The sequence below is a fragment of the Caballeronia glathei genome (genome assembly GCF_000698595.1).
In the GTDB taxonomy this organism is placed as follows: Bacteria; Pseudomonadota; Gammaproteobacteria; order Burkholderiales; family Burkholderiaceae; genus Caballeronia; species Caballeronia glathei.
Genome location: NZ_JFHC01000010.1, coordinates 55,996 through 113,666, shown reverse-complemented (window position 1 = coordinate 113,666; position 57,671 = coordinate 55,996). Strand labels below are relative to the sequence as shown.

Here is a 57,671-nt window from a genome sequence, read left to right as displayed (position 1 = left end):
AGCCGCATCGACGAGGACGCCGTGTTTCTCGCCAGTCCCGCGACGCGCACGATCCAGACCGCCGAGGCGTTCGGCGACCGGTATCGCGCCGTCGAGTCACTCGCGCCGGGCGGCAGCGCGCAGGCCGTGCTCGAGGCCGCGGGCTGGCCCGACGGGATCGCGCAAACCGTGATCGTGGTCGGCCATCAGCCGACGCTCGGCCGCGTCGCCGCCCTGCTCTTCACGGGGAGCGAAGCGGAGTGGTCGATCAAGAAGGCGGGCGTCTGGTGGTTCCAGCAGCGCCCGCGCGCGGGCGACGGGCAGCTCGTGCTGCGCGCGGTCACGAGCCCCGACCTGCTCTAGGCACCGGACACACTTGCGAGGACCTGCACGGCCAGCGTGTGGCGATTCATGGAAACGTCATCCGCATGCCATGCATTCGTAATGGCCGGTTACTACATTGGCGAGGACCTAGCCACGTCCTATCGAGGAACGCCAATGCAAGATTCGCCGACGCCTGCCTTGCCGTTCGGAGCGCTCGCATCGCCTGCGCCCGACTCGCGCCGCCGACTGCCGCGCGCTGCTGTCGCCGTCACGGGACAGCATCGGCTGCAGGTTGCCTGGGCTCGCTCCGACGACGCCCTTCGCGAGGCCCAACGCCTGCGCTATCGCGTGTTTTCCGAAGAAATGGGCGCGCGTCTCACGGGCCCCGCGGGCCTCGACGTCGACGCCTTCGACGCCTATTGCGACCACCTGCTCGTGCGCGACCTCGACACGCTGAAAGTGGTCGGCACCTATCGCGTGCTGCCGCCGCATCAGGCCGCGCGCATCGGGCGCCTCTATGCGGAAAGCGAATTCGACGTCTCGCGTCTCACGCATCTGCGGCCGAAGCTCGTCGAGGTGGGCCGCACGTGCGTGCATCCCGACTACCGCAACGGCGCGGTGATCATGTCGCTGTGGGGCGGGCTCGCCGCGTACATGATGCAGAACGGCTACGAAACGATGATCGGCTGCGCGAGCGTCGGCATGAGCGACGGCGGACACTTCGCGGCGAACCTCTACGATTCGCTGCGCGCCGATGCGCTGACGGCCCCCGAATACCGCGCGTTTGCCCACACGCCGCTGCCGGTGGATGAACTGCGCACGGGTATCGAAGTGAGCCCGCCGCCGCTCGTGAAGGGCTACTTGCGGCTCGGCGCGAAGATCTGCGGCGCGCCCGCATGGGACCCCGACTTCAACACGGCGGATTTCCTCACGCTCTTTCGCCTGTCGGATATCAACGCGCGCTACGCACGTCACTTCATGGGCGACGCGCGCTGAGCCCTGCGGCGGCGCGTGTATCGAAAAAGGCCCGGCGCCTTCACGGCGCCGGGCCTTTCGTTCTGTGCAGCTAAAGACCAGCGTTACAGAGATGCTGGTATTCGCCGCCTCAAACCCCGGTATAGACCACCCGGTAGCGCCGCCCGATCTTCTCCCATTCAGCCGCTTCCTGAACGAGGCTGTAGTCGGTGAGCGGATTGTTCACGACCCATTCGTTCGGCAGACGCACGTCGAAGCCGCCGCCCGCCTGCTCCACCTCGATCGCCGGCAGGTGCGCATCGGCGCGCCGGCGACACAGGAGCGCCGCGAGGCGCAGGCAGAAAAGCAGCGTCCAGTCGATGTCGCGTGCATGGGCGAGCTTGCCGAGCTTGCCCGCGTGGCCAAGCACGAGCGCCGCGAGCCGCGCCTGATCGGTGCGTGAGAAACCCGGCATGTCGGCGTGGCTCGTGATGTAGGCCGAATGCTTGTGGTACGCGCTGTGCGCGATCGACAGGCCGATCTCGTGCAGCGCCGCCGCCCACGCGAGGAACATGCGGTTTTCCTCGCGGCGTTCGTCGTCGGGTTCGTTGAACTGGTCGTAGAAGCTGATCGCCAGCTCCCCGATGCGCTCGGACTGGGCCGCGTCGACGCCGTAGCGCCGCTTGAAACCTTCCACCGTCACCGTGCGCATGTCCTGATGCTGCGAACGGCCAAGCAGGTCGTAGAGCACGCCGAGCCGCAGCGCGCCGTCGGTCGTGTCGACGTAATCGATGCCGAGCTCCTCGAACACGCCGAGCATGATCGACAGCCCGCCCGCGAGCACCGGCACCCGGTCCGGCTTCAGCGCGACGAGCTTCAGCCGGTTCACGTTCTCCGCCTTGATCAGCGCGCGCTTCAGGCGCTCCAGCCCGCCGCGCGAAATGCCGTGCGTGACGTGCGGATCGTTGAAGCCGTTCGCCTCGACGAGTTCGGCGAGCGCGCGCGCCGTGCCAGAGGACCCGATCGCCTGATCCCAGCCCGTCTCCTTGTACTCGCTGGAGATGATCTGGATTTCGCGCTTGGCGGCGAGTTCGGCCTGGCGCATCGTGTATTCGTCGACGTTGCCCGCCGCGAAGAACTGCCTGCTGTGGCTCACGCAGCCGATGTAGAGGCTTTCCATGTGGATCGGCGTGTAGTGCGCGCCGATGATGAACTCCGTCGAGCCGCCGCCGATGTCCACGACGAGACGCTTGCCCGCGCTCGCCGGCACCGAGTGCGCGGCGCCCGCATAGATGAGCCGCGCTTCCTCGCGGCCCGCGATCACTTCGATCGGAAAGCCGAGCGCGGCCTGCGCCTCGGCGAGAAATTCGTCTGCATTCTTCGCGACGCGCAGCGTATTGGTCGCGACCGCGCGCACGTGGTCCGGGTGAAAATCGCGCAACCGTTCGCCGAAGCGCTTGAGCGCATCCCAGCCGCGCAGTTGCGACGCGCGGTCGAGATATTTGTCGCGGGAGAGGCCGGCTGCAAGCCGCACGGGCTCGCGCAGCGCATCGACCTGATAGATCTGGCTACCAGCCGTCGTTTCCTCGACGCGTCCGACGATGAGCCGGAAGCTGTTCGATCCGAGGTCTACGGCGGCAAGAAGGTGCGGTTGAGTGACCATCGGGTATCCAGAATTCATGGGGGAAAAGAGCGCACAGCGGGAGCGCGCCGCGGCGCCGCACCAATTCTAATCCATGCGCGGCGCCGGGCGCCCCGCTCAAGCGACGCTATTCCCTTTCCGCGTAGAATTTGTGACACTGCGACTGTCACAAAACATTAATCTTACTGTGAGATTATCCGAAGGTTCCGTCGCCCTTTCGACCGACCCTCCATTTCCCCTGCTGATGTCCATACGCCACCCGCTACTCAATCGCGAACTGGGCATTCTTGGTTTCAACGAACGCGTGCTGGCGCAGGCCGCCGACACGTCCGTTCCCCTGCTCGAACGCCTTCGCTTCATCTGCATCACGAGCAGCAATCTCGACGAGTTTTTCGAAGTCCGCATGGCGGGCCTGCAGGAGCAGATGCGCGACAACCCGGGCTCGCTCTCGCCCGACGGCATGTCGCTGCAGCACGTCTACGATCTCGTTGTCGAGCGGGCGCACCGGCTCGTGCGCCAGCAGTACGCGATGCTTCACGACATCGTGCTGCCCGCGCTCGAGAGCGAAGGCATCTATTTTCACGGCGTCGAAGCGTGGAGCGAGCAGCAGACCGCCTGGGCGCGCGAATACTTCTACAACGAACTGCTGCCGGTGCTCACGCCGATCGGGCTCGACCCCGCGCATCCGTTTCCGCGCGTGCTCAACAAGAGCCTGAACTTCGTCGTCGAGCTCGAGGGCAAGGACGCGTTCGGCCGCCAGGCGGTGATGGGCATCGTGCAGGCGCCGCGCGCGCTGCCGCGCCTCGTGCGCATGCCGGAGGCGCTCTCGGGTTATCCGCACGGTTTCGTGCTGCTCAGCTCGCTGATGCAGCACTTCGTCGACGAACTGTTCCCGCACCTGAACGTGCGAAGCTGCAACCAGTTCCGCATCACGCGCAACAGCGAACTGTTCGTCGACGAGGACGAAATCACCAACCTGCGCGTCGCGCTTCAGGGCGAACTGCCGGCGCGGCACCTCGGCAACGCGGTGCGGCTGGAGGTATCGGCCGATACGCCGCCGCACATGATCCGGCGGCTGCTCGACGAAAGCCAGCTGAACGAGCGCGACTGCTATCGCGTGAACGGGCCGGTCAATCTGGTGCGCCTGATGCAGTTGCCCGAGATGGTCGACCGGCCGGATCTCAAGTTCGTCCCGCATATTCCGTCCGTGCCGAAGGAAATCGCGAATGCATCGAATCTTTTCGATGCGATCGATCAGGGCGACATCCTGCTGCACCATCCGTACGAGAGCTTCCAGCCGGTGCTCGAACTGCTGCTGCAGGCGGCGAAGGACCCGCAGGTCGTCGCGATCAAGCAGACCATCTACCGCACCGGCACCGATTCGCCGCTGATGGACGCGCTGATGCAGGCCGCGCGCAACGGCAAGGAAGTGACGGTGGTGGTGGAACTGCTCGCGCGCTTCGACGAGGAGACGAACATCAACTGGGCGGCGCAGCTGGAAGCGGTCGGCGCGCACGTGGTGTACGGGGTGGTGGGCCACAAGTGCCACGCGAAGATGATGCTGATCGTGCGGCGCGTCTCGCAGGACGGCAAGATGATGCTCAAGCGTTACGTGCATCTCGGCACGGGCAACTATCATCCGCGCACGGCGCGTCTTTACACCGACTTCGGCATGATGACCGCCGACCAGGAACTCTGCGAGGACGTGCATCACGTGTTTCAGCAACTGACCGGCATCGGCGGCGAGATCGGGCTGCATCAGATCTGGCAGTCGCCGTTCACGCTGCACCCGAGGCTCATCGACGCGATTCGCGCCGAAGCCGACGAGGCGCGCGCCGGCAGGAAGGCGCGCATCGTCGCGAAGATGAACGCGCTGCTCGAGCCGACCGTGATCAGCGCGCTTTACGAGGCGTCGCAGGCGGGCGTGAAGATCGATCTGATCGTGCGCGGCGTGTGCTCGCTCAAGCCGGGGGTCGAGGATCTGTCGGAGAACATCACGGTGCGCTCGATTGTCGGGCGTTTTCTGGAGCATCACCGGATCTTCTATTTTTACGCGGCGGGCAAGGAGAATGTGTACTTGTCGAGTGCGGACTGGATGGACCGCAACTTCTTTCGCCGCGTGGAAGTCGCGTTTCCGATCAGGGACCGGCGATTGAAGCGCCGCGTGATCGCGGAGGGTTTGTCGGTGTTTCTCGGCGACAACCAGTCGGCGTGGCTCATGCAGAGCGACGGACATTATCGGCGCCGGCGGCCCGGCAGGGCCATGCGCAATGCGCAACTGGGGTTACTGTCGAAATTCTGTGCCTGAGCGGCTGGGCTTTTTTGCTTTGTTCTCTTTTTTTGCTTGGGCGTGGTTTGGTTGGTCGGGGGTCAGTACTTGCCGGAGTTTTGCCGCTGGCGCTCGGGTTTGTGGTTTGCGCCGTTTGATGCGCTTCGGCTTCTGTGAAACTTGCTTTGTTCTTGGTCTATTGGCTTCGCCCCTGTGCGGGGCGGCAGTCACTTTCTTTGCACGCGCATGCCGCTGGCGCTCGGGTTGTGGTTTACGCCGTTTGATGCGCCTCCGCTCCTACGAAACTTGATTTGATATTGGTCTATTAGCTTCGCCCCTGTGCGGGGCGGCGGTGTTAGGACGTGACCACGTTTAAGTTTTTCAGAGTGGCCCGACCGTGGGAGTGTCCCCCTTACATAACAAAGGGACTTGGTACGCGGACCCACTGTGTCATCGCGCCATTAAGCGGAATGGTAAGGCAGTCATTCATCCGCCTCGGCACTGCGTGCCCGGCGTGGGGTTTGTAGCGTGCTAGGCATGCGCCGCAAGATGACGAAAGCGTCACTCGCGGCAAAAAACGAAGCGTTTTGTTGTGACGCACCTCGCGTCGGAGCGAAGCGAGGACGGATGGATGATTGCTTTACCACTCCGTTTAACGGCGGGACGACGCAGTGGGTCCGCGTACCCATCCGCTCGACGTACAGAGGTGGACACTCCCACGGTCGAGCCACTCTTAATGACTCAATTGTGATCACGTCCTAACACCGCTTACCCCATAGCTGCTTTCTTGGTTACTTTCTTTGCAGCAGCAAAGAAAGTAACTGCCGCCCCGCACAGGGGCGAAGCTAATAGACCGATAACAACGCAAGTTTCACAGAAGCCGAAGCGCATCAAACGGTTCAACAAACCCCAACCCCGAGCGCCAGCAGACCCCCCCGTACGGCGAAAGCAAAAAACCAAGCCTATGCAGCGATCGACTTCCGCGCCGCCGTCCGCGACGCAGGAAACCGTACGATGAACGTGCTCCCGCGCCCTTCTTCGCTTTTGACATCGAGTTCGGCATGATGCCGCTGCAACACGTGCTTGACGATCGCAAGGCCCAGCCCGGTGCCGCCGGTGTCCCGCGACCGGCTGCGGTCCACGCGATAAAACCGCTCCGTGAGCCGCGGAATATGCTCCGCCGGAATGCCCAGTCCGCTGTCGCGCACCGAAAACACCGCGCGATCCTGAACGCGATGCCACGCCACGTCGATCGTCCCGCCATCCGGCGTATAGCGGATCGCATTCGTCACAAGATTGGCCAGCGCGCTCACGATCTCCGTCTCGGCGCCCGCCACCGTGAGCGACTCATCGGCGCGAAAAATGATCCGGTGCCTGCCCCCCGAAAGACTGTTCGCGTCGTCCTCGAGATGGCGCATCACCGCGCGCATGTCGAGCAGCCCGTCGCCCGGAGGACGCATGTCGCCCTCCAGATTGGCGAGCGTGAGGAGGTCGCGCACGATGTTCTGCATCCGCGAAGCCTGCTGGTCCATCATCTCCAGATAGCGCGCGCGGTCGGCCTCGTCGAGCGGCAACTCGCGCATCGTCTCGAGAAATCCCGACAGCACCGTGAGCGGCGTCTTCAGTTCGTGCGACACGTTCGCGACGAAGTCGCGCCGCATCGAATCCGTGCGCTCGAGTTCGGTGATGTCCTGCGTGAGAATCAGCTTGCGGTTCTCACCGTACGGAAACACCTGCACCGACAACGTATGCTGCCGGTTCGCCCCCATGCCGCGCATGACGAGCATTTCCTCGTAGTGGTGCGAATTCAGGTAGCGCACGAACTCCGGCTGCCGCACCAGATGCGTGATGTGCTGACGCAGGTCGCGCTTCGCGTCGAGGCCGAAATGCGTCTCCGCAATCGCGTTGCACCACTCGATCTGATCATGGTCGTCGAGCATCGCGACGCCGTTCGGCGACGCCTGGATCGCCTGGATGAAGCGCGAGTGCTGCTGCTCGACCTGGCGCACCTGCGCGTGCCAGCGCTTCGCGAGCTTGTGCAGCCGGTAGTAGATCTCGCCCCAGACGCCGAGCGCGCTCGGCACTTCTCCGTAGACGGGCGCGTCGAGCAGGCGCCACAGGCGCTGCGTGTGGAAGGTGCTGAAAAAACCCTGGACCACGAGCATCACCACCGCGAACACGAGCGCGATGCGCACGCCGAAAATCGCGCCGACGATCGCGCTCAGCGCCGCGAGCAACGCAAGGGACACGAGCGAGCGCGTCCAGATGATGTTCATGTAGGCGAATCGAAGAGTGGAAACGGCCGTGCGTCAGGCGCTCTTGGCCAGCCGGTAGCCGCTGCCGCGCACCGTTTCGATCATAGCATCGCAGCCCGCGGGCTTCAGCGCCGCGCGCAGGCGCTTGATGTGCACGTCGACGGTACGCTCCTCCACGAACACGTGATCGCCCCAGACCTGGTCGAGCAGTTGCGTGCGGCTGTGCACGCGCTCCGGATGCGTCATGAAGAAATGCAGCAGCCGGAATTCGGTCGGGCCGAGGTCGAGCTTGATGTCGCTGCCCGAGTGGCTCGCGGCCACGCGGTGCGTCGCCGGGTCGAGGCGCAGGCCGTTGATCGCAACCACGTCTTCGGTCAGCTGAGGCGCGCGGCGGCGCAGCACCGCCTTGATGCGCGCCATCAGTTCCTTCGGCGAGAACGGCTTCGTGACGTAGTCGTCCGCACCGATTTCGAGGCCGAGCACCTTGTCCTGCTCGTCGCCGCGAGCGGTCAGCATGATGATCGGAATGTGCTTGGTGCGCTCGTTGTTGCGCAGCTCGCGCGCGAATGCGATGCCGGATTTGCCCGGCAGCATCCAGTCGAGCAGCACGAGATCGGGCAGGACGTCGCTGATCAGATTTTGCGCCTGTTCCGCGTTATACGCGCGGATCGGGCAATGTCCCGCGTGTTGCAGATTCACCGAGATCAGTTCGGAGATCGCGGGTTCGTCTTCAATGACGAGGATACTGCTGGGCATCGGCACCTCTGTGACCTTTTTGCTTGGGTGGGAATTAACTGAGCGCTTCGCGCTCGAGCTGGTCGCGCGACACGTGACGCACGTCCGTTCCCTTGACGATGTAGATGATGAATTCGGCGATGTTCTTCGCGTGGTCGCCGATACGCTCGACGGCCTTCGCGATGAACAGATAGTCGAGGCCCGCCGAGATCGTGCGCGGGTCTTCCATCATGTAGGTAACGAGCTTGCGCACGAAGGCGCGGAATTCGTCGTCGATCGCCTTGTCGTCGCGCACGATCTGCGCGGCGGCAACGGTGTCGAGGCGCGCGAACGCGTCGAGCGCCCGGCGCAGGATCGTCACCGCCATCTCGCCCGAAAGCTTGATCTCGGCGATGTTCACCGTGCGGCCCGCGCCGTCCTCGTTGATGCGCTTCACGCGCTTCGCGATCTTCTCGGCTTCGTCGCCGGCGCGCTCGAGGTTCGTGATCGTCTTCGAGATCGCCATCAGCAGGCGCAGGTCGCGCGCGGCCGGCTGGCGGCGCGCGATGATGTTGCTGCACTCTTCGTCGATCTCGACTTCCATCGTGTTCAGCCGCACTTCGGCTGCGATCACCTGGTCGGCGATCCCGATGTCGAACGTGTTGAGCGCCTGCATCGCGTTGATGATCTGCGACTCGACGAGGCCGCCCATTTCCAGCACTTTCGACGACACCGCGTTCAGATCGGCGTCGAACTGGCTTGACAGATGTTTATCGGACATGTGTGCTCCTGTAGTCCCTTTTCTCTTGCCCGCGGCTTAGCCAAACCGGCCCGTGATGTAGTCTTCCGTTTCCTTGCGGGCGGGCTTGATGAAGATCTTTTCGGTGTCGCCAAACTCGATCAGCTCGCCAAGGTACATATAGGCAGTGTAGTCCGAACAGCGTGCGGCCTGCTGCATGTTATGCGTGACGATCACTACCGTGTAGTCGCTCTTCAGCTCGGCGATGAGTTCCTCGATGCGGCCCGTGGAAATCGGGTCGAGCGCGGAGCACGGTTCGTCGAGCAGCAGTACTTCCGGCCGGATGGCGATGCCGCGCGCGATGCACAGGCGCTGCTGCTGTCCGCCCGACAGGCCATAGCCGCTTTGCTGCAGCTTGTCCTTCACTTCGTTCCAGAGCGCGGCCTTGGTGAGCGCCCACTCGACGCGGTCGTCCATCTCCGAGCGCGAGAGCTGCTCGAACATCTTCACGCCGAACGCGATGTTGTCGTAGATCGACATCGGAAACGGCGTCGGCTTCTGGAACACCATGCCGACGCGCGCGCGCAGCAGCGAAATGTCGCGGCGCGTGTCGAGCAGGTTCTCGCCGTCCATCAGGATTTCACCCTCGGCGCGCTGCTCCGGATAGAGCGCGTACATCTTGTTGAAGGTGCGCAGGAGCGTGGACTTGCCGCAGCCCGACGGACCGATGAACGCCGTCACCTTCTTCTCGGGAATACGAAGATTGATGTTCTTCAGCGCGTGGTACTTGCCGTAGAAGAAGTTGAGATCGTTTACCTCGATCTTCGGCTTCATCGAATCGGCGGGCTTCGCGCTGTGCGCGGGCTTGATGCTGCCCGGCAGCGGGCCGCGTTCCGTCGTGCCCGTGCTGGCCTTGTCTTCCACCGTGCGATCGCCCGTGCTTGCATCCAGGCGACTGACACCACTTTCAACCATATTCATGGAATCACTCCACCTTATTTTTTCGAAATGATCGTGCGCGCAAGGATGTTCAGTCCGAGCACGCCGAGCGTAATGAGGAACACGCCGGCCCACGCGAGCGCCTGCCACTGCGGAAACGGGCTCATCGCGAACTTGTAGATCGTGACCGGAAGGTTCGCGACCGGCTGGTTCATGTCCCACGAGAAGAACTGGTTCGAGAGCGCCGTGAAGAGCAGCGGCGCCGTTTCGCCGGCAATGCGCGCCACGGCGAGCAGCACGCCCGTCACGATGCCGCCGACCGACGCCTTCAGCGTGATCGACAGCACCATCTTCCACTTCGGCGTGCCGAGCGCGAACGCGGCTTCGCGCAGCGCGTTGGGCACGAGCTTCAGCATGTTCTCGGTCGTGCGGATCACGATCGGGATCTGCAGGAGCGCGAGCGCGATCACGCCGGCCCAGCCGGAAAAGCGCCCCATCTTCGCCACCACGAGCGCATACACGAACAGGCCGACGACGATCGACGGCGCTGACAGCAGGATGTCGTTGATGAAGCGCGTCACGTTCGCGAGCCAGCCCTTCTGGCCGTATTCCGCAAGGTACACGCCCGCGAGGATGCCGAGCGGCGTGCCGATGAACGTCGCGAGCAAGACGAGCATCAGGCTGCCGACGATCGCGTTGGCAAGACCGCCGCCATCGGTGTTCGGGGGCGGCGTGGACTGCGTGAAGAGATCGATCGACAGGCCGCCGATGCCGAGCTTGAGCGTCGTGAAGAGAATCCACACGAGCCACAGCAGGCCGAACGCCATCGCCGCGAGCGAGAGCGTCAGCGCGAGCGCGTTGGTGCCGCGGCGCCGGCGCTGAAGTTTGATGCGCGTCGCTTCGCTGCGATCGTTTTCGATGAATGCGGGCTGGCTCACTTGGCGCCCTCCCCTTTTTCGAGGCGAAGCAGCATGAGTTTCGACAGGGCCAGCACGAAGAACGTGATCACGAAGAGAATGAGGCCGAGTTCCATCAGCGCGGACGTGTGCAGGCCCGGGCCCGCCTCGGCGAATTCGTTGGCGAGCGCCGACGTGATGCTGTTGCCGGGTGAAAAGAGCGACACATTGTCGAGCAGGTTGGTGTTGCCGATCACGAACGTCACTGCCATCGTCTCGCCGAGTGCGCGGCCGAGGCCAAGCATCACCCCGCCGATCACGCCCGTTCGGGTGTACGGCAGCACGATGCGCCACATCACTTCCCAGGTCGTGCAGCCGATGCCGTATGCCGACTCCTTCAGCAGCACGGGCGTGACCTCGAACACGTCACGCATCACCGCCGCGATGTAGGGAATGATCATGATCGCGAGAATGACGCCCGCGCACAGAATGCCGATGCCGATCGGCGGGCCCTGAAAAAAGCGTCCGATCAGCCAGACGTCGCCGAGCAGCGCGCCGAGCGGCTTTTCAAAATAGGTGGCGAAAATGGGGGCGAAGACGAGCAGGCCCCACATGCCATAGACGATCGACGGAATCGCCGCCAGCAATTCGATCGCGACGCCGAGCGGCCGGCGCAGCCAGGCGGGCGCCAGTTCGGTGAGAAACAGCGCGATGCCGAAACTCACCGGCACGGCGATCAGGAGCGCGATGATCGACGTCGCGATGGTGCCGTAGATCGGCACGAGCGCGCCGAAGCTTTCAGAGGGTGGATCCCACTCCGCGCGCCAGAGGAAGCTCAGGCCGAACTTCTCGATCGTCGGCAGCGAGGCGACAAGCAGCGACACGATGATGCCGCCAAGCAAAAGCAGCGTGACGACGGCCGCAAGCCGCGTCACGCCGCCGAAAACGATGTCGCCGAGACGGCCCGGGGCACGTTGCGTGCCGCTCGCAGGCGGAGTCGACGCTAGATTGATGTCCGACATGGGAACCTTGGGTCAGGCCGCGCGGCACCTGCCGCGCGGCGAAACGTGCAACTGCTGTCCAGTCTTAACAGCTTAGGACAGTTTCAGACATCACTTACTGTGCAACCGGCTTGCCCGACGCGTCCTTGACCTTCGCCTTCCATTGCGTGCGGATTTCGGCAACGACCGATTCCGGCAGCGAGATGTAGTCCAGGTCGTTGGCAGCCTGGCCGCCGTTCTTGAACGCCCAGTCGAAGAACTTCAGCGTTTCGGTGCCTTGCGGCGCCTTTTCCTGCGTTGCGTGCAGCAGAACGAACGTCGCGCCGACGATCGGCCATGCGTTCTTGCCCGACTCGTTCGTCAGGATCTGGTAGAACGACTTCGACCAGTCCGCGCCCGCTGCAGCGGCCTTGAACGTCTCCGTCTTCGGCTCGACCACCGTGCCTGCCGCGTTCTTCAGGTCGACGTAGGTCATCTTGTTCTGCTTGGCGTACGCCCATTCCACGTAGCCGATCGCACCCGGCAGGCGCTGGACGAAGGCGGCGACGCCGTCGTTGCCCTTGCCGCCCGTCCCCGTCGGCCAGTTGACCGTCGAACCTTCACCGACCTTCGACTTCCACTCCGGGTTCACCTTCGACAGGTAGTTCGTCCAGATGAAGCTCGTGCCCGAACCGTCGGCGCGGCGCACCACGGCGATGTCCGTATCCGGCAGCTTGACCTTCGGGTTCAGCGCGGCGATCGCCGGGTCGTTCCACTTCTTGATCTTGCCGAGGTAGATGTCACCGAGCAGTTCGCCCGACAGCGTCACTTCACCGGCCTTCACGCCCGGCACGTTGATCACCGGCACCACGCCGCCGACCACCGTCGGGAACTGGAACAGGCCTTCCTTGGCGAGTTCGTCGTCCTTCAGCGGGGCGTCGGAACCTGCGAAATCAACCGTCTTGGCGATGATCTGCTTGATCCCGCCCGACGAGCCGATGCCCTGGTAGTTGACCTTGCCGCCGCCCGTTTTCTGGTAGGCGTCCGCCCATTTCGTATAGATCGGTGCTGCGAAGGTACTGCCCGCGCCGGTGATATCGGCTGCTTGCGCAGAGATGGCGAACAGGGCGCCAATTACGCCAGCCAGCGCGGTTTGCATCAATTTCATGAGACCTCCAGGTTGTGAGCGGATGACACGACAAGGCGAAGCATAGGCACTGTCTGTGACAGTAATGTGACTCTCCGTGAAGCTCGCGTGTCATTCCTCTTACACTCATGAAAGCAGATGAATTGTCTCCTGAAGGCGAAAAAAAAGCGGGCCGTAGCCCGCTTCCGCCTAATTCGCAAAATGCTTACGAAGTCGCGCTCTTTACCACCTGCGCAATCGTTTCCGCGTGCCGAACCGCGTCCTTTTCGGCGGCCGCCTCGACCATCACCCGAAGCACCGGCTCCGTGCCCGACGCGCGGATCAGCACCCGGCCATTCGGTTCGAGCGAGCGCTCCGCCTGCGCGATCGCGGCTTTGATCGCGTCGCTGCTCTTCCAGTCGGCGCCCGGGCTCATGCGCACGTTGATCAGCTTCTGCGGAAAAAGCTTCACGCCGTCGAGCAGTTGCGCGAGCGACTTGCCGCTGCGCTTCAATGCCGCCAGGACGAGCAGCGCCGAGACGATGCCGTCGCCGGTGGAATGGCGGTCGAGCGACAGAATGTGGCCCGAGCCTTCCGCGCCGAGCTGCCAGCCGTGTTCGCGCAGCTTCTCCAGCACGTAGCGGTCGCCGACCGCCGCGCGCACGAACTTCACGCCCGCCTCCTTCAGCGCGACTTCGACGGCCATGTTGGTCATCAGCGTGCCGACGGCGCCTTCCACCTTGCCGTCGGTGGCGATGCGGTCCTTTACCAGCACGTAGAGCAGTTCGTCGCCGTTGAAAAGACGCCCCGACGAATCGACCACCTGCAGGCGGTCCGCGTCGCCGTCGAGCGCGATGCCGAGATCCGCGCCGTTCTCGCGCACCGCGCGCACGAGCGCGTCGGGCGCGGTGGCGCCGACGCCGTCGTTGATATTGAAGCCGTTCGGCGACACGCCGATCGGGATTACTTCGGCGCCCAGTTCGTGGAACACGTGCGGCCCGACGTCGTACGCGGCGCCGTGCGCGCAATCCAGGACGAGCTTCAGGCCGCGCAAGTCGAAGCTCGCCGGGAACGTGCTCTTGCAGAATTCGATGTAGCGGCCGCCCGCGTCATCCAGCCGTCGCGCCTTGCCGAGCCGCTCCGAGGGCGCGCAGGCAAGCGGTTCATCGAGTTGCGCCTCGATTTCGAGTTCCACGTCGTCCGGCAGCTTGTTGCCGTCGGCGGAGAAGAATTTGATGCCGTTGTCGTCGTAGGGATTGTGCGACGCGCTGATCACGACGCCCGCCGCGAGCCGCAGCGCGCGCGTCAGATAGGCGATGCCGGGCGTGGGCATCGGGCCGGCCAGCATGACGTCGACGCCCGCCGCCGCAAAACCCGATTCCAGCGCGGCTTCGAGCATGTAGCCCGAAACGCGCGTGTCCTTGCCGATCAGCACCGTCGGACGACCCTTGCTTTGCCAGCGGTCGGCGCCCGCGAGCACCTTGCCGGCCGCGTAGCCGAGCCTCAGCACGAAATCCGGCGTGATCGGCGCCTCGCCGACCTTCCCCCGAATACCATCCGTTCCAAAATATCGACGTGCCATTGTTGGGTGACCCTCCCTCGCAGGCGTGAAGGCGCGTGTTGTGTGCCTGCGACTTATTTATAAGGACGGCGCGCGCGCACGCGCCGTGTTCTGCCTGCCGATTCCCGTGGATCGGCGCCCGCTAATGATGCCTGCTAAGCCCGGCGTCTTTTGTTGCCTGCCAAACCTTCAGACCATCGAGCGTGGGCGCGACGTCGTGAACGCGGATGATCACCGCGCCCCGCTCCGCCGCGCACACCGCGGCGGCCACGCCCGCCGCGACGCGCTCACCCGTCTTGCGCCCGGTGACGGCGCCGAGCATCGACTTGCGCGACATCCCCGCGAGCAGCGAAAAGCGCGTCCCGGCCGGCCGCGTGTCGGCAAGACCGGCGAGGAGCGCGTAGTTGTGCGCCTCGGTCTTGCCGAATCCGTAGCCCGGATCGAGGCAGATCCGCTCGCCGGAAATCCCGGCCCGGGTCAGCGCATCGATGCGTTCCTCGAAAAACGCCCGCACCTCGGCGACGACGTCCTGATAAACCGGTTCGCGGAGCTGCATCGTCTGCGGCTCGCCGAGCATGTGCATCACGCACAGGCCGCAATTGCTGTCCTTGACGGCGTCGAGCGCGCCTTCGCGGCGCAGGCCCCAGACGTCGTTGATCATGTCGGCGCCGGCATCGAGCGCGGCGCGCATCACGGCGGGCTTGTAGGTATCGACCGAGAGCGGCACGTTGACCGTGCGCAGCGCCTCGACGATCGGGATCACGCGTTCGAGTTCCTCGTCGAGCGGCACCGGGACCGATCCCGGCCGCGTCGACTCGCCGCCGATGTCGATCATGTCGGCGCCGTCGGCGAGCATCTGCTCGGCGCGCGCCAGGGCGTCGCCGCGCGAAAGATAGCGGCCGCCGTCGGAAAACGAGTCCGGCGTGACGTTCAGGATGCCCATGACGAGTGGCCGCTCGAAGGTCAGCGTGAACCGCCCGCATTGAAGCGGCTGGGGCTGGGCCGTTTGCGAAGTTGATTTGTCCAAGCGATTCGAGAAGAACGAGTTGAAGAATCCGGCTGCCGGAGCGGCCACGAATGAAAAAAAGGGCCGGTGTGCGGAACACACCAGCCCTTGTTCGGATCGAGTGAAACTCAGGCAGGCGCGGTTGCGTTGCCCGGCTTCACTTCCGTGCCGCTGTTGCCGCTCGGCGGCGTATCGCCGGAAGGAGGCGGCAGATTTTTCGGCGGACGCGGCGGGCGGCCCGCCATGATGTCGCTGATCTGGTCGGCGTCGATGGTTTCCCATTCGAGCAGCGCCTTCGTCATGGCCTCGACCTTGTCGCGGTTGTCTTCGAGCAGCTTGCGGGCGAGCCCGTACTGCTCGTCGAGAATCCGGCGGATTTCGGCGTCGACCTTCTGCTGCGTCGCCTCGGACACCGTCTTCGACGCGAGCTTGCCGAACATGCCGTCCTGTTCCGTATCGACGTAGACCATCGTGCCGAGCACATCGGACATGCCGTAGCGCGTCACCATGTCGCGCGCCATCTTGGTCGCGCGCTCGAAGTCGTTGGAAGCACCCGTCGACATCGAATTGAGGAACACTTCTTCCGCCGCGCGGCCGCCGAACAGAATCGCGATTTCCTCGAGCATCTTGTCGCGATACAGATTCACGCGGTCATGCTCGGGCAACTGCCAGGTCACGCCGAGCGCCCAGCCACGCGGCATGATGGTGACCTTGTGCACCGGATCGGCGTGCGGGAGAAGCTTCGCCACCACCGCGTGCCCGGACTCGTGGTACGCCGTGTTGCGCCGCTCTTCCTCGCGCATCACTGCCGACTTGCGCTCCGGACCCATGAAGATCTTGTCCTTCGCGTCCTCGAAATCCTGCATTTCGACGATCCGCTTGCCGCGACGCGCGGCAAAGAGCGCCGCCTCGTTCACGAGGTTCGCGAGATCGGCGCCCGAGAAGCCGGGCGTGCCGCGAGCGATCACCGACGCATCGACGTCGTTCGAAATCGGCACCTTGCGCAGGTGAACCTTCATGATGTGTTCGCGGCCGCGAATATCCGGCAGGCCCACATACACCTGGCGGTCGAAACGGCCCGGGCGCAGCAGCGCCTTGTCGAGCACGTCGGAACGGTTCGTCGCGGCAATCACGATCACGCCGGAATTCGCCTCGAAACCGTCCATTTCGACGAGCATCTGGTTCAGCGTCTGCTCGCGTTCGTCGTTGCCGCCGCCCATGCCGGCGCCGCGATGACGGCCGACCGCGTCGATTTCATCGATAAACACGATGCACGGCGCATGCTTCTTCGCTTGTTCGAACATGTCGCGCACGCGGGCCGCGCCCACGCCGACGAACATTTCGACGAAGTCAGAACCCGAGATGCTGAAGAACGGCACCTTCGCCTCGCCGGCGATCGCCCGCGCAAGCAGCGTCTTGCCGGTACCCGGAGGGCCGACGAGCAGCACGCCGCGCGGAATTCGCCCGCCGAGCTTCTGGAATTTCTGGGGATCGCGCAGGAAGTCGACGAGCTCGGACACCTCTTCCTTCGCCTCGTCGCAGCCCGCGACATCGGTGAAATTGATCGCGTTGTTGTTCTCGTCGATCAGCCGCGCACGCGACTTGCCGAACGAAAACGCCCCGCCTTTGCCGCCCCCCTGCATCTGCCGCATCATGTAGAACCAGAAGCCGATGATCAGGATCGTCGGCCCGAGGTAATACAGCGCAGACACGAGCGCGTTGGGTTCGTCGTCGGCCTTGCCGCTCACCTGGACGCCGTACTTCATCAGGTCGCCCACCATCCAGATGTCGCCTGGCGACACGATCTGGTACTTCTGACCATCTGCCGGAGTGACCGTAAGATTGCGGCCCTGAACGGTGACTGTCTTGACCTTGCCGTTCTTCGCGTCGTCCATGAACTGCGAATAAGACACACCTTCCTGGACGCGGGGCTTATCGAACTGCTTGAACACCGTGAACAGCACCAGTGCGATCACGAGCCACACTGCTGCCTTAGAGAACATATTGTTGTTCAAAGCACCACTCCTCACTCATAGACGGGCGCCTACATACGCCTTGCGGCACCACGAAAGCATTCTAATCCAGTCCGCTAACCCCTGCCATAAGGTTTAACGACGGCGCAAATAGCAGCGGAGGCCGATTTTTTGGCAGATTCGACGAAAATTGGCCGCATTTCGCCAATTCCGTTTGCCCAAGCTCAGGCGGGATGCTTGAGCTGCCTGCCCAAAATAAACGTTTCGGACGATTTGTCACGCGATGCCTTGGGCTTGCGCGGCGCGACGATTTTGAATTGGTGCTTGAATTTCTCGACAATCTGGCTATAGCCGCTGCCGTGAAACACTTTGACTAACAGGGCACCATCCGGTTTCAGATGGTTCTGTGAGAACTCCAGCGCAAGATCGCATAAATGCTCGATTCGCGCCGCATCCGCACTCGCCACACCGGACAAGTTGGGGGCCATGTCGGAGATTACAAGGTCCACCTGACGCTCGCCGACGATTTCATCGAGCTGCTCCAGCACGGCGTCCTCGCGGAAGTCGCCCTGGATGAACGTGACGTCGGCGATCGGCTCCATCGGCAGGATGTCGAGCGCGATGATCGTTCCGTCGATGCCGCCCACGCGCTCTGCGTCGCGCTTCGAGCCCCGCGCGAGCTTGTTGCGCGCGTACTGGCTCCAGCTTCCGGGCGTCGAGCCGAGATCGACGATCACCTGCCCCGGGCGAATCAGCTTGTCCTGCTCGTCGATCTCCTTGAGCTTGTAGGCGGCCCGCGCCCGGTAGCCCTCGCGCTGCGCGAGCTTCACGTACGGATCGTTGATGTGGTCGTGCAGCCACGAATGGTTGAAGCGGTTTTTTGCCATTAAGAATGAACTCTTGCTGCGTAATCTTGCTGCATTAAGCAAGGCTTTTAGCGGATAATACGCGACTTATTCGGCCGGCCGCCGCATCGCGCGACCACGGCCGGCATCGGTGGAGATCGGTGAATCAGGGCTTTCCTGGCGTGCCTCCCGCGGCGGCGCGCTATTGTGAACTACGATGAACTGCGGTGAACCGCGCTGCTTCGCGCTCTCGCCCCGCCGTGGAAAGCTGCACGGCCGGACATCGGCCGCGTTGTACCGCCTGCCCTGCCGTTTTTACAGGCTCTTCGAGCTTCCGGCGCGCCCCGCGCTATGCGCAGCGTGCCGCCTTCACCCATTTTTGCGCTTCAGTACCTCTCATTTTAGTCGAGTCAGTCACTTCTCATGCCAGCTCTCAAACTCTCTCCCGCCCAACGCGCCGACCTGCGCTCCCAGGCCCATGCGCTCAAGCCCGTCGTGCTCGTCGGCGCTGAAGGGCTGACCGAAGCGGTGCTCGCTGAAATCGAAGTCCACCTCGGCGCGCATCAGCTCATCAAGATCCGCGTGTTCGGCGACGACCGCGACGCGCGCGTCGCGATCTACGACGAAATCTGCGATCGCCTCAACGCGGGCCCTGTTCAGCATATCGGCAAGCTGCTCGTGATCTGGAGGCCGGAAGACACGGCGCCCGTCCGCAGCGCCGGCGCGAACGCCCGCCGTACCGCCATTCCAAGCGTCCGCGAAGCAGCGGAGCAGCCAGCGAAGGGGCGCGCGCCACGAATCGTGAAGGCCGTGAAGATCACGCGCGACGCACCCGTCGTGCGCAAGCCCAAGAAGCAAAAGCTGCTCGTGCGCGGCAACGAGCGCGTCACGGCGGGCGGCAACGTCAAGCGCGCGAAGAAGCGTCAGGCGAGCGCCAAGCGGCAGCATCAGACATCGAAGTAAGCAGTGATCCGGGCGGAGCCCGGAACGCGGCGACGCCCGTCGCATTAGGCGGGCGCCGTTCTTTTATAGGCAAATGAGCGGCAAACGAGACGCAGGCGAGCCGCAACCGAGCGGCGGGATTTATCGGCGGACGCGGCGGGCCGCCACGGCGGCGGACTGACCCCGCGCCACGACCGGCCCGGATGCGAAGTGTCCCGGCAGACGCCAGACGAGCAGAAGGCCCAGCACGCTTTCGAGCAGGTAGAACGCGCTCGACACCCCGTGCAGCACGCCGAAGCGCTTCGCGTAGACCGAATTCGCGAGATCCGTCCCCGCCTCCTGCGCGGCGATGCGCAGCGAGTTCATGAACGGCTGCAGGCCGAAATAGCCGATCAGCACACACAGCAGCATGACTGCGACAATCCACCGCACCCGTTTGTAGTCGACGAAACCGCCGCGCACCATCCGATTGCCGATCAGCAGCAATATCAGCGCGCACACGACGCCGAGCATGCCTTCGACACGGAACAGCTGCGCCGCGACCGACCCGGCCGTCGTGCGGTCGAGCATCGAAAAGAGGACGGGCGCGACGACATAGCCAAGCGTCAGCAGGCTGCCGACCCACACCATTGTCACGATCCGGAAGATCCGATGCGCCATCAGACGTATCGAACGGCGATGATTTCGTACTCGCGGGCACCGCTCGGCGCCTGGACCGCCGCGACGTCGCCTTCCGACTTGCTGATCAGCGCCCGCGCGATCGGCGAGCTGATCGACACGAGGCCGTGATCGATGTCGGCTTCGTCGTCGCCGACGATCTGGTAGGTCACCGTGCCGCCCGATTCCAGGTCCTCGAGCTCGACCGTCGCGCCGAACACCACGCGCCCCTCCGCTTCGACGGTCGTCGGATCGATGACCTGCGCCGCGGCCAGCTTCGATTCGAGCTCGGCGATACGGCCTTCGATGAAGCCCTGCTTTTCCTTCGCCGCGTCGTATTCGGCGTTTTCCGACAGGTCGCCCTGAGCGCGCGCTTCCGCAATCGAATTAACGACCGCCGGGCGCTCGACCGATTTCAGGCGTTGTAATTCCGCGCGCAGAAGCTCTGCGCCGCGCTTCGTCAATGGAACTGTGCTCATAAACAACTCGGGGAACAAAAAACAGCCGTAAAAAAATTACCGCGGTTAAGTGCATCTCCCGGTAAGAAAGGAGACGCCGCTTAACCGCGGCCCTTGATGCTAAGACGGATAATCGAAGCCTTAGTTTAGGCGAGCATGCAGACCTTGTAAATCATAGACTTCCAGGTCCTTCAGGTACCTGAGACCTTCGACCGCGGCCCGCGCGCCCGACATGGTCGTGTAGTACGTGACCTTGTTGGCCTGCGCGCTCATGCGGATCGAGCGGGAATCGGCGATTGCGGCGCGCGTTTCGTCAACAGTCGTGAATACGAGCGCGATCTCGCCGTTCTTGATCATGTCGACGATGTGCGGGCGGCCGTCCTTCACCTTGTTCACCACCCTGACCGGCACGCCCGCCGCCTCGATGGCCGCCGCCGTGCCCTTGGTCGCGACGATCGGGTAGCCGAGTTCGTGCAGCATGTGCGCGACTTCGACCGCCTTCGGCTTGTCGGCGTCCATCACGGTGAGCAGCACCGTGCCGGACTCCGGCAGACGCGAGCCCGCCGCGAGCTGCGACTTGAAGAGCGCCTCGCCAAACGTGCGGCCGACGCCCATCACCTCGCCGGTCGAGCGCATTTCGGGCCCGAGCACCGGGTCGACGGCCGGGAATTTCACGAACGGGAACACCGCTTCCTTGACGCTGAAATACGGCGGAATCACTTCCTTCGTCACGCCCTGCTGCACGAGCTTCTGGCCGACCATCGCGCGCGCGGCGATCTTGGCGAGCGGCAGGCCCGTCGCCTTCGACACGTACGGCACCGTGCGCGACGCGCGCGGGTTCACTTCCAGCACGTAGATGACATCCTTCTTCGTGCCGTCGTTCTGCGGCACCTGCTGGATCGCGAACTGCACGTTCATCAGGCCGATCACATTGAGCGCGCGCGCCATCGCGCCCGTCTGGCGCTTCAGTTCGTCGACGGTTTCCTGCGACAGCGAATAAGGCGGCAGCGAGCAGGCCGAGTCGCCGGAGTGCACGCCCGCCTGTTCGATGTGCTCCATTACGCCACCGATGAACACCGACTCGCCGTCGGAGATGCAGTCGACGTCGCATTCGATCGCGTCGTTCAGGAACCGGTCGAGCAGCACCGGCGAGTCGTTGGATACCTTCACGGCCTCGCGCATGTAGCGCTCGAGATCGCGCGGCTCGTGGACGATTTCCATCGCCCGCCCGCCCAGCACGTACGACGGGCGCACGACGAGCGGATAGCCGATTTCCTCGGCGAGCTTGAGCGCCTCGTCTTCGGCGCGCGCCGTGCGGTTCGGCGGCTGGCGCAGGTTCAGGTCCTGCAGGAGCTTCTGGAAGCGCTCGCGGTCTTCCGCGGCGTCGATCATGTCCGGCGACGTGCCGATGATCGGCACCCCGTTCGCTTCCAGATCGAGCGCGAGCTTGAGCGGCGTCTGGCCGCCGTACTGCACGATCACGCCGACCGGCTTTTCGAGATCGACGATTTCAAGCACGTCTTCGAGCGTCAGCGACTCGAAGTACAGGCGGTCGGAGGTGTCGTAGTCGGTGGAAACCGTTTCCGGGTTGCAGTTGACCATGATGGTTTCATAGCCGTCCTCGCGCATCGCGAGCGCCGCGTGCACGCAGCAGTAGTCGAACTCGATGCCCTGCCCGATCCGGTTCGGCCCGCCGCCGAGCACCATGATCTTCTTCCTGTCCGTGGGGTTCGCCTCGCACTCGTCCTCGTAGGTCGAGTACATATAGGCGGTTTTCGTCGCGAATTCGGCCGCGCACGTGTCGACGCGTTTGTAGACCGGGCGCACCTTCAGTTCGTGGCGACGTTTGCGCACCGCCGTCTGATCCGAGCCCGTCAACTTCGCGAGACGACGGTCCGAAAACCCGCTCTGCTTCAGATACAGCAGTTCTTCACGCGAGAGGCTCTCGAGCGTGCGGCCGGAAAGCGCCTTTTCCTTGAGAATGATCTGCTCGATCTGAGCGAGGAACCACGGATCGATCGAGGTTTCCTCGAAGATTTCCTGCGGCGTCAGGCCGAGACGGAACGCGTCGCCGAGGAACCAGATGCGGTCCGGGCCCGGCTCGCCGATCTCGCGGATCGCTTCGTCACGGCTCGTGGTCTTCTCGTCCAGGCCGTCGACGCCGACTTCCAGCCCGCGCAGCGCTTTCTGAAACGATTCCTGGAACGTGCGGCCGATCGCCATCACTTCGCCGACCGACTTCATCTGCGTGGTCAGGCGCGAATCCGCCTCGCGGAACTTCTCGAACGCGAAACGCGGAATCTTGGTGACGACGTAGTCGATGGTCGGCTCGAACGACGCCGGCGTCTGACCGCCGGTGATCTCGTTTTTCAGTTCGTCGAGCGTGTAGCCCACGGCCAGCTTCGCGGCGACCTTCGCGATCGGGAAGCCGGTCGCCTTCGACGCCAGCGCCGACGAGCGCGACACGCGCGGATTCATCTCGATCACGACCATGCGGCCGTCCTTCGGGTTGATCGCGAACTGCACGTTCGAGCCGCCCGTGTCCACGCCGATCTCGCGCAGCACCGCGAGCGACGCGTTGCGCAGGATCTGGTACTCCTTGTCGGTGAGCGTCTGCGCCGGGGCGACGGTGATCGAGTCGCCGGTGTGCACGCCCATCGGGTCGAGGTTCTCGATCGAGCACACGATGATGCAGTTGTCCCTGGTGTCGCGGACCACTTCCATCTCGTATTCTTTCCAACCGAGCAACGACTCTTCGATCAGCAGTTCGCGCGTCGGCGAAAGATCGAGCCCGCGACGGCAGATTTCCTCGAATTCTTCCTTGTTGTACGCGATGCCGCCGCCCGAGCCGCCGAGCGTGAACGACGGGCGGATCACGGTCGGGTAGCCGCCGCTGCCGGTTTGCGCGGCGATCTCGGCCTGCACCTGCAACGCTTCTTCCATCGAATGCGCGATGCCCGACTTGGCCGAGCCGAGCCCGATCTTCGTCATCGCTTCCTTGAACTTCTGGCGGTCTTCCGCCTTGTCGATCGCTGCCGGCGACGCGCCGATCAGCTCGACCTTGTACTTCTCCAGCACGCCGTGATGGAAAAGATCGAGCGCGCAATTGAGCGCGGTCTGGCCGCCCATCGTCGGCAGGATCGCGTCCGGGCGCTCCTTCGCGATGATGCGCTCGACCACTTCCCACGAAATCGGCTCGATGTAGGTCACGTCCGCCGTGTTCGGGTCGGTCATGATCGTCGCGGGGTTGCTGTTGACGAGAATGACCTTGTAGCCCTCTTCGCGCAGCGCCTTGCACGCCTGCGCGCCCGAATAGTCGAACTCGCACGCCTGGCCGATGATGATCGGTCCCGCGCCGATGATGAGGATGCTCTTGATGTCTGTCCGCTTCGGCATAACTGCTCTCGGTAATGTATTGCTGTGTTCTGTTCTGGTGCTCTTGCGTGCTGCGTGGCGCTTATGCCGCGACCTTCTGCGCTTCCATCAGCTTGACGAAGCGGTCGAACAGATACGCAATGTCGTTCGGTCCCGGCGACGCTTCCGGATGGCCCTGGAAGCAGAACGCGGGCTTGTCGGTGAGCGCGAAGCCCTGCAGCGTGCCGTCGAAGAGCGAGACATGCGTGACCTTCGCGTTCGCGGGCAGCGTGGAAGCGTCGACGGCGAAGCCGTGGTTCTGCGACGTGATCACGACGCGCCCGTCGTCGAGATCCTTCACCGGATGGTTCGCGCCGTGGTGCCCGGTCTTCATCTTCACCGTCTTCGCGCCGAGGGCGAGGCCCATGATCTGATGGCCGAGGCAGATGCCGAACGTCGGAATGCCGCGCTCGATGAATTCGCGCGTGGCGGCAATCGCGTAATCGCACGGCTCCGGGTCGCCGGGGCCGTTCGACAGGAAGATGCCGTCCGGGTTGAGCGCGAGCGCATCGGCGGCCGTGGCCTCTGCCGGCAGCACGGTGACCTGGCAGCCGCGCTCCGCGAGCATGCGCAGAATGTTGTGCTTCACGCCGTAGTCGAACGCGACCACGCGATGCTTCGGCGCTTCCTGTTTGCCGTAGCCCTCGCCGAGACGCCATTCGCTCTGCGTCCAGTCGTATCTTTCCTTCGTCGACACGACTTTCGCGAGGTCCATGCCCGCGAGGCCGGGGAACGAGCGCGCGAGCTCGAGCGCTTTCGCTTCATCGGCGGAGCCGGCGAGGATGCAGCCGTTTTGCGCGCCCTTGTCGCGCAGGATGCGGGTGAGCTTGCGGGTATCGATACCCGCGATCGCGACGACGCCCTGCGCCTTCAGATAGTCGGAGAGCGACTGCTCGGAGCGGAAATTCGAGGCAAGTACCGGCAGATCACGGATGATCAGGCCGGCGGCATGGACTTTGGTGGCTTCGACATCCTCGGCATTCACGCCGACATTGCCGATATGCGGATAGGTGAGCGTGACGATCTGGCGCGCGTAGCTCGGATCGGTCAGGATTTCCTGATACCCGGTGATCGCGGTATTGAACACCACTTCGCCGATCGTCGAACCGGAGGCGCCGATCGAATGACCACGAAAGACCGTGCCGTCGGCGAGTGCGAGAAGTGCTGGGGAAAATGACGGCAACACGGGAGGCTCCTTGGGGAACACCCTGTTGCCGACCTGTCTCTCCGACTTCTGGGGGTTGCGCGCAGCCTGTTTGATGGCGCACGCAGACCCGCATCGCGTGAATCGCAGTCGGGGCGCAGGGCTCGCGGCGGTTGCTGGCGCGCTCGCCCGCTCGGATGGCGGACAGTCGGCACAGGGGGCTCGGCGGCATGCGGCGCGTGCTACGGAACGCGGCGGATGAACGGTGTGTGGGAGGTAGGCGCTAGGGTGCGGGTTGATATGCTCAAACCTTCGAATTATAGCGTGAAACCACCCTTTCTGCCAAATTTGAGACGCTTGTGATGCAAGACGCGTTCCAGGAAGGTGCCTGGAACGCGTCTGGACGCCGGGCGCCGGGCGCCGGGCGCCGCCGCCCGAGTCGCAAGCTATTACGAGACGGCGCGCTCGGTCTTGTGCAGCACGCGGCTCGGCAGGACGTACCAGATCGCGCTCGCGATCTGCAGCGCGATCAGCACGCCCCACACCCGCAGGTGCGCCGCCGCCGGGTAATGCCCGCCTTCGGTCGGCCAGAGGGACAGAACCGCGCCGATCCCTACCTGGAACCCGAAGATCAGCACGAAGATGACGAGCGTGAGCGTCGTGTTGGTGCGGCCGATCATGTGCGACGGAAAATACTCGGCCATGATCGCGTAGCTCAGGATGCCGGTGCCGCCGAAAATCCCGTAGGCGGCCAGGAGCACCGCCGGGGGCAACGGCGCGCGCACGAGCATCAGCACCTGGACGACCACGTAAAGCGCCATGCCGATGCCGCAGAACGCGTACACGGACACCCCCTTGCGCTCCAGGCTGCGCGCCGCCGCGCCGAAGCCGATGCAGCCGAGCATCATCGCAAAGCCGAGCAGCGACACGAGCGCCGCGGAGTGGCTCGCCGAGAGCCCCATCACGTCGAGCAGATACGGGCGGATCCAGAGCGACTGCATCGCGTAGAAAACGCCCTGCGTCACGACCGAAAACGACGCGATCTTCCAGAACGCCGGGCTTTTCAGGATGTGCCAGGTGCCCTTGAACTGCGTGACGATGTCGGCCTGATGGCGGGCCTCGCGCTTGTCGGGGGCGAACAGAAGGATCGCGAGCGCGACGACCAGCGTGAACAGCACGAGCCCCGCGCAGACGGCGCGCCAGCTCGTGAATGCGAGCAGCGAGGCGAGCGGTGAGCCGACGACCACGCCGCCCAGCCCGCCCATCGCCATCGTCAAGCCGTTGACGAGCGGCAGGCGCGCCACCGGAAAGTGCTGCGCCGACGCCTTGAACGCCGCGCTCAGGCACACGGAAACGCCCACGCCGATCAGGAGGCGCCCGGCCATCATGCCGGCGAGCCCATGCGACGCGCCGAACACCCCGATGCCGAGCGCGGCGAAAACGAGCATGCCAGCCGTCACGCGGCGCGGCCCGAAGTGGTCGAGCAGCACGCCAACCGGGATTTGTGCGAGCGCGAAGCCGATGAAATAGAGCGAGGTCAGGAGGCCGAGGTCGGCCGCGGACAGGCCGAGTTCGTGCGTAATGAGGGGGGCGAAGCCGAGATTGACGCCCCGGAACACATACGAGACGAAATATCCGGCGGCGAACAGGAAAAAGACACGCAGGCGAGCCGAGGACGTCATTCGATGCAGCCGCTTTTTGACTTTAAAGCAGGAGTTTAACTGCTGCACCAAAATGGAAACGCCGTCACCTTGGTGACGGCGTGGGATAAGGCTCGTGGCGGGCTGGCTCCGCGCGCCGCGCGGCTTATTTGCCGGCTTATTTGCCAGCTTTCGTCGACTTCCTGGACGTGCCGGTCGTCGCTTTCGAGGTTTTCACGACGGCCGGCTTTGCCGGCTTCGAATCGTCGCCCTTGCTCGACACGCGGGTGACCTTGCCGGCGGATTTCGCAGACGATTTCCCGCCAGCCGAAGACTTTGACTCCGGCACGCGCGTGCCGATCCTCGTCACGCGGCCAGTGGAGCGGCTCGACGCCGACACGGTTTCCAGGCGCACCGGACCCGGTTCCGCCGGAACCGCACGGCCCACGGGCACGTGCAGCACGATCACCTGCCCCGGCATGATCGTGTCGCGGCGCGTGCGGTTCCACGCCCTCACCTGCCCGACCGAGACGTTGTAACGGTCGGCGAAGGTCGCGACGGACTGCTGGCGGCGCACACGGATCAGCATCTTGCGGGTGTCGGGCACGTCCGGCTCGACGGCGAGCACGGCGCTTTCGGCCACGTCGGCGCTGATGTCCTCGTCATCGTCGTCGTTGCGCGGGACGACGATCGTCGAGCCCGGCTTCAGGCGCATGCCCGCGGGAATGCGGTTGACCGACATCAGCGTGTCGGCATCGACACCGATCTTCTCCGCGATCGCCGCCGGCCGCGAGCGCTCGGTCACGGTGTACGTCGTCCAGGACGACAGCGCGCCCGTGTACGACTTCAGGTTGCGCTGAAAGGCGGTGGCGTTGTCGAAGGGCAGCAGGATCTGCGGATTCGTCGCGCCGAGAATGACCGGCTTCGAGAACGACGGATTCAGCGAGCGGAATTCATCGACCGACATGCCGGCGAGCTTCGAGGCCATCGTGACGTCGATGTCGCGCGAGGTCGTGACCGTGACGAAATACGGGTGATTCGGGATTTCGGGAAGCGTGAGGCCATACATCTGCGGATTCGCGACGATGTTCTTCACCGCCTGCAGCTTCGGCACGTAGTTGCGCGTCTCGTTCGGCATGCGCAGGCTCTGGTAGTCGGTGGGCAGCCCCGCCGCCTCGTTGCGCGCGATCGCGCGCTGCACGTTGCCCTCGCCCCAGTTGTACGCGGCGAGCGCGAGATGCCAGTCGCCGAACATGTCGTGCAGGCGCGTGAGGTAGTCGAGGGCCGCGCTCGTCGACGCCAGCACGTCGCGCCGCTCGTCCTGCCACATGTTCTGCTTCAGGTTGTAGTCGCGGCCCGTGCCCGGCACGAACTGCCACATGCCGGCCGCCTTCGCCACCGACAGCGCCTGCGGATTGAACGCCGATTCGATGAACGGCAGGAGCGCGAGCTCGGTCGGCATGTGCCGCGCCTCCAGCTCCTCGACGATGTGATACAGATACTTCTGCGAGCGGCCCGTCATGCGCTCGACGTAGTCCGGGCGCTGCGCGTACCAGCTCACCTGCATGTCGACGAGGTCGCTCTGCAGGTCGGGAATCTGGAACCCGCGGCGAATGCGGCCCCAGAGATCGGCGTCGCCGCCCGAGAGCGAATCGACGGACGTCTTGTCGACGTTGATCGTTTCCTTGGCGGCGGCGGTGCGGCGGATCGTGTCGGCTACTGCTTGCTGCTTCGAAGCGGATGGGAGTGATGAAAGGGAATTTGGCGCTGTCGGTCCCTGGCTGGCACAGGCTGCTAGCGTAAGGACGAGTAGCGCGCTAAGAATCTGTCGCATGAACGTCTCGGATTCCAAAAATTAAGCTTGGAAATTTGGAGCCGATGGTACGGAAGCGCATCGTGGTCGTCAATAAAAAAGAGGGAAAACCAAGCAAAATCCGACGACTGGCGACGTTTCCAATGTTTCGGATGAAGTTAGCCACAACTTCGTGCGGGTTAGCGAAACTTGTCCTTCCAGCCGCGCATCAGCCGGAACGCATCGAGCCGGTCGGACACCGGGTGATTGAAATGCGCGGCGAGCGTGCTCTGAATGGCGGCGTCGCCGACACGCAGGAACGGATTGACCGCCTTCTCGTGGCCGATCGTCGTGGGCAGCGTCGGCTTGCCGGCCTCGCGCAGCGCCTGCGCGTCTTCCTGCCACTGTGCGAGCGCGCCGTTCGCCGGCTCGCAGGCACGCGCGAAGCGAATGTTCGAGAGCGTATATTCGTGCGCGCAGTGGACTTGCGTGGTGTCGGGAAGTGCGGCGAGCGCGTCGAGCGATGCCAGCATCTGCTGCGCCGTGCCTTCGAACAGCCGCCCGCAACCGCTCGCGAAGAGCGTGTCGCCGCAGAACAGATGCGGTGTGCCGCCGGAATCGGCTGCCTGAAAGTACGCGATGTGGCCCGCGGTGTGCCCGGGAACGTCGATCACCGACACCTCGAGCGCCGGGCTTTCGATGCGCACCCGGTCGCCCTCCTTCAGGCGCGCGCTCAGATGGTCGATTCGCTCGCCGGCCGGGCCGTAGACGGGAATGCCGCCATCGTCCGAACGGCCGGCAAGCAGTTCCTCGACACCGCCGACGTGGTCGTGATGATGGTGCGTGAGTAAAATAGCGGTCAACCGCCAGCCGCGTTTCGCGAGATACGCCTCAACCGGCCCGGCGTCACCCGGATCGACGACGACTGCGTCGCGACCGTCCGACACGAGCCAGATGTAGTTGTCCTCGAACGCCGGAACCGGCACGTATTCAAGTGTTTTCATAGCGAGTTCTTCAAGGCGGCAATTCGAACATGTCTGACCGATCGATTATAGACTGGCCCGCCTGGACAGGCTCTGCGCCCGGACGCTACGTGCTCGACTGGGAACAGGCGCAACTCGATCGCGTGGTTTCCGACATTTTCGGCTACCACGCGCTGCAGCTCGGCATGCCGCAGCTCGACGCCCTGCGCGAAAACCGCATGACCGGCCGTGCGCTCGTGCTCGACGCCGCGAGCGGCGCGAGCGCGCCGTACACATACCCGGCGGGCGCCGCCGCGGCGAATGCGCGGCCGGGCGTCGCGTCGCTGCCGTCGGCGAATCGCGGCGTGCATGCGCCGGAGGGACGCAGCACGGTCTGGTGCGACCTGCTCGACCTGCCGTTCGAGGCCCAGAGCGTCGATCTGCTCGTGCTGCCGCACACGCTGGAATTCACGGGCGATCCGCACCGCCTGCTGCGCGAGGCCGAACGCGTGCTGATGCCGGAAGGCCAGCTGATCATCCTCGGCTTCAATTCGCTCAGCCTCTGGGGCGCGCGGCAGTCGCTCGGCAACGTCGCCGGACGGCCGTTCGTGCCGGCCGCGCATGAAATGATCGCGTTCACGCGCATCAAGGACTGGATCAAGCTGCTCGGCTTCGACCTTGAACGCGGGCGCTTCGGCTGCTATCGTCCGCCGCTCGTCACCGACAAGTGGCTCCAGCGCTATCAGTTCATGGAAGCCGCCGGCGATCGCTGGTGGCCCATCTTCGGCGCGGCCTACATGATCACGGCGATCAAGCGCGTGCGCGGCATGCGCCTGATCGGCCCGCGCAAGCTGAAGAAACCCGCACTCGCGCCGGGGCTCGCCCCGGTCGCGGCCCCGCACACACGCAACGAGCATTGATGACTTCAGACTCCTCAAAGGTAATTGACATCTACACCGACGGCGCCTGCAAGGGCAACCCGGGCCCCGGCGGCTGGGGCGCCCTCCTTCGCTTCGGCTCGCAGGAAAAGGAAATCTTCGGCGGGGAAGCCGCCACCACCAACAACCGCATGGAACTGATGGCCGTGATCGCCGCGCTCGAGGCGCTCAAGCGGCCGTGCCACGCCGTGATCCACACCGATTCGCAATACGTGCAGAAAGGCATCAGCGAATGGATCCATGGCTGGAAAAAGAAGGGCTGGATGACGGCCGCGAAAACGCCGGTCAAGAACGCCGACCTCTGGAAGCGGCTCGACGCGCTCGTCGGGCAGCACCAGATCGAATGGCGCTGGGTCAAGGGCCACGCAGGTCATCCTGAAAACGAACGCGCCGATGCGCTCGCCAACCGCGGCGTGACATCGCTCGCCGACAGCTAATCAGCCAACCGAACCAAGCCAATGCGCCAACTCGTACTCGATACCGAAACCACCGGCCTCAATGCCCGCACGGGCGACCGCATCATCGAAATCGGCTGCGTCGAGCTGATCAACCGACGGCTCACCGGCAACAACCTGCACTTCTACATCAATCCGGGACGCGACAGCGACCCGGGCGCGCTCGCGGTCCACGGCCTCACCACGGAATTCCTGAGCGACAAGCCCAGGTTCGCCGAGATCGCGGCCGAACTGCGCCACTTTCTCGCGGACGCGGAACTGATCATCCACAACGCGCCGTTCGACATCGGCTTTCTCGACGTCGAATTCGGGCTGCTCGGCCTGCCGAAGATGGCCGACGTGTGCGGCGGCGTGATCGACACGCTCGTGCAGGCGAAGCAGATGTTCCCGGGCAAACGCAATTCGCTCGATGCGCTCTGCGACCGCTTCGGCATCAGCAATGCGCACCGTACGCTGCACGGCGCGCTGCTCGACTCGGAGTTGCTCGCGGAGGTGTATCTCGCGATGACGCGCGGCCAGGAGAGCCTCGTCATCGACATGCTCGGGGATGTGCCCGCGGCCGGTGCGGCGCTCTCGCCGCGCATCGCGCTAGACGGACTGGATCTGCGGGTGATCGTGGCGAGCGCCGACGAACTCACCGCCCACGATGCCGTGCTCAGCGACCTCGACCGTGCCGTCAAAGGCACGAGCGTATGGCGCACGGAACCGGCCGTGGTGGAAAATGCCGAGGCGGCCGCCTAGATTCGTGCATTGCTTTAAAGAATCGCTAGACGAACGCGGATAGCTCTGACATAATCTCGTTTCTTCGGGTGGTTAGCTCAGCGGTAGAGCACTGCCTTCACACGGCAGGGGTCACTGGTTCGATCCCAGTACTACCCACCACGATAGAGGAAGGTGCTCCGGTTTTCAGGGCACCTTCCGGAAAACCCCGGCCCCGAAAGGCACCGGGGTTTTTTATTGTTCGCGTGCGCCCTACCCCGCCCAGATCCCCCGCGCCATCCCGCTCGCGGCAATCACCATCACGATCACGAGCCCGGCTTCGAGGTCGCTCATCCACGCAAAGCGCCTCGCGCGCCCGAGATCGACCGCGCCGCCCTGGCGCGCGGCCACGCGCCAGCGGATGAGCGCCATCATCGGGGAAATCTCGATCACGAGGATCAGCACGAGCGCCGTCATCTTGAGGTGAAAGAGCGGCTCGTGCAGATAGTAGGCGCCGCCCTTCTCGAAGCCGCCGAAGGCGCGCATCGCGCCGGTGACGAGCAGGATCAGCGCGGTCACGCCCCAGACGCCGTCGGCACGGAACACGTCGCGCAGTCCGGCGGCGTTCGCGTGCAGCGAATTCGACGGATCGAGCCGCCGCAGCGCACGGGCCCGCGAAAGCACCGACGCCAGCGCGAATCCGAATGCAAGCAGATGAATGGCGGCCAGCAACCAGCGGATCAGCATGCTCCCTCCCTCTCTTGACGGAAAGACGTGAAGAAACTGACGTTCGTGTTGCGCGCGTGGCGAAGCGAATGGCAATCGCGTTCAGGCGTTCAGGCGGCCCCGGCGAGACGGGTCACGCGCGCGGGCCGCGGGCTCCGCTCAGCCGAAGCTCAAACCTGCCGCAAGGTGGCGTCGAGCGCGCGGGCGGCGTTGCGGTCGCCCTCGCTCGCGAGCGGTGCGCGAAACACCGTCGTGCGGTTGTGCCCCGCCGCCGCCGGCGAGTCCCACAGCAACTCCACCTTCGGCCGCCGCGAGAAGCCCCCGAGCCGCCTGCGCCGCGGCGCGGACGAGGGCGCCGGCGCAGGCGCCACGCTGGGTGCCCCCGGGGGCGTGTCGGCGGCAGGTTCGGCCTGCGGCCACTTCACCGACAACTCGCGGGCATCGTACTGCCCGACCTTGCGGCTCTCGGCCCAGACGACGGCGGTGCGCGTCATCGGATCCAGCGAAATGGCATAACGGCCGATCGCGAAACGCCGCGCGGCGACATTCGTGCGCCACAGCGCGCGCGGGCGGCAGATCCACATCACGACGGCGTACAGCGCGGGCGCGACGGCGAGCCATCCGTTGGTCTCGGCAAGCGCGTGCACGACGCGCCGCCAGCCGGCCTGCCATGTGAAGGCCCCCACGGAAAACACCGCGAATCCGAACGTCAGGAGCGCGAGCAGGCGCAGCGCCTGACGCAGCCATTGCGGCAACGGATGCAGCGGACGCTCGGCGCGCGCGCGCGCGCCCGGCAGGAACACAAGAAGGAATATCAGGACGAGATTGATGCAGGCCCACGGCGAGGACGTCATCGCGCGCAGCGACGACAGGTAGCCCATCTGCGACATCGAAAAGAGCCAGCGCGCGACAAGCACGAGTCCGATCGCCCGCAGCGCGAAAACTGTGCCGGCGCCCGGGGCCGGGCTCGCGCTGGTTTGCTTCGTTCTCGCCAAAAGTCAGCTCCTCTGCACGGTTGATGCGCGGCGCGCGCCACGAAGGGCCGCAACGGACCACGGTCCGCCCCGCTTTGCGCGGAGCCCGGACATTATAGGGAGATTGCGCGGGGCGCCATGGATTTCGTGCCCGCGCGCAGGCTTTCGAACTGAAAGCGTGTGCGCATGACAACGCCCCGGGCGCCGTGAGGCGCGCGGGGCGTTGTCGTTCAGGCGGATTTCCGCGACGCTCCGGCGTGAGACCTGGACCGTGCAGCAGCCTTAGCCGGCGTTGACTTCGCGCAGCACCGTGCGGCGCTTCTGGCGCAGCAGCTCTTCATACGACTGCACGTAGCGGTCGGCCATGACCTTCGACGAGAAGCGCGTCTCGAAGGCGCGGCGCACTTTCGCGCGCGACAGAGTGTCGAGGCGCTTCACGGCGGCGATCGCGCTCAGTTCGTCTTCGACGACGAAGCCCGACACGCCGTTTTCGATCACTTCCGGCACCGAGCCGCGGTTGAACGCGATCACCGGCGTGCCGCAGGCCATTGCCTCGATCATGACGAGGCCGAAGGGCTCCGGCCAGTCGATCGGGAACAAGAGCGCGTGCGCGTTGCCGAGGAATTCGGTCTTCTGCTGCTCGTTGATCTCACCGATGTACTCGACGTGCGGCAGCGAGAAAAGCGGCTTGATCTGCTCTTCGTAGTAGGCGCGGTCGGCCTTGTCGAGCTTCGCAGCGATCTTGATCTTCATGCCGGCGGCTTCCGCGATGCGGATTGCGCGGTCGACGCGCTTTTCCGGCGAAATGCGGCCGAGAAACGCGAGATAACCCGGCTCGACGTTCGGAATCGGCTTCAGCAGGTTTTCCGGCAGGCCGTGATAGACCGTCGAAAGCCAGTTCGCCTGCGGCAGCGGCTGGCGCTGGTTGTCCGAGATCGAGACGACCGGCACGTCGCTGAACGTGTTGAAGATCGGCTGCAGTTCGGGCAGGTCGAGACGGCCGTGGAGCGTCGTCAGGAACGGCACCGGCTGGCGCGCGAACAGCGAAAACGGGTAGTAGTCGATGTGGAAATGCAGCACGTCGAATTCGTCGGCGCGGCGGCGGACTTCTTCGAGCAGCAGCATGTGCGGCGCCATCGTGTCGCGGATGGTCGGGTCGAGGCGCAGCGCCTGCGGCCAGAACGCTTCGAGCTTGGCCGACGTTTGCGAATCACCGCTCGCGAAGAGCGTGACGTCATGTCCGGCATCGACCAGGGCTTCAGTCAGATAGGACACCACGCGTTCGGTGCCGCCGTAGAGCTTCGGCGGAACTGCCTCGTGGAGGGGCGCGATTTGAGCGATTCGCATATCGGAGACTCCTAGTAAAAATTCAGGCTAAGGTGCTGCTTGTTGTGTCGGAAGCATCGGAAGCGAATCGCTCGGCTCGGGCGAATAGCCTGCCGCTCAGGTGTTGCCCGGGACGGCGTGCTGCTCGAGTGAAAAAGCGTGGGTTCGCTGATCACAGGTTTTTCGCGCGGATGGCTGACTAGAGCAATTCCGGTTCCATCTCTAAATTCGCCACGCACCTGCGGTAAACGCGTAAGTGGCGGACGGGTTGACCGGAACCTACAAAAACCTGTCAAAAATCCTAAGGGGAAACCCGACGCGGATTATGGACGTTTTTACACGAATGACGCGTACCCATTTCAACTTATTTACCTTGTTACAAAGGGGAAACACTTTGCAAACCCCTGTTTATTAAGGCTGTTCTACATTGTAGGGCGTATGTTCGCGCTCTCCGTGGCCATCCGCCAAAGGGTCGATTATCGCCCGTACTCACGGCTCCCCGCAGGATCCGGCTGGCCCGCGATATGCTCCGCCCTGCAATCGAAGCGGGGCAACGCGCTCCCGGCAGGCCGTGCAAGCGGGCCGCGCCGGTCCCGTCAAGGCTCCTGAAGCGGGCGCCGAAGTGGCAGGGCGACGTGAAAATGCGTCGCCGCAACATGGCGCGCATTGCTTACAATGCGCCGCGCCCGAGCACCAGAGCGCGTCCGAAGCCGAACGCGCAGCATGCGGAAAAGCCGTCCGACAGGCGATTTGCCTTCTTTGGCCGGCCACTTTACTGGCTACAATTCAGCCATGGACCCGCACGCTGAGACACACGACGGCGCTGCGTCGCTTTTTCGAGACGTCAGCGGCACCGAATCAGGCGCAACACAAGCTCAACCGCCCTACGACCAAAAACCACCAATTGGACCAACTCACCGTCTCCCAGCGTAACGCGCACAACGCCAAGCTAGCGAGCTACGCGCATCGCCCGCTCGCGTTTCTGCTCCGTTACATCCGCCGCCACCCGATCGCCCACGCCACCGTGCTCACCAGCGTGTTCGCCGCGGTCGGATGCGCGCTCGCCTCGCAGTACGCGATCAAGCACCTGATCGACGTGCTCGGCCAGGGCCGCGGACACCCGGGCGCCCTGTGGGGCGCGTTCATGATCCTCGTCGGGCTGATCGCCGCCGACAACCTGCTGTGGCGGGTCGGCGGCTGGGTCGGCGCGCATGCGTTCGTCACCGTGACGGGCGACCTGCGCCGCGACCTGTTCCAGTACCTGAGCGGCCACTCGCCGACCTATTTCTCCGAAAAGCAGCCCGGCATGCTGGCGAGCCGGATCACGGCGACCTCGAACGCGATCTACACGTCCGAGAACGTGATGGCCTGGAACGTCCTGCCGCCGTGCATCGCGGTGCTGGGCGCGATCGTGATGATCGTGACCGTCAACCCGCTGATGGCGGGCGGCCTGATGGTCGCCTCGGCGATCCTCTCGTTCATCCTGTACCGGCTCGCGAAGCGCGGGTCCGCCCGGCACCACAATTTCGCGTCGAAGGCGGCGTCCGTCGACGGCGAACTCGTCGACGTGATCGGCAACATGGCGCTCGTGCGCGCGTTCGGCATGACGTTTCGCGAGCAGAAACGCTTCGGCTCGACCGTGAAGGCCGAGATGGTCGCACGCCAGCAAAGCCTGCTCTATCTGGAAAAGCTGCGGCTCTTTCACGCGGTCGTGACCGCGATCCTGTCGGCGGGCCTGCTCGGCTGGGCGCTGTGGCTCTGGTCGCAGGGCCGCGCGACTTCCGGGGACATCGTGCTCGTCAGCTCGCTCGGCTTCACGATCCTGCACGGCACGCGCGACCTGGCGGTGGCGCTCGTCGACGTGACGCAGCACGTCGCGCGCCTCTCGGAAGCGGTGCAGACACTGCTCGAGCCGCACGGCATGCCCGACCGCTCGGACGCGACGGAACTCGTGCCGCAGGGCGGGCGCGTCGATTTCGAAGGCGTGACGTTCGCGTATCCTCGCCGCCGGCCGATTCTCGACAACTTCCACCTGCACATCGAGCCGGGCCAGCGCGTCGGGCTGATCGGCAAGTCGGGGGCGGGCAAGTCGACCGTGCTCGCGCTGCTGCAACGCTTCTACGAGCCGCAGGGCGGCAGCATCAGGGTGGACGGGCAGGACATTTCGTCGATCACTCAGGACAGCCTGCGCCAGTCGATTGCGCTCGTGCCGCAGGACATCTCGCTCTTTCACCGCACGGTGTACGAGAACATCGCGTACGGACGCCCCGACGCGAGCCGCGAGGAAGTGTTCGCGGCGGCCCGCGAGGCGCGCTGCACCGATTTCATCGAGGCGATGCCGGAAGGATTCGACACGATCGTCGGAGATCGCGGCGTCAAGCTCTCGGGCGGACAGCGCCAGCGGATCGCGATTGCGCGGGCCATCCTGAAAAACGCGCCGATCCTGCTGCTCGACGAAGCGACCTCCGCGCTCGACAGCGCCTCCGAGGAAGCGATCCAGCAGGCGCTCGACCGGCTGATGGTGGGCCGCACGGTGATCGCGATTGCGCACCGGCTCTCGACGCTGCAGAATTTCGACCGGATCATCGTGATGAGCTCGGGCAAGGTGATTGACGACGGCACGCCCCAGGAGTTGCGCGACCGTCCGGGCCTCTACCGCGAGCTGCTCGCCAAGCAGCATGGAAAGCTGCCGTCGCTCGCGGTGTCCACGCAGTAGACAGCGCGATCCCGTCTTACGGGGCGGCAGTATCGCGCCCCTTCACCCGTCTTCGCACCGCCCTTGGATTGCGTCAGGCCGCCTTCAGGTCGCGCATGAAGTTGTCGCGCCACACCGACACGTTGTTCTCCCGCAGCGAAGCAAACATCTCCCGGTAGCGCGCCTGCCGCTCGCCGAGCGGCATCGCGAGCGCGGTGGCGAGCGCGTCGGCCATGCCGTCGATATCGAGCGGATTCACGATCAACGCTCCGCCCAGCTCACGCGCCGCCCCGGCGAACTGCGAGAGCACGAGCACGCCGGGATCGTCGGGGTCCTGCGCCGACACGTATTCCTTCGCCACGAGGTTCATTCCGTCGCGCAGCGGCGTGACGAACCCGACGTGCGCCTCGCGAAACAGCGCGGCGAGCACCGGGCGCTCGTACTGGCGGTGGATATAGCGAATCGGCGTCCAGTCGAGTTCCGCGTAGCGCCCGTTGATGCGCCCCGACTCGGCTTCCAGTTGCAGGCGGATGTCGCGGTAGGCGTCCATGTCGGCGCGCGTCGGCGGCGCGATCTGCAGGAACGACACGTTGTTGCGCTGCTGCGGCTGATGCTCGATGAGCCGCTCGAACGCGCGGAACCGCTCGACGAGCCCCTTCGAATAATCGAGCCGGTCCACGCTCATCACGAGCTTGCGCTCGTGCAGCGTCGCCTTGACGATCTTCACGTCGCGGCCGCTCTCGCCGTCTTTCGCGAGCGCGGCGATCTCGTCGGGATAGACGCCGATCGGATAGGCCGCGGCCTTCAGCGTCTTGCCGAACGCGCGGACGTCGTACGGCTTCGCCGCGTGACGCGTGAGCGTGCCGCCCGCCTCCGTCTCGACGTACTCGCAGAACGCGTGCAGGTCGGGCGCTGTCTGGAAGCCGAGCAGGTCGAATGAACAGAGCGCCTCGACAAGCTCGCGATGGCGCGGCACGGAAAGCAGAATCTGCGACGCCGGAAACGGAATGTGGAGGAAAAAACCAATCCGGTTCGCGACGCCGGTCTCGCGCAGCGCCTGCGCGAACGGAATCAGGTGATAGTCGTGGACCCAGATGACGTCGTCGGGCTTCAGAAGCGGCGCGAGCTGCCCGGCGAGCCAGCGGTTCACGCGGCAATAGCCGTCGAACTCGTGGCGGTCGAACTGAATCAGGTCCGGCCGGTAGTGAAACGCGGGCCAGAGCGTCGCGTTCGAAAAGCCGCGGTAGTACTGGTCGTAGTCGCGGCGCACGAGGCCGATGGTCGCGAACGTGACCGGCCCCCGTTCTTCGAGCCTGATCCCCGCCGGCGGCGCCGACAGCACGTCACCGCTCCAGCCGAACCACATGCCGCCGGTTTCCTTCAGTGCGTCGTAGACGCCGACCGCGAGGCCGCCCGCCGCCGGCCCGCCTTCGGAAATGGGCGCGACGCGATTCGAGACAATGATCAGACGACTCACGCCCGCGCCCCCGCCGTGCCCGCAATGACCTGCAGCCAGTCGAGGAACGCACCGACCGAGTCGACGCGCGCATGCGCGAGCGTGTCGCCCGCGCCCACCTTGATCGACATCCCGCCGACCTCGTTGACGACCGCGAAGCCCTTTTCGTCCGTCAGATCGTCGCCGACGAACACCGGCGTGCGGCCCGTGAACGGCGGCTCGCCCAGGAACGCGCGCACGGCGCGGCCCTTGTCGACGTCCTTCGGCTTGATTTCATAGACCATCTTGCCGGGCTGCAGCACGTAGGCGTCGGCGTACTCCTTCACGAGCCGCTCGGTCGCGGCACGCGCCGTCGGCTCGCGGTCGGGCGCGTTGCGAAAGTGCAGCGCGAGCGCCGCGCCCTTGATCTCGAGCAGCATGCCCGGATTGGCGTTCACCACGCGCTCGAGCGCATGCTCCATGCGCAGCAGCCGCTCGTCGTTGAAGCCGACGCGCTGCACGTCGCCATTCGAATCGCGCCGCTCGGCGCCGTGCAGGCCCGCGACGGGCAGATCGGGCATGCCGAGAAACGCATCGATGCTGTCGATGCCGCGCCCCGATACCACCGCCACCGCGCCGTTGGTCGCGCGCCGCAGCGACGCCAGGATGTCCGGCACGGTGCGCGGCACGACGATGCCGTCGGGCGTCGGGGCGAGTTCGACGAGCGTGCCGTCGAAATCGAAGAAAAAAGCCGTCTCGGCAAGAAACAGGGAACCAGGAAGGGTTTGCATCGAATATTTGCCTTTCAGCCGGAATTTGACCGGAAAAGTTTGCGCATATTACCGCGCATCGCCGCTCTTGCCGGAAAAGCGCGCCCGCGGGGCGCCGATCCGATCCGCGGTGCGAAGTCAACGGGCCGCGGCAGGCCGCAGCTTGCGATCACGCTTCGCTGCCCTTACAGCCTTATGCGGCGGGCCTGCGACAAAACGTCCCGATACCGGGATGATGCGCCGTCAAGACGGCAAAGGGGCCTATTTTGGGATAAAGTCGCCAGCCGGTGCAGCCCTGCTGCCCCGCATTCAATCGAGTTCGAAATGCCCTCTTTGTTCCAGCTTCGGCGCAAGGGCGCCCCCCTTGCCGCCGCGCTTTCGCTCTGCGCGCTCGTCGCCGGATGTTCGCGGCCCGCCGAGCCGTGGCGGCTGACCGATGTCAGCGGCCACCTGCCCGACCTGGATTTCTCGCTTGTCGACGACAGCGGCAAGGCCGTCGACGGCCGCTCGTTCGAAGGCCGCGCGACGCTCGTCTACTTCGGCTATACGCACTGCCCGGACGTCTGTCCCGAAACGATGGCGCGGCTGATGCAGGTTCTCCAGCAGGTCGGCGCCGACGCGAACCGCGTGCAGATCGTCTTCATCACCGTCGATCCGGCGCGCGACACACCCGCCGCGCTGCAGACCTACGTGCGCGCGTTCGACTCGAAGCACGCGGTGGGCCTCACGGGGACGGATGGCGAGATCGAATCGCTTGCGAAGCGCTATCGCGTGGCTTACCAGATGGAAAAGCGCGACCCGCGAGGCGACTACGAAGTCACGCACAGCTCGGCCGTCTACCTCTTCGATGCGCAGGGCCATGCGCGCCTGCTCGCCACCGACCGCGATTCCATCGACGCGATCGCCCACGACCTGCGGCGCGTAATCGATACGTCGAAATCATGATGCAGCCGATACTCTACTGGCTCGATCCCTGGGAACCGTCGCCGACGGTCGTCGTCGCCGTGCTGATCGCGGCCATCCTGTTCGCGCGGGGCGCGCGCCACGCGCGGGTGTCGCTCGCGCGGCGCATCGCGTTCTGGTTCGGCCTCGCCGCCATCTACATCGCGCTGCATACGCGGCTCGACTACTTCTTCGAGCACGAGTTCTTCATGCACCGGCTGCAGCATCTCGTGCTGCATCACCTCGGGCCGTTCTGCATCGTGCTCTCCTACCCCGGCGCCGCGTTGCGCGCGGGCATTCCGTTCCGCTGGCGGCAGCGATGGCTGCGCCCCGCGATGAACACGCGCAGCGCGCGCTTCGTGCTCGACGTGCTGTTCCATCCGGTGGTGGCGGTCGCGCTTTTCGTCGGGCTGATCTATTTCTGGCTGCTCTCGCCGATCCACTTCAAGGCGATGCTCGACTACCGGCTGTACCGCGCGATGAACTGGAGCATGGTGATCGACGGCCTCATGTTCTGGTGGCTCGTGCTCGACTCCCGGCCCGCTCCGCCGGCGCGTCTCGCACCGGGGCGGCGCATTCTCGTGGTAATCGCCGCGATTCCGCCGCAGATCCTGCTCGGCGCATACATCTTCTTCACGCCGCACGAGCTGTATCCGATCTACTCGATCTGCGGGCGCGCGTTCACGTGGATCAGCCCGATGCGCGATCAGCAGATCGGCGGGCTGCTGCTGTGGATTCCGGGGTCGATGATGAGCGTGATCGGCGCGCTGGTCGCGCTGAGGCACTGGCTGCGCTTGTCGGCCCGGTCGCGATTGCGCGGCGAGCGCAAGGTGGCCGCCGCGCCGGTGACCGCGTTGCGGTCGTCCGGAAACGGCGGAGGAACGACTCAGGGACGACCCATCCAGACGTGCGCGATGCCGTCTTCGTCGTGCACCTCGGAGATGGCGTCGAAACCGAACGCGCCATAGAACTTCTGCAGGTGCGCCTGCGCGTGCAGCCGGACGGGCTGCTGCGGCCACTGCTTCACGATGTGTTCGAGCGCGCGCTCGAGCATCGCGTTGCCGAGCTTCAGGCCGCGAAAGCCCGCCGTCGTGAGCACGCGGCCGATGCGGATATCGGTTTCCGATTCGTCCGGGTGGCCCGGCAGCAGCACGCGCAGATAGCCCGCCAGCACCGGGCGCTGCTCGCCTTCGCCATAGGCGAAGAGATGCCATGCATCGAGGTCGAGCCCGTCGACGTCGCCATACACGCAGTTCTGCTCGACGACGAACACCGCGCTGCGCGCGGCCAGCATGTCGTAGACCTCGGTGGCGGAGAGTGCCTGGAACGCCTTCCAGCGCCAGTCGAGTCGGGAGAGTTGTTCAGTCATGGTCGATCGCCCGCGGCGCGAGCCTGAAACCGCCCGGCCAGTGAAGAATTCGCAATTATGCCGCGCGCCCGAACGACGCAATACGGCCCCGCACAAAGAAAAAAGCCCTGACGAGTCAGGGCTTTTTTACTGGAGGCGCGAACCGGAGTCGAACCGGTCTAAACGGCTTTGCAGGCCGCTGCATAACCGCTTTGCTATCGCGCCGTAAGCGGTGTTGGTGTCGACCAGACTTCATGACATCCGGCCAGTCCACCAAACAAAAAGGGAAGCTCGGCTTCCCCTTTGATTGGAGCGGGAGACGAGTCTCGAACTCGCGACCTCAACCTTGGCAAGGTTGCGCTCTACCAACTGAGCTACTCCCGCATTGTCCTGCGATGTTACTGACTTGCTTGCCCCTGCTGCGCCATACACCAGGAACTTCAAAACCTGGAGCGGGAGACGAGTCTCGAACTCGCGACCTCAACCTTGGCAAGGTTGCGCTCTACCAACTGAGCTACTCCCGCACTGCTGTTCGTCTTGCTTCGCGTTTGCTGCTTAGCGCTTGACACTATGCGCTTGACCGCTCTGCGCTGTTTTGTTTAGCGCTCGCTCGACAGAAACGAGATTATGTAGAAGCCCAAGATGCGTGTCAATAGTTTTGTATGCGCCCTTTCTCGCTTCAGCGCAATTTATAGCATCCCGCCGCGCTCGCGAATCTGCGGCCATGCGAGCTTCATGTAGTACAGCATCGACCAGACGGTCAGGAACGCCGCGACATAGATGAGCCACAGGCCCCAGACGCGCGTATCGACGACGAACTGCGTGCCTGCAATCTTCAGCGGCCCATAGAAGAGCAGCATCGGAATGGCGACCATCTGGCACACGGTCTTGAACTTGCCGAGCGAATTCACGGCCACGCTCTTCGATGCCCCGATCTGCGCCATCCATTCGCGCAGCGCCGAAATCGTGATCTCGCGCCCGACGATGATGAGCGCGATCACCGCGTTCAGCCGCATCAGCTGCACGAGGACGAGCAGCGCGGCGGTGACCATCAGCTTGTCGGCGACGGGGTCGAGGAACGCGCCGAACGCCGATGTCTGATTGAGCTTGCGGGCGAGAAAACCATCGAACCAGTCGGTCAGCGCGGCGAGCACGAAGATGACCATCGCGAGCAGATTGCGGTGCTCGGGGCTCATCATCACGTCCGGCAGATAGAAAACGCCCACGACGAGCGGAATCAGCACGATTCGCAGCCACGTCAGGAAAATCGGTAGGTTGAACGGCATGGGCGGACGTGATCAACGTGTAAGGGAGGTGCCATTGTGCCGCGTCGACCCACATGTCACAAGGCGAGGTGCCTTGCCCACGCGGGGCCGGCGGCCCGTCGCTGCTCGGTGCGGATCAGTGCAGTTGCCGGTAAATCTGTTCGGCGAGCGCGAGCGAAATGCCTTCGACGCTCGCCAGATCCTCGACGCTCGCCGCCTGCACGCCGCGCAGCCCCCCGAAGCGCGAAAGGAGCCGCTGCCTGCGTTTCGCGCCGACGCCTTCGAGTTCCTCGAGCCGCGACGTCTGGCGCGTCTTCGCGCGTTTCGCGCGCATGCCGGTGATCGCGAAGCGGTGCGCCTCGTCGCGGATCTGCGCGACGAGCATCAGCGCCGCGCTTTCCTTGCCGAGTTCGAGCGGCCCGCGGCCGTCGGCGAAGATGAGCGTTTCCAGGCCGACCTTGCGCCCTTCGCCCTTCGCGACACCGACCAGCATGCCGCGATCGAGGCCCAGTTCCGCGAACACCTGGCGCGCGATCTCGACCTGGCCCTTGCCGCCGTCGATCAGCACGATGTTCGGCAGCAGGCCGCCCGCCGCGACGGGCTCTGCCGCATCGGTCGTGACGTCGGCATCGGCGGCGGACGCCGCGGCTGAGGATTGCAGCGCCGTGGCTTCGTCGGCGGCGTTGGCGGCGGCCTGCGCGAGCATCTTCTCGTAGCGGCGCGTGAGGACCTGGCGCATCGCGGCGTAGTCGTCGCCGGGCGTGATGCCGGTGATGTTGTAGCGCCGGTACTCGCCCGACTGCATCTTGTGATGGTGATACACGACGCACGACGCCTGCGTCGCCTCGCCCATCGTGTGGCTGATGTCGAAGCATTCGATGCGCAACTGCGCGAGATCGTCCATTTCCAGGCCGAGCGTTTCCGCAAGCGTGCGCGTGCGCGCCTGCTGCGAGCCCTGCTCGGAGAGCAGGCGCGCGAGCGCAAGCTTCGCGTTCTGTTCGGCCATCGAGAGCCACACGCGCTTTTGCCCCTGCGGCTGGCGCAGCACGGTGACCTTGTGCCCGGCCTGCTCGATCAAAAGATCGACGAGTTCGCGGCTCGACGGCGCGTGGCTCACGACCAGCACCGGCGGCACGCGGTTGCCGATGTAATGCTGCGCGATGAACGCCTCCAGCACCTCGGATTCGAGCGTGCCTTCGCGGGCAGCGGGTTCCTGCACGATTTCCTGAGCAGCTTCCTGCGCGCCGTCGTCGTCGCCGATAGCGGAAGACACTTCGACCACGTTCGTCTCTTCGAGCTGCCGGGCCGTCTCTTCGACGCCGACCTCCTCGACCACGATCTCCCCCACCGTTTCGATCAGCTCGCCTTCCTCGTCCTCGTCGCCACCGTCGCCGAGCGATATCGCCGCCTCGACGTGCGTCGGGAAATACGCCTTGTCCCCGAGATGCCGGCCGCCGCGCACCATCGCCAGATTCACGCACACCTTGCCGCCCAGCGCGACGACCGCGAGGATGTCGACGTCGTTGTCGCCGCCCACCTCGATAGCCTGCTGATGCAGCACGGTCGAAAGCGAACTCATCTGGTTGCGCACCGCCGCGGCCTGCTCGAACTTGAGCTCGGCGGCGAACGCATGCATTTTCTGCTCGAGCTCCCGCATCACTTCGCCCTGCCGGCCGAGCAGAAAGCGCGAGGCGTTCGCGACATCGCGCGCGTAATCCTCCTCGCTGACGAGCCCGACGCACGGCGCCGTGCAGCGCCCGATCTGATGCAGCAGGCACGGCCGCGTGCGGTTCGCGAACACCGAATCCTCGCAGGTGCGCAGCTGAAACACGCGCTGCAGGATCTGGATGCTCTCGCGCACCGCCCAGGCGCTCGGAAACGGGCCGAAGTACTGGTTCTTCTTGTCGACGGCGCCGCGGTAATACGCCATGCGCGGAAACTGATGGCCGGTCAGCTTCAGATAGGGATAGGACTTGTCGTCGCGAAACAGGATGTTGTAGCGCGGCGTCAGGGCCTTGATCAGATTATTCTCAAGCAACAGCGCTTCAGCCTCGGAACGCGTAACCGTCGTCTCAATCTTGCGGATGCGCGTGACCATCATCGCGATGCGCGGCGAATGCAGCGTCTTCGTGAAGTAGCTCGACACGCGCTTTTTCAGGTTGCGCGCCTTGCCGACGTACAGCACGTTGCCGTCGGCATCGTAGTAGCGGTACACGCCGGGCAGATGCGGCAACTGCGCGAGAGTCCCTTTCGGGTCGAAAACGTTGGTGTCTGTCATGCAGCGGATCAATGCGTAAAGTGCGGCACGGCGCCTGGCTGCGGGGCCTGCGGTCCGGCTCGCTGCGGGCTCGCTGCCGGCCGTGTCGTGAGGCTTGCTGTGAAGCAATCGGCGCTGTCTGTCGGGTAGCCCGACTTTCTTGCGAAAGCCGGGCCCCCCGAGAACCGTACGTGCGAGTTTCCCCGCATACGGCTCAAATCTACAAACAAAGTTCTGTCTACGACAGAACCGGCTTAGTTACAACCAGCTTACCAGCGTGCACTTGCTGATGGCAGTGCGGGTGGAGCAGCACCCGGTTGGATAAAGCGTCGGTACCTCCATGCATCCGATATTCCAGATGATGGTCGTGCCAGCCCGATTCGTCCGTTAGGGCACAGCCACAATGCGCGCATAGCCCGCCTTGTGACATATACAGCGTCGCCCACTGCTTTCGGTAGCGCATTTGTTCCCACATGCGCCCCTGCCGCAGGGTCTCGCCATATTGCTCCCATGTCGGATCAAAAGGATTGAACTCGCCCTTGATCCTCGTGTGCCGTTTGATAGCCATACCACTAAGCTGGTATAGCTCATTCAGCCCCCAACTGCCGTCTTCGCGTACCGTACGAACCGCAAACACCCAGTGCCGGGCACCGATAGAGTGAAAGTACTTCTGTTTCACCCACACAGCGCTCTTTTGCGGGTGCCTCCGCTTCGACCACCGCCAGAGCTTCCGAAAAATCAGATGCTCCATGCGGCTGTACGTCTGCTTGGCCGAGACCGGACGGTGGTACTGCGCCCATCCGCGCAACATCGGGTTCAGCAGTTGGATTAGATCCCCCTGCTTTACCGTTTTGTTGCCGCTGATCGTTTCCGCCACCTTGCGATAAAACGCTTGCGCGTTTTTCTTGCTCGGCTTGATGAGCAATTTTCCCGAGTACTTCCGGAAATTCCACCCAAGGAAATCGAAGCCTTCATCAATGTGGGTGATGCGCGTTTTCGCCTCAGACAGTTGCAGGCCCCGAACCGCAAGGAACGCTTCCACCCAAGGCCTGACCACGCTTTCCAGTATCTCTTTCGAGTCACCGGTAATCACGAAGTCATCCGCGTATCGCACCACATTGACCTTCAACTTCTTAGCTTTGACGATCCCGAATTTCGCACCGAGGTGCGCAACCAGTTCACGCTCCAGCCCGTTCAGCGTCACATTCGCCAGCGTCGGGGAGATGATCCCTCCCTGCGGCGTACCGGCCTCAGTCGCCTGTAGCTGACCCTTGTAAATCAGGCCAGCCTTCAACCACTTCCGGAGGATCTCCCTGTCCATGGGGACATGGTTTTCCAGCCAGTCGTGGTTGATGTGGTCGAAGCAGCCTTTGATATCCGCTTCCAGTACCCATCGGGACGAATCCTTCCGGGACGTGCAAGCGCGTACCTGACCCATAGCATCAGCTGTCGAGCGGTTTATCCTGAACCCATATGAATTCGGGTCGCTCGTCGATTCCGACACTGGCTCCAGAGCCAGCAGATACAGCGCCTGCATCGCCCTGTCCCGCATGGTCGGGATGCCCAGAGGGCGCTCCTTTCCATTGGCTTTGGGGATAAAAACTCTCCGTAATGGCAGAGGCTTGTATCCGCGCCGCTTCAACCTGCCGATAGCTTCCCACCGGCTTTCAGGCGAATCCCACAGTTCGCGATCGACTCCAGCCGTTCGCGCCCCCTGATTCTGCGTAACACGTCGTACCGCATACAGCTTCGCGGATAACGTGCGAGTCAGCATCCGTTGCAGGGCTTTCACCCTGCGCCAGTCACTTTCCCGCGTCGCCTTCGCAATTCGAATCTGCATCCCTCGCACGTTCCGTTCAACCCGGCGCCAATCTACGGCGTTCCAGTTGTCCGGCGCGTGGGAAAGCGCAGACCCGGTCTTTCGACCAGATACTTTCATGCTGCTCTCCTACTTGGAAGAAGTCCCCAGGCAGAAGGCGCATCTCCCCCAGAGGGGCAGACACACCCCTCTGGGGAACAACAGACACCTCAATAGGAGCGCATGCGCCCCTATCTCGGACAAACACCTCAGTACGAGCGCATGCGCGCGTACCTAACCAAGTTACAGAGGGTAGTCAGCCGCCTTGCGACGGTAGACCAGACGGAAGTCTGCCCGCTTTCGCGTGGAGTAATGTCTCAACCCCTATCCGGGCCATTACAGCCCGACATTCGCTTTTTCCGTCCTCCCACACCTGCACAATCAACAGCGTCCCTTACGGTTCGCCTGCCAGCCAAAAGACAGCTGGCAACCATACAGGCTTACCACGTTCCCGGCATGTCACACGACTGACGTAGGTTCTGCCTATCCCCCGGTGGCTTGACAACGACGTAGCCCAAATTCTAAGTGGACTAACCAGCCACGTACCTTTTGGTTAGAGCCCGATGTTCAAGCAGCTTTGGCTCCTCACTGGTAACGAGGTTTATCAGCAGTTCACATACGTTAACCCTATCAGCCAGCCTAGCTCCTCGACCCCTTTGCTGCTAGGAGTGTCCAGACCAATCCCTCGCGGGAAGGGCCTGCCCGAAACATCCGGAGGCTACATTGTCAGAAGAGCTTCACACCCCACCGTTGCCAGTGACGCATGTCTTCTTAGGCTACTGCTGGTCGTACAGCAGGTTCACTATCCTCGCCGTACAACTGACGAGGCCAAACAATGACACACCGAGCTTTCGCTCGTATCGGTTCGCGAAACCATTGCCGCGGACGGCGCAGGAATTACATACATCACTCCACCCTGTCGGCGGAGGTGAAGCCGCTGACGGGGCGGAACCTGACGGTAATCAGGTCAATGCAATGCGAGCTCTCGGAGAATGTGCTCTACCGAGACTCGTATGAACGAGACCCGGCCAACCTCTACCGGCTCTCGCTTCGCTAAAAGAGATACCCCGCTTCTGAGCAGTTGCGTCGAGGGACTCACGCCCCTTCCCGATGCTCCACGTGATATCTTCGCGACCGGTTAGGCTCATACAGACGCCTCCTTTGTCGCTAGTCGATGCCCCTTACGTTGGGGCTACCCGGACACGAGCGTGCGTGTCGCACTAGAATCGCCAGTTTAGATCATTACGCGGCCGTCCCGCCGCCCGAGCCGCGCGCCATGACCCCAGACCACGCTCCGACGGACACCGCCTGCGACATTTTCTGCGCGGTCATCGACAATTTCGGCGACATCGGCGTGTGCTGGCGGCTCGCGCGCCAGCTCGCGAGCGAGCACGGCTGGCAGGTGCGCATTTTCGTCGACGACTTGAGAGCCTTTCACGCGCTCTGCGCCGACGTCGATCCCGCGCTCGCGCGGCAGGAGGCGGCGGGCGTCGTGATCGAGCACTGGCACGAGCCCGCGCATGCCGGACAGACGCTGCAGATCGCCGATGTCGTGATCGAGGCATTCGCCTGCGAGCTGCCGCCCGTCTATGTCGCGGCAATGGCGCAGCGCGGGCGCAAGCCGGTGTGGATCAATCTCGACTATCTGAGCGCCGAGGACTGGGTCGCCGATTTCCACTTGCGGCCCTCGCCCCATCCGCACCATCCGCTCAGCAAGACATTCTTCTTCCCGGGGCTCGGCGCGGGCACGGGCGGCGTGCTCAAGGAGCGCACGCTGGATGCCGAGCAGCTCGCCTTCGATCGCGACGCCTGGTGGCGCGAGCACGTCGGCCGGAGCGTGCCGCCGAAGGAAAGCACTGTCGTTTCGATGTTCGCCTACGAGAATCCGGCGATCGACGGACTGCTCGCGCAATGGCGCGACGCGCGTTCGCCCGTCGTGCTGCTCGTGCCGGAAGGACGCATCTCCGGGGCGCTTGCCCGGTTCTTCGGCCTGCCGCACTTCGGGGCGGGGTCGGCGGCCGAGCGCGGATCGCTTTGCGCGCACGCGCTCGGCTTCGTCGAGCAGCCGCGTTTCGACGCGCTCCTCTGGGCCGCCGACGTCAATTTCGTACGCGGCGAGGATTCGTTCGTGCGCGCACAGTGGGCGAAGAAGCCGTTCGTCTGGCATATCTATCCGCAGGCCGACGACGCGCACCTGCCGAAGCTCGACGCCGCCCTCGCCCACTACGCGAGCGGCCTGCCGCACGCGGCGCGCGATGCCGTCTCGCGCTTCTGGCACACGTGGAACGGGGCCGGATCGCCGGACTGGGAGGATTTCTGGCGACATCGCCCGGCGCTGGAACGGCGCGCGTCGAAATGGGCGTCGGAACTGGCGAGCGTCGGGGATCTGGCCGGAAATCTGGCCGAATTCGCAAAAAGTCAGCTAAAATAAGCGGTTATCCAACGGCTTACGTAGCGTCGATTGGGTTCGACACCGGGTTTGACCCAGAGTTTTACAACGTTTGACCCAACGTTGACTCAACGTTTTACGGAGCCCGTCTTTTTCGCCGACTCTGCCGGCTTCAGCGGGGATCGGAAGGATTCCACGACGCGCGGCATCGCTCAGTCGACACGCCGCGAGCCGTCGAGCAACATCGAAGCGCTCAGCTCATTTATCTGGACAGGACAGTTTTTTATTATGAAGACCGCACAAGAACTCCGCGTTGGCAACGTCGTGATGATCGGCAGCGATGCCATGGTCGTGCAGAAGGCCGAGTACAACAAGTCGGGCCGCAACTCGGCAGTCGTGAAGATGAAGTTCCGCAACCTGCTGTCGGCGGCGAACATGGAAGCGGTCTACAAGGCCGACGACAAGTTCGATGTCGTCCTGCTCGACCGCAAGGAAGTGACCTATTCGTACTTCGCCGATCCGATGTACGTGTTCATGGACGCCGACTACAACCAGTACGAAGTCGAAGCCGACATGATGGGCGACGCGCTCCATTACCTCGAAGACGGCATGCCGTGCGAAGTCGTGTTCTACAACGAAAAGGCAATTTCGGTCGAACTGCCGACCACGCTGGTCCGCGAAATCATCTACACGGAACCGGCGGTGAAGGGCGACACGTCGTCGGGCAAGGTGCTGAAGAACGCGAAGATCAACACCGGCCTCGAACTGCAGGTGCCGCTCTTCTGCAACATCGGCGACAAGATCGAAATCGACACGCGTACCAACGAGTACCGCAGCCGCGCGTAAGCGAAGCGAGACGCGTGCTGGCGGCAGGTGTCAGTCGCAGGCTGCACGCCGTGCTCGCGGTTGGCAATCCATCCCGCTGCCGCCACCGCGGCGGCAACGAAAAAGCGCCCGTACGGGCGCTTTTTCTTTTGCGTGAAGTTTTTGGGCGGTTCAGGCAAACTTTACCGGTTCGCATCTCGAAAACGACACAATTCACGTGGCGAGAGCGCTGCCCTGCGACCTGATGAGGCGCGTTCACGACACGTTGAAGACGCTTCGAGGGCAATAAGAAGTCTGGCACGAATTCTGCTCGAAAGACTTGATCTTCACTCGACGTCGAACCGTGCCAAACACCCACCCTAACCATCACGCCGTCGCGATCCGGTTCCTGATCGCCGCCCTGCTCGCCGCGCCCGCATTCGCGTTCATCGCCGGATGCTCGTCGACGGCCACGAGCGAATCGGCGGGCGAGTACACGACCGATACCGCGACCACCGCACGCGTGAAGACCGCGTTGCTCGCCGATCCGGGCCTGAAGTCGCTGGCGGTGAGCGTCGAGACCTATCGCGGGGCCGTGCAGTTGTCCGGCTTCGTGAACTCGGAAGTACAGATTCAGAAGGCTGTCGCCGTGACGCGCGGCGTGTCGGGGGTGCAATCCGTGAACAACGATTTGCACGTGAAACCACAGTAGCGAAGGACGAAGCGCAGGACGCAGGAGACCGAAGCGCGCCGCTCGCACGAACCAGACCGGGTGCGGACGATGCGGCCGGCAACGACGCGCCCGACCCACCGGCTCGCCCGCCAAGTTCAGCGGACCCGGTTTCGAGCGAATTACAGACCACCTTGATACGTTGTGTCCGCCATGCCACACGCCCTGATTGTCGAAGACGATCCCAATAGCCTCTCCGGCCTGTCCGCGATCCTGTCGGCGGATGGTTTCTCCGTCGATACCGCGACCACCCTTGCCGAAGCCCGCGCGGCCCTCACCCGCTTCATCCCCGACGTCGTGCTGGTCGACCTGAACCTGCCGGACGGCAGCGGCCTCGACCTGCTGCCGAGCCTGCCGGCGCAGCCGCCGGACGGCGCGCTTCCGGTGATCGTGATGACGGGCAACGCGACGGTCGAAAGCGCGATCGAAGGCCTGCGCCACGGGATCTGGGACTATTTGCTGAAACCAGTCAACATTCCGCGTCTGCGCAGCCTGCTCGCGCGCATACCGCGGCCCTACGAACTGACGGAAGAAGTGCAGGCGCTGCGCTCGACGTTGCGCGACCTCGGGCATTTCGGCGCGATGCTCGGCAGGAGCGGCGCGATCCAGCATGTGTACGACCTGATCGAACACACCGCGCCGACCGAAGCCGCCGTGCTGATCTGCGGCGAGCCGGGCACCGGCAAGAAGGTGGCGGCGCGCACGCTGCACGACCTGAGCCGCCGCCGCAAGGGTCCGTTCATCTACTTCGATTGCATGGCGGCGCGCGAGCCGGGCCAGCGCTCGATGGAAAGCGTGCTGTTCGGCCACGAGCGCGGCGCTTTCGCCGGCGCGGAGAACCGCGAGCCGGGTCTGCTCGAGCAGGCGGGCGGCGGCACGCTCTTTCTCGACCAGATCGACGCCCTGCCGAGCGAACAGCAGGACGCGCTGCTGCGCGCGCTCGATTCGCAGACGTTCATGCGCGTCGGCGGCAGCAACCGGATCATGACCGATTTTCGCCTCATCGCCGCGACGCGCACGCCGGTGAAGGAAGCCGTCACCGACGGCGCCCTGCGCGAAGACCTCTTCCTGCGGCTGAACGCGTCGTCGATCGCGCTGCCGCCGCTGCGCGAGCGCGGCGAGGACATCGCGCTGTTCGCCGAATATTTCGTCGACGAGCTGAATCGCGAGAACCATATCGCCGGGGTGACGAGCGGGTCACCGAAGCGCATCAGCCCGGCGTTCATCCGCGAGTGCCTCGCGAACGAGTGGCCAGGCAACGTGCGCGAATTGCGCGAGCGCGTGCGGCGGGCGTATCACGCGTCGGGCGACGTGATCGAGACGCTGCACGTCGACGAGCAAGGCGGCCCCGGCGGTCGCGGACTGAACGGCACGAGCGTGCAGGTGACGGTCGGGACGGCGCTCGCGGATGTCGAGGACATGCTGATCCGCGCGACGCTGGAAGCGGTGGGCGGCACGCGGCACCGGGCAGCGACGCTTCTCGGCATCAGCCCGAAGACGCTCTATAACAAGCTGCAGCGCATGAAACTCGAATCGTAGGATCGCAGGCGCAGCGCTTCGCGCAACGAAAAACGCCACGGCAGCGATGCCGTGGCGTTTTTCATTTTTTTCGTTGCCGCTCCAACCCGCTCAGATCCGCTCAGCCAAGCGCGCTCGCGATCAGCGCCTTCGCCTGCTGATAGTCCACCTGCTCCTGCAGCTTGTCCCAGTGCGGCGCCTTGCCGCGCGGCCGCATTTTCTTCAGGCGATTGAGCGACGCCTTCGACGGCGTGACGCGCAATTGATCGAGCACCTTTTCCGCTTCCTCCGGCTGGTTGCAGATGAGCACCATGTCGCAGCCGGCCGTCAGCGCCGCGGTGGCCGCCTCGGTCAGCGTGCCGCCGGCGCGCGCCGCTTCCATCGAGAGGTCGTCGCTGAAGATCGCGCCGTTGAATCCGAGCCGCCCGCGCAGCACGTCCTGCAGCCACGTGCGCGAGAACCCGGCGGGTTTGTCGTCGACTTGCGTGTAGATCACGTGTGCCGGAATCACCGACGCGAGCGACATCCCCAGCCAGTCGTACGGCTTCGCATCGGCGGCGAGGATGTCATCGAGCGGACGGTCGTCGGTCGGCAGGGCGACGTGCGAATCCGCGGCGGCGAAGCCGTGCCCCGGAAAATGCTTGCCGCAATTGGCCATGCCCGCGAGCGCGAGGCCGTGGTTCATGCTCTTGGCAAGCAGCGTGACGACGCGCGGATCGCCGTGCAGCGCGCGGTCGCCGATCACCTTCGACTGGCCGTAATCCAGGTCCAGCACGGGCGTGAAGCTCATGTCGATACCGCACGCACGCAGTTCGGCGGCGAGCACGTAGCCGAACGCGGTCGCGGTCTTGGTCGCGAGCAGCACGTCGCGGTCCCACAGCGCGCCGAGCCTGCCCGGCGCGGGCAGTACGGTGAAACCGTCGGTGCGAAAGCGCTGCACGCGGCCGCCTTCGTGATCGACGGCGATCAGGATGTCCTCGCGCACCTCGCGAATCGCGTCGGTGAGCGCCACGAGCTGCGCGCGATCCGTGAAGTGGCGGGCGAACAGGATGATGCCGCCTGTCATCGTGTGCTCGATGCGGCGGATATCGGCGGCGGTCAGCGTCGTGCCGACCACGTCGAGCATGACGGGTCCGGGAGTGCGTTTCATTGGGTCCAGGGAAGAGATGTCAGGAAGGGTCCGCGATTTCCGCGATGACGAACGACACCGCGTAGTCGCGCTCGTCGGTGATGGTGACTCTGGCCGTGATGCCGCGCGCCGCGAGCCATTCGGCCAGCTCGCCGGACGCCACGACCATGGGCTTGCCGCTCGGTTCGTTGAGCGTCTGGAGCGCGCGCCAGGTCATCGGCCAGTGCATGCCGAGGCCGATCGCCTTGGAAAACGCTTCCTTCGCGGAAAAACGCGTGGCGAGGAACGCGAGGCCGCGCACTTCCGAGCGCGCGCGCCGCGCGTGATAGATGCGCAGCTCGTCGGCGCCCAGCACCTTTTCGGCGAAGCGCCCTTTCGTGCGTTCCATGACCGCCGCGACGCGGCTCACCTGGACGAGGTCCGTGCCGATTCCGTAGATCGCCATCGTGCGCGCCTTCTCAGCGCACCGCCGCGAGACGCGACGCGACCATGATCGCCTTCATCTCGCGCACCGCGTTCTCCCAGCCGGCGAAGATGGCATGCGCGACGATCGCGTGGCCGATGTTCAGCTCGACGATGCCTTCGAGCGCCGCCATCGGCTGCACGTTCGTGTAATGCAGGCCGTGCCCCGCGTTCACCTTGAGCCCGAGCGCGTTGCCGATATCGACGCTTTGCGCGATGCGCTCGAATTCACGCTTCTGAGCGGCTTCGCCGTCGGCTTCGGCGTAGCTGCCCGTATGCAGTTCGATGACCGGCGCGCCGGCCTCGTGCGCGGCGCGGATCTGGGTTTCGTCGGCGTCGATGAAGAGCGAGACGCGTGCGCCCGCGTCGCGCAACTGCGCGCAGGCGGCCTTGACGGCCTCGAACTGGCCGGCGACATCCAGCCCGCCCTCGGTCGTCAGCTCCTGGCGCTTTTCCGGCACGAGGCAGACGTCGTGCGGCTTGACCTCGCACGCGATGTCGAGCATTTCCTGCGTGATCGCGCACTCCAGGTTCATGCGTGTTTTCAGGATGGGCCGCAGCGCGCGCACATCGGCGTCGACGATATGGCGGCGGTCCTCGCGCAAATGCAGCGTGATCGCGTCCGCGCCCGCCTCTTCGGCCATGAGGGCGGCGCGCACCGGGTCCGGATAGCGGGCGCCGCGCACGTTGCGCAGCGTGGCGACGTGATCGATGTTCACGCCGAGATCGATCACGTTCGACGTTGACGAGAGAAAGAAGCTCATAGATTTTGCAGGTCGATCAGGATCTGACGGGTGGCGAGCGGCGTACCGCCCAGATAGACGTTGAGCAGGAAGCGCATCAGCGTCTTGCTTTGCGCCGCCGTCTGCGGGCGGCTGTAATCGTCCTCTTCCATGTCGAGGAGCGTCTGGCCGGCGATCACCGGCCATTGCGACGGCAGTTCCTCCGACGCTACGCGCACGCCGCGCTCGGGATCGAACACGTATCGCCGGTCAGCCACGACCGGCTGGCGCGTGACAGTGCGGTTCAGCGCCATCGCGTAGCCGGTCTCGCGCAGCAGCACGCGCTCGAACGAACGCAGCACCTGCACGGGAGGCTCGTCGTGGGCGAGACGCGAGAGCGTCAGGACATAGTGATTGAAAAGCGCGGGATGCGCGTCTTCGCGTGCGCAGAACTTGACCAGCAATTCGTTCACGTAGAAGCCGCAAAGGAGCGCGTCGCCCGCGAGCGGCAGCATGCCGCCAACCCATTCGGCCGTCGTCAGGGTGCGCACCTCGCCCTTGCCGGTCCACGAAAGCCCGAGCGGCTGGAACGTCTGCAGCACGCCGCGCAGCGCGGAGTGCGGGCGTTTCGCGCCCTTCGCGACGAGCGCGACGCGCCCGTAGTCGCGCGAGAACACGTCGATGACGAGACTCGTCTCGCGATACGGATAGCTGTGCAGCACGAACGCGGGCTGCTCCGCGATGCGGAAATCGGACCGGGGCGCGGCGCGCGGCCGTTTCGCGGCGGGCGGCGCCTCGCCGGTGCCCGATGCGCGGCGCTTTTTCGCGGCCGGCTTCGGCGCGGCTTCGAAGTCGTCGTCGAGCCGCTCGCCCGCGCCGGCGTCGGACGCGCCGGTCATCCAGGCGTCGTGCATGCCTTCGTTCGTGCCTTCGTTCGTTTCCTCATTCGTAGCCATAGGCACGCAGTCCCGCCTCGTTGTCGGCCCAGCCGCTCTTCACCTTGACAAAGGTTTCGAGATAGATCGGGCCGTCGAAGAGCTTCTCCATGTCGAGGCGCGCCTCGGTGCTGATCTGCTTCAGCTTCGCGCCCTTCTGCCCGATGATCATCGCCTTGTGCGTATCGCGATCAACCAGGATCGTCGCGAAAATGCGGCGCAGGCGCCCTTCGGTCTCGAACTTCTCGATGAGCACCGTGCTCGTGTACGGCAATTCGTCACCGGTCCAGCGGAACACCTTCTCGCGCAGGATCTCGGCGGCCAGAAAGCGCTCGCTGCGATCGGTCAGGTCGTCCTCGCCGTAGATCGGCTCGCCTTCCGGCAAATAGGGCTTCACGGTGTTCATCAGGCGCTTGATGTCGTCGGGATTCTTCGCCGACATCGGCACGATTTCCTTGAAGTCGGCAAGCGCGCTCACCTTCTGCATGAAGGGAAAGAGCGTGTCCTTGTCGCTCACGTGATCGAGCTTGTTCGCGATGAGGAGCGTGGGTGTGCCGCCGGGGATCAGGTCGAGCACCTTCTGGTCGTCCGGGCCGAAGCGGCCGGCTTCGATCACGAAGAGGATGGCGTCGACGGACGTGAGCGTCGAGGTCACGGCGCGGTTCAGCGACCGGTTCAACGCGCCGCTGTGCTTGGTTTGAAACCCGGGCGTATCGACGAAAATGTATTGCGCGTCGTCGAGCGTGTGGATGCCGGTGATGCGGTGGCGCGTGGTCTGCGCCTTGCGCGACGTGATGCTGACTTTCTGGCCGACGAGCGCGTTCATCAGCGTCGATTTGCCGACATTGGGCCTGCCGACGATCGCGACCATGCCGCAGCGAAAACCAGTGGGAGTGGAAGCGTTCATAAGTGTGGGCGGCAACGGATTCATGAGGCGCGCTTGCGCGCCGGGGCTCGGGATGGCGTCAGCGGCCTGCATCGGCGGCACGCGCGACCTGGACTTCGTGGCTGACGTCGTTCTTGTCGTCGTGCTTCAGCGCGTCGGCGGACTGGGGTGCGTCGGCGTCGGGCGCCCTGTCGGCGGACGGAGCGTCGGGGTCGCCGGCCTTCTCCACCCGCTCCGCGCGTTCTGCCTTCTCCGCCTTCTCTGCTTTTTCGACCTTTTCCACCTTTTCCGGCCGGTCGCTGCGGTGGATCACATGCCGCTCGGGCTTCTCGGACGCGGCATACGCTCCCGCCGACGGCTCCACGTGCGCGGCACGAATAACCGCGAGCGGCGTAGCAGCCGGCCGCTCGCCGGGCGGCGCATCCGACGCCCGCAGGCGGTCGCGCTCCTTGCGATCGGGCGAGCGCAGATCGAGCGCCGTCTGTACGCCGGTCACGCCCGGCACGACTTCCGGCTCGACATGCTTGGCCGAGCGCGCGCCCTTGCGCTTGGGCTTCACGGCGAGCGCGGGCGCGGCGGCCATCACTTCGTCGAGCGCCTTCTTCGCGGCTGCCTGCTCGGCGGCGCGGCGGCTCGCACCGGAGCCGGACACCTTCACGTCGAGCTTGGGCACCGTGCATTCGACTTCGAATTGCTGATTGTGCGCGGCCCCGTGCGTTGCGACGACGGTATAGGTCGGCAGCGCGATCTTGTGGCCCTGCAGATATTCCTGAAGCAGCGTTTTCGCGTCCTTGCCGATCGTGCGCGGATCGATGTGATCGAGAATCGGCGTGTAGAGACGCTTGATGACCGTATGAGCGGATTCGAACCCGCCGTCCAGGAAGATCGCGCCGAAGATGGCTTCGAGCGTATCGGCGAGAATCGACGGCCGGCGAAAGCCCCCGCTGCGCAGCTCGCCCTCGCCCAGCCGGAGCGCCTCCGACACATTGAGGGCCTGAGCGATCTCATACAGCGACTGCTGTTTGACGAGGTTGGCGCGGACGCGGGAAAGATCGCCTTCGTCGAGTTTTCCGAATCGTTGGAACAAAAGCGCAGCCACCACGCAATTAAGAACGGAATCGCCAAGAAATTCGAGCCGTTCGTTGTGCGTGGCACTATGACTGCGGTGGGTCATCGCCTGGCGCAGCAATTCCGCAT

General features: G+C 64.5%; 48 protein-coding genes and 4 tRNA genes (2 of these 52 only partly in view). 15 read left to right on the top strand and 37 right to left on the bottom strand.

From position 1 onward, the window contains the following. On the top strand, window positions 1-342 hold the 3' portion of the coding sequence (locus tag BG61_RS09720) for a SixA phosphatase family protein (protein WP_035925294.1). The gene continues 117 nt to the left of window position 1, outside the view; 342 of the gene's 459 nt are visible here — the last part of the coding sequence; its start codon lies beyond the left edge, outside the window; its stop codon occupies window positions 340-342. Window positions 343-477: 135 nt separating this feature from the next. Further along, window positions 478-1,299 (top strand): GNAT family N-acetyltransferase, encoded by an 822-nt coding sequence (locus BG61_RS09715; RefSeq protein ID WP_035925297.1) that lies wholly within the window; start codon window positions 478-480, stop codon window positions 1,297-1,299. Window positions 1,300-1,408: 109 nt separating this feature from the next. Here BG61_RS09715 and ppx read toward each other — a convergent pair whose 3' ends face one another. Next, on the bottom strand, window positions 1,409-2,920 hold the full coding sequence (gene ppx, locus BG61_RS09710; protein WP_035925298.1) for an exopolyphosphatase: 1,512 nt from the start codon (window positions 2,918-2,920) through the stop codon (window positions 1,409-1,411). Between the two features lie 223 nt (window positions 2,921-3,143). Between ppx and ppk1 the strand changes: the two genes are divergently transcribed. Then, window positions 3,144-5,207: a polyphosphate kinase 1 gene (ppk1, locus tag BG61_RS09705; RefSeq protein ID WP_035925301.1), complete on the top strand. Its 2,064-nt coding sequence runs from the start codon at window positions 3,144-3,146 to the stop codon at window positions 5,205-5,207. A gap of 923 nt (window positions 5,208-6,130) precedes the next feature. On the opposite strand, the gene phoR is transcribed toward ppk1, so the two are convergent. The 11 genes from phoR to BG61_RS09650 all read right to left on the bottom strand — a co-directional run bounded on the left by phoR (window position 6,131) and on the right by BG61_RS09650 (window position 18,244). Further along, window positions 6,131-7,444 (bottom strand): phosphate regulon sensor histidine kinase PhoR, encoded by a 1,314-nt coding sequence (gene phoR / locus BG61_RS09700; protein WP_035925304.1) that lies wholly within the window; start codon window positions 7,442-7,444, stop codon window positions 6,131-6,133. 33 nt (window positions 7,445-7,477) lie between these two features. After that, the gene (phoB, locus tag BG61_RS09695) at window positions 7,478-8,179 is read right to left on the bottom strand and encodes a phosphate regulon transcriptional regulator PhoB (protein WP_035925306.1); all 702 of its coding nucleotides are present in this window, start codon (window positions 8,177-8,179) and stop codon (window positions 7,478-7,480) included. Between the two features lie 34 nt (window positions 8,180-8,213). Further along, on the bottom strand, window positions 8,214-8,918 hold the full coding sequence (gene phoU, locus BG61_RS09690) for a phosphate signaling complex protein PhoU (protein WP_035925309.1): 705 nt from the start codon (window positions 8,916-8,918) through the stop codon (window positions 8,214-8,216). A gap of 36 nt (window positions 8,919-8,954) precedes the next feature. Next, window positions 8,955-9,710 carry a phosphate ABC transporter ATP-binding protein PstB gene (pstB, locus tag BG61_RS09685; RefSeq protein WP_232255968.1) on the bottom strand — a complete coding sequence of 252 codons (756 nt, stop codon included), beginning with the start codon at window positions 9,708-9,710 and terminating at the stop codon, window positions 8,955-8,957. Between the two features lie 161 nt (window positions 9,711-9,871). Beyond that, a complete protein-coding gene (gene pstA, locus BG61_RS09680) occupies window positions 9,872-10,753 on the bottom strand; it encodes a phosphate ABC transporter permease PstA (protein WP_035925313.1) in 882 nt (293 codons plus the stop codon). Beyond that, window positions 10,750-11,733 carry a phosphate ABC transporter permease PstC gene (gene pstC, locus BG61_RS09675; protein ID WP_035925314.1) on the bottom strand — a complete coding sequence of 328 codons (984 nt, stop codon included), beginning with the start codon at window positions 11,731-11,733 and terminating at the stop codon, window positions 10,750-10,752. Before pstC ends, pstA begins: the two co-directional genes overlap by 4 nt. A gap of 94 nt (window positions 11,734-11,827) precedes the next feature. After that, window positions 11,828-12,859 (bottom strand): phosphate ABC transporter substrate-binding protein PstS, encoded by a 1,032-nt coding sequence (gene pstS, locus BG61_RS09670; RefSeq protein ID WP_035925317.1) that lies wholly within the window; start codon window positions 12,857-12,859, stop codon window positions 11,828-11,830. Window positions 12,860-13,043: 184 nt separating this feature from the next. Beyond that, on the bottom strand, window positions 13,044-14,399 hold the full coding sequence (gene glmM, locus BG61_RS09665) for a phosphoglucosamine mutase (protein ID WP_035925319.1): 1,356 nt from the start codon (window positions 14,397-14,399) through the stop codon (window positions 13,044-13,046). A gap of 121 nt (window positions 14,400-14,520) precedes the next feature. Then, a complete protein-coding gene (gene folP / locus BG61_RS09660; protein WP_035925579.1) occupies window positions 14,521-15,405 on the bottom strand; it encodes a dihydropteroate synthase in 885 nt (294 codons plus the stop codon). A gap of 107 nt (window positions 15,406-15,512) precedes the next feature. After that, complete coding sequence (gene ftsH / locus BG61_RS09655) at window positions 15,513-17,399, bottom strand: ATP-dependent zinc metalloprotease FtsH (RefSeq protein ID WP_035925321.1); 1,887 nt, start codon at window positions 17,397-17,399, stop codon at window positions 15,513-15,515. Window positions 17,400-17,581: 182 nt separating this feature from the next. Further along, complete coding sequence (locus BG61_RS09650) at window positions 17,582-18,244, bottom strand: RlmE family RNA methyltransferase (protein ID WP_035925323.1); 663 nt, start codon at window positions 18,242-18,244, stop codon at window positions 17,582-17,584. Between the two features lie 381 nt (window positions 18,245-18,625). Between BG61_RS09650 and BG61_RS09645 the strand changes: the two genes are divergently transcribed. Then, the gene (locus BG61_RS09645; protein ID WP_035925325.1) at window positions 18,626-19,165 is read left to right on the top strand and encodes a YhbY family RNA-binding protein; all 540 of its coding nucleotides are present in this window, start codon (window positions 18,626-18,628) and stop codon (window positions 19,163-19,165) included. Window positions 19,166-19,285: 120 nt separating this feature from the next. Here the strand turns inward: BG61_RS09645 and BG61_RS09640 are convergent, their stop codons facing one another. From BG61_RS09640 to gloB, 7 genes are all read right to left on the bottom strand, one after another. After that, window positions 19,286-19,804, bottom strand: coding sequence for a DUF4149 domain-containing protein (locus BG61_RS09640; protein ID WP_035925328.1), 519 nt, complete (start codon window positions 19,802-19,804; stop codon window positions 19,286-19,288). Beyond that, entirely contained in the window at window positions 19,804-20,280 is a 477-nt protein-coding gene (gene greA / locus BG61_RS09635; RefSeq protein ID WP_035925330.1) for a transcription elongation factor GreA, read from the bottom strand. Before greA ends, BG61_RS09640 begins: the two co-directional genes overlap by 1 nt. A gap of 120 nt (window positions 20,281-20,400) precedes the next feature. Then, entirely contained in the window at window positions 20,401-23,655 is a 3,255-nt protein-coding gene (gene carB, locus BG61_RS09630; RefSeq protein WP_035925332.1) for a carbamoyl-phosphate synthase large subunit, read from the bottom strand. A gap of 61 nt (window positions 23,656-23,716) precedes the next feature. Beyond that, window positions 23,717-24,859, bottom strand: a complete 1,143-nt coding sequence (carA, locus tag BG61_RS09625) for a glutamine-hydrolyzing carbamoyl-phosphate synthase small subunit (protein ID WP_035925334.1) — start codon at window positions 24,857-24,859, stop codon at window positions 23,717-23,719. Between the two features lie 407 nt (window positions 24,860-25,266). Beyond that, a complete protein-coding gene (locus BG61_RS09620; RefSeq protein WP_035925337.1) occupies window positions 25,267-26,499 on the bottom strand; it encodes an MFS transporter in 1,233 nt (410 codons plus the stop codon). A gap of 136 nt (window positions 26,500-26,635) precedes the next feature. After that, window positions 26,636-28,291 (bottom strand): transglycosylase SLT domain-containing protein, encoded by a 1,656-nt coding sequence (locus BG61_RS09615; RefSeq protein WP_035925583.1) that lies wholly within the window; start codon window positions 28,289-28,291, stop codon window positions 26,636-26,638. A 158-nt stretch (window positions 28,292-28,449) separates the two neighbouring features. Beyond that, entirely contained in the window at window positions 28,450-29,253 is an 804-nt protein-coding gene (gene gloB, locus BG61_RS09610) for a hydroxyacylglutathione hydrolase (protein WP_035925340.1), read from the bottom strand. Between the two features lie 29 nt (window positions 29,254-29,282). On the opposite strand from gloB, the gene BG61_RS09605 reads away from it, so the two are divergent. The 4 genes from BG61_RS09605 (at window position 29,283) to BG61_RS09590 (ending at window position 31,486) form a co-directional block, all read left to right on the top strand. After that, window positions 29,283-30,131: a methyltransferase domain-containing protein gene (locus tag BG61_RS09605; RefSeq protein WP_035925342.1), complete on the top strand. Its 849-nt coding sequence runs from the start codon at window positions 29,283-29,285 to the stop codon at window positions 30,129-30,131. Beyond that, window positions 30,131-30,586 (top strand): ribonuclease HI, encoded by a 456-nt coding sequence (rnhA, locus tag BG61_RS09600; RefSeq protein ID WP_035925345.1) that lies wholly within the window; start codon window positions 30,131-30,133, stop codon window positions 30,584-30,586. The genes BG61_RS09605 and rnhA overlap by 1 nt, the downstream gene beginning before the upstream one ends. Window positions 30,587-30,607: 21 nt before the next feature. After that, window positions 30,608-31,345: a DNA polymerase III subunit epsilon gene (gene dnaQ, locus BG61_RS09595; RefSeq protein WP_035925347.1), complete on the top strand. Its 738-nt coding sequence runs from the start codon at window positions 30,608-30,610 to the stop codon at window positions 31,343-31,345. 66 nt (window positions 31,346-31,411) lie between these two features. Further along, a tRNA-Val gene (locus BG61_RS09590) sits at window positions 31,412-31,486 on the top strand. Between the two features lie 90 nt (window positions 31,487-31,576). On the opposite strand, the gene BG61_RS09585 is transcribed toward BG61_RS09590, so the two are convergent. From BG61_RS09585 to BG61_RS09575, 3 genes are all read right to left on the bottom strand, one after another. Beyond that, on the bottom strand, window positions 31,577-32,050 hold the full coding sequence (locus tag BG61_RS09585; RefSeq protein WP_035925352.1) for a DUF2214 family protein: 474 nt from the start codon (window positions 32,048-32,050) through the stop codon (window positions 31,577-31,579). Between the two features lie 149 nt (window positions 32,051-32,199). Beyond that, on the bottom strand, window positions 32,200-33,024 hold the full coding sequence (locus BG61_RS09580) for a hypothetical protein (RefSeq protein ID WP_035925353.1): 825 nt from the start codon (window positions 33,022-33,024) through the stop codon (window positions 32,200-32,202). Between the two features lie 261 nt (window positions 33,025-33,285). Beyond that, window positions 33,286-34,350 carry a glycosyltransferase family 4 protein gene (locus BG61_RS09575; RefSeq protein WP_035925356.1) on the bottom strand — a complete coding sequence of 355 codons (1,065 nt, stop codon included), beginning with the start codon at window positions 34,348-34,350 and terminating at the stop codon, window positions 33,286-33,288. Window positions 34,351-35,233: 883 nt separating this feature from the next. Between BG61_RS09575 and BG61_RS09570 the strand changes: the two genes are divergently transcribed. After that, window positions 35,234-37,045 (top strand): ABC transporter ATP-binding protein, encoded by a 1,812-nt coding sequence (locus BG61_RS09570; protein WP_035941636.1) that lies wholly within the window; start codon window positions 35,234-35,236, stop codon window positions 37,043-37,045. Window positions 37,046-37,118: 73 nt separating this feature from the next. Here BG61_RS09570 and otsA read toward each other — a convergent pair whose 3' ends face one another. Together otsA and otsB are read right to left on the bottom strand one after the other, a co-directional pair. After that, window positions 37,119-38,501 (bottom strand): alpha,alpha-trehalose-phosphate synthase (UDP-forming), encoded by a 1,383-nt coding sequence (otsA, locus tag BG61_RS09565; RefSeq protein ID WP_035925361.1) that lies wholly within the window; start codon window positions 38,499-38,501, stop codon window positions 37,119-37,121. Next, window positions 38,498-39,250 (bottom strand): trehalose-phosphatase, encoded by a 753-nt coding sequence (gene otsB, locus BG61_RS09560; RefSeq protein WP_035925363.1) that lies wholly within the window; start codon window positions 39,248-39,250, stop codon window positions 38,498-38,500. Before otsB ends, otsA begins: the two co-directional genes overlap by 4 nt. A 303-nt stretch (window positions 39,251-39,553) precedes the next feature. On the opposite strand from otsB, the gene BG61_RS09555 reads away from it, so the two are divergent. Both BG61_RS09555 and BG61_RS09550 read left to right on the top strand, forming a co-directional pair. Then, on the top strand, window positions 39,554-40,174 hold the full coding sequence (locus tag BG61_RS09555; protein ID WP_035925366.1) for an SCO family protein: 621 nt from the start codon (window positions 39,554-39,556) through the stop codon (window positions 40,172-40,174). Then, window positions 40,174-41,139 carry a cytochrome c oxidase assembly protein gene (locus BG61_RS09550; RefSeq protein ID WP_035925586.1) on the top strand — a complete coding sequence of 322 codons (966 nt, stop codon included), beginning with the start codon at window positions 40,174-40,176 and terminating at the stop codon, window positions 41,137-41,139. The genes BG61_RS09555 and BG61_RS09550 overlap by 1 nt, the downstream gene beginning before the upstream one ends. Here the strand turns inward: BG61_RS09550 and BG61_RS09545 are convergent. The 7 genes from BG61_RS09545 to ltrA form a co-directional block, all read right to left on the bottom strand. Then, complete coding sequence (locus BG61_RS09545; RefSeq protein ID WP_035925368.1) at window positions 41,058-41,540, bottom strand: GNAT family N-acetyltransferase; 483 nt, start codon at window positions 41,538-41,540, stop codon at window positions 41,058-41,060. The two genes, BG61_RS09550 and BG61_RS09545, sit on opposite strands and share 82 nt — an antisense overlap. A gap of 130 nt (window positions 41,541-41,670) precedes the next feature. After that, a tRNA-Cys gene (locus tag BG61_RS09540) sits at window positions 41,671-41,744 on the bottom strand. An 83-nt stretch (window positions 41,745-41,827) separates the two neighbouring features. Next, window positions 41,828-41,903, bottom strand: a tRNA-Gly gene (locus BG61_RS09535). 64 nt (window positions 41,904-41,967) lie between these two features. Then, window positions 41,968-42,043: transfer RNA gene (locus tag BG61_RS09530), tRNA-Gly, on the bottom strand. A gap of 165 nt (window positions 42,044-42,208) precedes the next feature. Next, complete coding sequence (gene pgsA, locus BG61_RS09525) at window positions 42,209-42,805, bottom strand: CDP-diacylglycerol--glycerol-3-phosphate 3-phosphatidyltransferase (RefSeq protein ID WP_035925371.1); 597 nt, start codon at window positions 42,803-42,805, stop codon at window positions 42,209-42,211. Window positions 42,806-42,920: 115 nt separating this feature from the next. Then, entirely contained in the window at window positions 42,921-45,062 is a 2,142-nt protein-coding gene (gene uvrC, locus BG61_RS09520; protein ID WP_035925374.1) for an excinuclease ABC subunit UvrC, read from the bottom strand. Between the two features lie 217 nt (window positions 45,063-45,279). Continuing rightward, window positions 45,280-46,980 (bottom strand): group II intron reverse transcriptase/maturase, encoded by a 1,701-nt coding sequence (gene ltrA / locus BG61_RS09515; protein WP_035925376.1) that lies wholly within the window; start codon window positions 46,978-46,980, stop codon window positions 45,280-45,282. 1,195 nt (window positions 46,981-48,175) lie between these two features. Between ltrA and earP the strand changes: the two genes are divergently transcribed. The 4 genes from earP (at window position 48,176) to BG61_RS09495 (ending at window position 52,361) form a co-directional block, all read left to right on the top strand. Next, window positions 48,176-49,330 (top strand): elongation factor P maturation arginine rhamnosyltransferase EarP, encoded by a 1,155-nt coding sequence (earP, locus tag BG61_RS09510; protein ID WP_035925378.1) that lies wholly within the window; start codon window positions 48,176-48,178, stop codon window positions 49,328-49,330. Window positions 49,331-49,576: 246 nt separating this feature from the next. Further along, a complete protein-coding gene (gene efp / locus BG61_RS09505; RefSeq protein ID WP_035925589.1) occupies window positions 49,577-50,134 on the top strand; it encodes an elongation factor P in 558 nt (185 codons plus the stop codon). A gap of 322 nt (window positions 50,135-50,456) precedes the next feature. Further along, window positions 50,457-50,804, top strand: coding sequence for a BON domain-containing protein (locus BG61_RS09500; RefSeq protein ID WP_232255966.1), 348 nt, complete (start codon window positions 50,457-50,459; stop codon window positions 50,802-50,804). 171 nt (window positions 50,805-50,975) lie between these two features. After that, window positions 50,976-52,361, top strand: coding sequence for a sigma-54-dependent transcriptional regulator (locus BG61_RS09495; RefSeq protein ID WP_035925382.1), 1,386 nt, complete (start codon window positions 50,976-50,978; stop codon window positions 52,359-52,361). A gap of 100 nt (window positions 52,362-52,461) precedes the next feature. Here BG61_RS09495 and nagZ read toward each other — a convergent pair whose 3' ends face one another. The 6 genes in view from nagZ to rnc are tightly spaced (at most 58 nt apart) and all read right to left on the bottom strand, a layout consistent with a single transcriptional unit that may run on beyond the window. Continuing rightward, entirely contained in the window at window positions 52,462-53,490 is a 1,029-nt protein-coding gene (nagZ, locus tag BG61_RS09490; protein WP_035925383.1) for a beta-N-acetylhexosaminidase, read from the bottom strand. Window positions 53,491-53,509: 19 nt separating this feature from the next. After that, entirely contained in the window at window positions 53,510-53,914 is a 405-nt protein-coding gene (gene acpS, locus BG61_RS09485; protein WP_035925386.1) for a holo-ACP synthase, read from the bottom strand. Window positions 53,915-53,927: 13 nt separating this feature from the next. Continuing rightward, the gene (gene pdxJ / locus BG61_RS09480) at window positions 53,928-54,695 is read right to left on the bottom strand and encodes a pyridoxine 5'-phosphate synthase (protein ID WP_035925388.1); all 768 of its coding nucleotides are present in this window, start codon (window positions 54,693-54,695) and stop codon (window positions 53,928-53,930) included. Continuing rightward, entirely contained in the window at window positions 54,692-55,609 is a 918-nt protein-coding gene (recO, locus tag BG61_RS09475; RefSeq protein WP_035925391.1) for a DNA repair protein RecO, read from the bottom strand. The genes pdxJ and recO overlap by 4 nt, the downstream gene beginning before the upstream one ends. Then, entirely contained in the window at window positions 55,596-56,495 is a 900-nt protein-coding gene (era, locus tag BG61_RS09470) for a GTPase Era (RefSeq protein ID WP_051672400.1), read from the bottom strand. The genes recO and era overlap by 14 nt, the downstream gene beginning before the upstream one ends. Before the next feature lie 58 nt (window positions 56,496-56,553). Beyond that, window positions 56,554-57,671, bottom strand: partial view of a ribonuclease III gene (rnc, locus tag BG61_RS09465; RefSeq protein WP_051672393.1) — the 3' portion only. Its footprint extends 46 nt past the window's final position; only the last 1,118 of its 1,164 coding nucleotides appear in the window; its start codon lies off the right edge, out of view; its stop codon occupies window positions 56,554-56,556.

Coding starts and splice junctions, on each gene's coding strand:
- BG61_RS09620 (WP_035925337.1), bottom strand. CDS start 26,499: ATGACGTCCTCGGCTCGCCTGCGTGTCTTTTTCCTGTTCGCCGCCGGA.
- efp (WP_035925589.1), top strand. CDS start 49,577: ATGAAGACCGCACAAGAACTCCGCGTTGGCAACGTCGTGATGATCGGC.
- ppx (WP_035925298.1), bottom strand. CDS start 2,920: ATGGTCACTCAACCGCACCTTCTTGCCGCCGTAGACCTCGGATCGAAC.
- pdxJ (WP_035925388.1), bottom strand. CDS start 54,695: ATGAGCTTCTTTCTCTCGTCAACGTCGAACGTGATCGATCTCGGCGTG.
- BG61_RS09585 (WP_035925352.1), bottom strand. CDS start 32,050: ATGCTGATCCGCTGGTTGCTGGCCGCCATTCATCTGCTTGCATTCGGA.
- glmM (WP_035925319.1), bottom strand. CDS start 14,399: ATGGCACGTCGATATTTTGGAACGGATGGTATTCGGGGGAAGGTCGGC.
- earP (WP_035925378.1), top strand. CDS start 48,176: ATGACCCCAGACCACGCTCCGACGGACACCGCCTGCGACATTTTCTGC.
- ppk1 (WP_035925301.1), top strand. CDS start 3,144: ATGTCCATACGCCACCCGCTACTCAATCGCGAACTGGGCATTCTTGGT.
- pstC (WP_035925314.1), bottom strand. CDS start 11,733: ATGTCGGACATCAATCTAGCGTCGACTCCGCCTGCGAGCGGCACGCAA.
- phoR (WP_035925304.1), bottom strand. CDS start 7,444: ATGAACATCATCTGGACGCGCTCGCTCGTGTCCCTTGCGTTGCTCGCG.
- acpS (WP_035925386.1), bottom strand. CDS start 53,914: ATGGCGATCTACGGAATCGGCACGGACCTCGTCCAGGTGAGCCGCGTC.
- pstB (WP_232255968.1), bottom strand. CDS start 9,710: ATGAAGCCGAAGATCGAGGTAAACGATCTCAACTTCTTCTACGGCAAG.
- BG61_RS09575 (WP_035925356.1), bottom strand. CDS start 34,350: ATGCGAATCGCTCAAATCGCGCCCCTCCACGAGGCAGTTCCGCCGAAG.
- uvrC (WP_035925374.1), bottom strand. CDS start 45,062: ATGACAGACACCAACGTTTTCGACCCGAAAGGGACTCTCGCGCAGTTG.
- BG61_RS09495 (WP_035925382.1), top strand. CDS start 50,976: ATGCCACACGCCCTGATTGTCGAAGACGATCCCAATAGCCTCTCCGGC.
- BG61_RS09650 (WP_035925323.1), bottom strand. CDS start 18,244: ATGGCAAAAAACCGCTTCAACCATTCGTGGCTGCACGACCACATCAAC.
- BG61_RS09605 (WP_035925342.1), top strand. CDS start 29,283: ATGTCTGACCGATCGATTATAGACTGGCCCGCCTGGACAGGCTCTGCG.
- gloB (WP_035925340.1), bottom strand. CDS start 29,253: ATGAAAACACTTGAATACGTGCCGGTTCCGGCGTTCGAGGACAACTAC.
- carB (WP_035925332.1), bottom strand. CDS start 23,655: ATGCCGAAGCGGACAGACATCAAGAGCATCCTCATCATCGGCGCGGGA.
- BG61_RS09640 (WP_035925328.1), bottom strand. CDS start 19,804: ATGGCGCATCGGATCTTCCGGATCGTGACAATGGTGTGGGTCGGCAGC.
- rnhA (WP_035925345.1), top strand. CDS start 30,131: ATGACTTCAGACTCCTCAAAGGTAATTGACATCTACACCGACGGCGCC.
- dnaQ (WP_035925347.1), top strand. CDS start 30,608: ATGCGCCAACTCGTACTCGATACCGAAACCACCGGCCTCAATGCCCGC.
- BG61_RS09615 (WP_035925583.1), bottom strand. CDS start 28,291: ATGCGACAGATTCTTAGCGCGCTACTCGTCCTTACGCTAGCAGCCTGT.
- BG61_RS09715 (WP_035925297.1), top strand. CDS start 478: ATGCAAGATTCGCCGACGCCTGCCTTGCCGTTCGGAGCGCTCGCATCG.
- nagZ (WP_035925383.1), bottom strand. CDS start 53,490: ATGAAACGCACTCCCGGACCCGTCATGCTCGACGTGGTCGGCACGACG.
- BG61_RS09555 (WP_035925366.1), top strand. CDS start 39,554: ATGCCCTCTTTGTTCCAGCTTCGGCGCAAGGGCGCCCCCCTTGCCGCC.
- recO (WP_035925391.1), bottom strand. CDS start 55,609: ATGGCTACGAATGAGGAAACGAACGAAGGCACGAACGAAGGCATGCAC.
- pstS (WP_035925317.1), bottom strand. CDS start 12,859: ATGAAATTGATGCAAACCGCGCTGGCTGGCGTAATTGGCGCCCTGTTC.
- otsB (WP_035925363.1), bottom strand. CDS start 39,250: ATGCAAACCCTTCCTGGTTCCCTGTTTCTTGCCGAGACGGCTTTTTTC.
- ltrA (WP_035925376.1), bottom strand. CDS start 46,980: ATGAAAGTATCTGGTCGAAAGACCGGGTCTGCGCTTTCCCACGCGCCG.
- pgsA (WP_035925371.1), bottom strand. CDS start 42,805: ATGCCGTTCAACCTACCGATTTTCCTGACGTGGCTGCGAATCGTGCTG.
- BG61_RS09545 (WP_035925368.1), bottom strand. CDS start 41,540: ATGACTGAACAACTCTCCCGACTCGACTGGCGCTGGAAGGCGTTCCAG.
- BG61_RS09550 (WP_035925586.1), top strand. CDS start 40,174: ATGCAGCCGATACTCTACTGGCTCGATCCCTGGGAACCGTCGCCGACG.
- era (WP_051672400.1), bottom strand. CDS start 56,495: ATGAACGCTTCCACTCCCACTGGTTTTCGCTGCGGCATGGTCGCGATC.
- phoB (WP_035925306.1), bottom strand. CDS start 8,179: ATGCCCAGCAGTATCCTCGTCATTGAAGACGAACCCGCGATCTCCGAA.
- greA (WP_035925330.1), bottom strand. CDS start 20,280: ATGAGCACAGTTCCATTGACGAAGCGCGGCGCAGAGCTTCTGCGCGCG.
- phoU (WP_035925309.1), bottom strand. CDS start 8,918: ATGTCCGATAAACATCTGTCAAGCCAGTTCGACGCCGATCTGAACGCG.
- BG61_RS09645 (WP_035925325.1), top strand. CDS start 18,626: ATGCCAGCTCTCAAACTCTCTCCCGCCCAACGCGCCGACCTGCGCTCC.